Genomic DNA, 56,512 nt, shown 5'->3' on the forward strand with positions numbered 1-56,512 from the left:
CGCGGTGGGCTTCGCCTATGCCCCGGCGGTCGGCAAGGTCGCCAAGGCCAACCCCGACGTCAAGTTCGCGATCATCGACGACGCGTCGGACGCGTCCAAGGGTGACAACGTCATGCAGATCACCTTCGCCGAGAACGAGGGTTCCTACCTCGTCGGCGCGGCGGCTGCGCTCAAGACCAAGAAGGCCCACCTGGGCTTCATCGGTGGTGTCGAGACGCCGCTGATCAAGAAGTTCGAGGCCGGCTACATCGCGGGCGCCAAGAAGGTCAAGCCCAACACCAAGATCGATGTCACCTACCTCACCCAGCCGCCGGACTTCGGTGGCTTCGGTGACCCGGCCAAGGGCAAGACGGCCGCGGACGGTCAGTTCCAGGGCGGGGCGGACATCGTCTACCACGCTGCTGGTGGCTCCGGTGCGGGTGTCTTCAACGCGGCCAAGGCCGCCGGCGCCGGCCACTGGGCGATCGGTGTCGACTCCGACCAGGCGCTCACCGCGGCTCCGGCCGTTCGACCGCAGATCCTCACCTCGATGATCAAGAACGTCAACGTCGGCGTCTTTGAGTTCATCAAGGACGTCAAGAACGGTTCCTTCAAGGCCGGCAACCGGACGTTCGACCTCAAGTCGGGTGGTGTGAGCATCTCGATGACGGACGGTCACATCAACGACATCAAGGGCCAGCTGGACCAGCTGCGTGACCAGATCATCTCTGGTGCCATCAAGGTTCCTGTCAAGCCGTAGTAGTCCTTCGGACTTGGGCTGATGGCCCGGGTGAGCGCGATAGCGTGCACCCGGGTCATCACCTTGTTCCCCCACAGTTCTCCCCTCCGTACGACGTCCGTCGCCACCGCGAGGGCCCGGCCCAGGAGCGTGTGCCATCGCCACCACCGCCAGCGTCATCGCCGATCAGGTGCCTGACACCGACGTCGCCGTCGAGCTGCACGGCATCACCAAGCGATTCCCCGGTGTCGTCGCCAACAAGGACATCGAGATCGTGGTGCGCAGAGGCACCGTGCACGCGATCGTCGGTGAGAACGGCGCGGGCAAGTCGACGCTGATGAAGATCCTGTACGGCGTGCAGAAGCCGGACGAGGGCTCGATCACCGTCAACGGTCAGCAGCAGTCGTTCAGCAGCCCGACCGATGCGATCAAGGCCGGCATCGGCATGGTGTTCCAGCACTTCATGCTGGCCGACAACTTCACCGTCCTGGAGAACGTCGTCCTTGGCGCCGAACAGCTGCACGGCATCGGCGGTGCAGCCCGGCAGGAGATCGAGCGGATCTCCTCGGCGTACGGCCTGGGTGTCCGGCCCGGTGACCTGGTCGCCGACCTCGGCGTCGGTGCACGCCAGCGGGTCGAGATCCTCAAGGTGCTCTACCGCGGTGCCAAGATCCTGATCCTGGACGAGCCGACGGCGGTGCTCGTGCCCCAGGAAGTCGATGAGCTGTTCGACAACCTCGCCGGGCTCAAGGCCGAGGGTCTGACCGTCATCTTCATCTCGCACAAGCTGGACGAGGTGCTCAAGGTCGCGGACGAGATCACCGTCATCCGCCGGGGTACGACCGTGCAGACCGTCGAGCCCAAGGGCGTGACCGCGCGTCAGCTGGCCGAGCTCATGGTCGGCTCGGAGCTGCCGACCCCGCAGACCGAGGAGTCGACCGTCACCGACCGGGTCGCCCTCCAGGTCAAGGACGCGAGCCTCGGCTCGGCGACCGGGCCCAAGGTGCTGGACCACATCGACCTGACGATCCACGCCGGTGAGGTGCTGGGCATTGCCGGCGTCGAGGGCAACGGGCAGGCCGAGCTGGTCGAGATCATCATGGGCATGCGCGATGCGTCCAGCGGGGTCATCACGTTCGGCGACACCGACATCACCGAGTGGCACACCCGCGAGATCCGTGAGGCGGGCATCGGCTACATCCCCGAGGACCGGCACCGCCACGGCCTGCTGCTGGACGCGCCGCTGTGGGAGAACCGCATCCTCGGCCACCAGACCGAGGAGCCCAACATCAAGGGCTTCCTGATCGATGGCAAGGACGCCAAGGCGGACACCCAGCGCATCGTCGAGCAGTACGACGTCCGCACGCCCTCGATCTTCGTCACCGCCGGCTCGTTGTCCGGTGGCAACCAGCAGAAGCTGATCATCGGCCGCGAGATGAGCCACTCGCCCAAGGTGCTGGTGGCTGCGCACCCGACGCGCGGCGTCGACGTAGGCGCACAGGCGGCGATCTGGGACCACATCCGCGAGGCGCGTCGTGAGGGCCTCGGAGTGCTGCTGATCTCGGCCGACCTCGATGAGCTCATCGGCCTGTCCGACACGATCCGCGTCATCCTGCGTGGTCGGCTGTCGGACGAGTTCGATCCCGACACGGTCACCGCTGAGCAGCTCGGAGCTGCCATGACGGGTGCCGACACCAAGGAGGAGCAAGCGTGAAGACGCGCTTCGATCCGCGACGCCTCGCGCTCGGGGCTGCTGCTCCCGTGCTCGCTCTGCTGGTCGCCGTCCTGATCACCTCGTTGATCCTGCTCGCCACCGGCGACCCGGTCGGCGACGTGTGGAAGCAGATGCTCAAGGCGCCCAAGCCGGGCCAGTTCACCGACATGATCAACAGCGCCACGGTGCTGTACTTCTCGGCCATCGCCGTGGCGATCGGCTTCAAGATGAACCTGTTCAACATCGGTGTCGACGGCCAGTACCGCGTGGCGGCGTTCGCCGCTGCCGCCGTGGGCGGCCAGGCGCTGCTGCCGGGCCCGCTCAACATCCTCCTGATCCTCGTGGTCGCCATGGCGGCCGGCGCGTTCTGGGCCGGCATCGCCGCGTGGCTGAAGTACAGCCGGGGTGTCAGCGAGGTCATCTCGACGATCATGCTCAACGCCATCGCCACGGGCGTCGTCGCCTGGCTGCTGGCCAAGGTCGCCGCGGACCAGGCCGAGGGCAGCAACGAGATCGGCACCAAGGAGCTCCCGGAGTCATCCCGTGTGGGCGGCATCAAGCTGCTGAGCGGCACCAACAAGGAGGTGTACGGCCTGATCGTCCTCGCGATCCTGGTCGGCTTCCTCTACTGGTTCGTCATCAACCGCACCCGCTTCGGCTTCGACCTGCGCGCCACCGGGCGGTCGGAGAGCGCCGCCGTGGCCAGCGGTGTCGACGTCAAGCGGATGGTGCTGACGTCAATGCTGCTGTCGGGCGCGGTCGCCGGCCTCGTCGGCCTGCCGCTGCTGCTGGGTGAGAACTACAACTACGGCACCGACTTCCAGGCCGGGCTCGGCTTCTCCGGCATCGCCATCGCCCTGATCGGCCGCAACAACGCGGTCGGTATCGGCCTCGGTGCGCTGCTGTGGGCCTATCTCGAGAAGCAAGCCGTCACGCTGCCGATCGCGACTGACGTGGACGACTCCATCGTCAAGATCATCCAGGGCGTCATGGTGCTGGCCGTCGTCATCGCCTACGAGGTCGTACGCCGCGTCGGTCAGCGGATCGAGCAGCAACAAGTCACCAAACAGCTGGCCGCGCAGGACGCGCAGCCGGTCGCCGCGGAAGGGGCCAAGGCATGACCGCCGGTCTGGAGGTCGGCACCAGCGTCGTCCACGAGGCACCACGCAGCCGCAAGATCCCGACGAAGTACCTGCTCGCGTCCGGTGCGGCCGGCATCGTGCTGCTGTCGTTGCTGCGGGTCATCACGGGCGCCAACGACATCGACTCGGCCGGCATCGTCAATGCCGCGCTCATCGGTGCCGTGCCCATCGGGCTCGCGGCGCTGGGTGGCCTCTGGTCCGAGCGCGCCGGAGTGGTCAACATCGGCCTCGAGGGCATGATGATCCTCGGCACCTGGGGTGCAGCCTGGGCGGGGATCAAGTGGGGTCCGTGGATGGGCCTGGTCGGAGGCATCGTCGCCGGACTCCTCGGCGCGGCGATCCACGCTCTCGCCACAGTGGGCTTCGGCGTCGACCACATCGTCTCTGGTGTCGCGCTCAACGTCATCGCGCCGGGTGCGACCAGCTATCTGGCCACTCGCACCTTCACCGGCATGCAGGGCGGTGGGCCGACTCAGTCCCCGACGATCGACTCGCTGCCGACGCTGTCCGTGCCGGGTGTCGACGGCTTGAAGGATCTGGAAGCCCACCACTGGTTCCTGGCCTCCGACCTTGCCGGTCTCATACGTGGTCTGCTCACCGACCTCTCGATCGTGACGATCTTCGCGATCCTGCTGGTCATCGGGTCGTGGTGGGTGCTGTGGCGTACGCCGTTCGGCCTTCGCCTGCGCTCCTGCGGTGAGTCGCCGGTCGCCGCAGAGACCTTGGGCGTCAACGTCTACCTCTACAAGGTCTACGGCGTGCTCGCATCCGGTGCGCTCGCTGGTCTCGCCGGCGCGTTCCTGGCGCAGGTCGCGGCCAACGCCTATCGCGAGGGACAGACCGGCAACCGCGGTTACATCGGTCTGGCCGCGATGATCTTCGGCAACTGGAGGCCGGGCGGACTGGCCGGCGGTTCCTTGCTGTTCGGCTACACCGACGCCGCGCGCCTGCGCAACGCCGGCAGCAACATCCACGCGATGATCCTGCTGGCCGCAGTGCTGCTGATCGTGGTCGGTCTGTGGCAGCTGCTGCGCAAGCACCGCACCGTGCAAGGTGTCATCGCCCTCGTCGTCGGTGGTGGCGCACTGCTGATGTACCTGTTCACCGACACGATCAGCAGCGAGCTCGCCGGGACGACGCCCTACCTCGTCACCCTGCTGGTGATGGCGCTGGCCTCCCAGCGACTACGGATGCCGGCTGCTGACGGCAAGATCTACCGTCGCGGCGAAGGACAGTAGTGACCCAAGAGATCGACTGGGAAGCCCTGACCGCGGAAGCCGTCACGGCGATGCGGACGGCGTACGCGCCGTACAGCGGCTTTCCGGTCGGTGTCGCGGGCCTCGTCGATGACGGCCGCATCGTCAGTGGCTGCAACGTCGAGAACGCCGCCTACGGTGTGGCGCTGTGCGCCGAGTGCGGCATGGTCTCGACACTGCACCGCACCGGCGGTGGACGGCTTGTCGCCGTCGCCTGCGTCAACGCCGAGGGCGAGCCGCTCATGCCGTGCGGACGCTGCCGTCAGCTGCTCTGGGAGCACGGCGGTGCCGACTGTCTGCTCCAGACGCCGCTCGGCGTGCAGCCGATGAGTGACGTGCTGCCGCAAGCCTTCGGTCCCGAGGACATCGAGCACGTCACGGGCGAGTCCGCGACGCACTGAGCCAGACCTGACGAAGCCCCGCCCACCTCGATCGGTGTGCGGGGCCGCGACGTGTGTGGGTCGGTCAGGTACCGGGAATCGACGGGATGCCGCCAGCGCCGGGGACCTTCGCGGCCGTCTTAGCGCACTCGGCGCCGTAGTTGGCGAACTTCTGGCTGTCGGCGGGGTCCATGTTCTTGGGCTCGCCGTCCTTCATCGCGTTGAGGGTCTTGGCCGACACGTTGTCGTACGCCTTGTCCACGACGCAGTCCGAGAGCTTCTTGGTGTCCGCGACCTTGGAGATCGTGGTGTCCTTGTCGTAGAACTTCTTGAGTCCCGCGGACACCTCGTCCTTGGACGGCTTGCCGGCGTTGTCGCCACCGCCATCGGTCGCGCCGGGGTTGGGCTCACCGGAAGCGATGCCGGGCGCGCCACCCTGGCTGCTGGTCTTGTCACCGCCGGCCGGCGAGTCGGACTTGTCGCTGCCACAGGCGGTGAGGGCGAGTGGTGCGGCGAGCAGCAGCCCACATGCGGTGAGACGCAGCTTCGACGTGCGGATCATGTCTTCCTCTCTGAGCCGCCGGAGTTCGGCGGGTGGATCGTGATCAGGTGAACATCCGTGCAAAAGGTAATGATTCGCAGGAGCTGGCAGGCCCTTGAGGGTCGGTGACCTGCTCCGAAGATGGGACGCCTCGGGGCGCGGGAGGGTTTCGTCGATCTTCAGGCGACTGATCAGGTGGGCATCCCGGGGATGTGCGGCAGCGAAGGCAGCGAGGTGGGGAGGTCGGTCGGCATCCCCGGCAGTCCGTCCTTCCGGGACTGCGGAGCGCAGATGGTCGCAGCCTCTGAGACGGCCTTCACGTCCTTGCCGTCCGGCACGCTCGTCGCCTTGCCGTCGGCGAGGATCTGCAGCGTCGCAGGGGAGACCGTGTCGTAGAGCTTGTTGGTCATGCACGTCGCGTGCTTGTGGGTGTCCAGGACCTTGGCCGCGGGTGTCTTGTCGTACGACGTCTGGATGCCTTTGGTGACGCTGTCGCGGCTCGGCTTGCTCCCCGCCTCGCTGCCGTCGTCGTCGCCCTCGGTGCCGGGTGTCGAGGAGTCCGCGGGTCCCGGAGTCCCGGGTGCTGTCGCGGACGGGTCGTCGCCCGGCAGGGTCTTGTTGCCGGACGAGCCCTTGTCGTCGCCTCCGAAGCCGCAGGCCGCCAACGTGAGTGGTGCGGCAAGAAGCAGGCTGCAAGCCGCGGTGCGTTTGGTCGTCGTGCGGTTCATGAAATTCCCTTCGGCCGAGCGGGCATGACGATGCCCTCGTGCGCGTACGACGGGGGTCCCCACCTATCGGTTCCCTGGGCGCGGCACCTTTTTATGAGGCTCCTCCTCCGCCCGCTCTCGCAGGCTCGATCGGGTCGGCATCGTCGCCTCATCCCCGAAGTATTTGAAAGTTGTTCGGAGCCGTCTGACAGGATCGCGAGCATGAGTGAAGCGTTCGATGCCGTCGATGTCATCCGGGCCAAGCGGGACCGCCAGCAGCTGACCGATGAGCAGATCGACTGGGTGATCGACGCCTACACCCGAGGGGTCGTTGCGGACGAGCAGATGTCGGCGCTGGCCATGGCCGTGCTGCTCAACGGGATGGAGCGCTCCGAGATCGCACGCTGGACCGCGGCGATGATCGCCTCGGGGGAGCGGATGGACTTCTCCTCACTGTCCCGACCGACGTCCGACAAGCACTCGACGGGCGGCGTCGGCGACAAGATCACCCTGCCGCTGGCGCCTCTGGTCGCGGCCTGCGGGGTCGCGGTGCCGCAGCTGTCCGGCCGCGGGCTCGGCCACACGGGCGGCACGTTGGACAAGCTGGAGTCGATCCCGGGCTGGCGCGCTGCGCTGTCCAACGAGGAGATGCTCGCCCAGCTCGACGACGTCGGCGCAGTGATCTGCGCGGCCGGTGACGGCCTCGCGCCGGCTGACAAGAAGCTCTACGCGCTGCGCGATGTGACCGGCACGGTCGAGGCGATCCCCTTGATCGCCAGCTCGATCATGAGCAAGAAGATCGCCGAGGGCACCGGAGCGCTCGTGCTCGACGTCAAGGTCGGCAGCGGCGCGTTCATGAAGGACGCGGAGCAGGCGGGCGAGCTCGCGCGCACGATGGTCGCGCTCGGCACCGACGCCGGCGTCAAGACGGTCGCCCTGCTGACTGACATGTCGACACCGCTCGGGCTCACGGCCGGCAACGCGCTTGAGGTGCGGGAGTCGGTCGAGGTCCTCGAGGGCGGCGGCCCGGCCGACGTTGTCGAGCTGACCGTGACACTGGCGCGCGAGATGCTTGCGGCCGCCGGCAAGGACGACATCGACCCGGCTGAGGCGCTCAAGGACGGACGCGCGATGGACGTCTGGCGCCGCATGATCCAGGCGCAGGGCGGCGACCCCGACGCCGAGCTGCCGAATGCCAAGGAGACACAGGTCATCGCTGCCGACGCCAACGGCACTCTCACCCGGCTCGACGCCCTCCAGGTCGGAGTTGCGGCCTGGCGACTCGGCGCCGGCCGCGCTCGCAAGGAGGACCCGGTCCAGGCGGGCGCCGGGGTGCAGATGCACGCCAAGCCCGGCGATGTCGTACGCAAGGGTCAGCCGCTGCTGACGCTGCACACGGACACTCCGGAGAAGTTCGCCCGGGCGCAGGAGTCGCTCAAGGATGCGTGGACGATCGCTGAGTCGGCGGGCGCGCGTACGCCCCTGGTGATCGACCGGGTCGACTAGTCAGGGGCGTACGCCTGCGCGTCAGCAACCCGGGAGGCCGTAGTTGGACGGGCCCTTCATGAAGACGTTGTTGACGTAGCCGCCGAGCTCCGGCGAGAACGACCACAGGTCGTTGGAGTAGCCGCGCGCGTTGACGCGCTCGCCGCGCTTCTGGCAGGTGAAGCTCGCCGTACGCGGCTGCACCGTGGCCTTCCGCGCGCTCGCGCTCGTGGCGTCGGCGCGGACGTTCACGTCGGTGGCGTAGATCGTCAGCCGACGCCCGCCGGAGTGAGGCGCCGGGGCAGGGTTGCCGCCCCCGCACGCCTTGAGGTGGTAGTCGGACTCGCCTCGCATGAAGACGTTGTTGACGTAGCCGTGCAGCTCGGGCGAGTACGACCACAGGTCGTTGGTGTGTCCGCGTGCGTTGACGCGCTCGCCGCGCTTCTGACAGCTGAAGATCGCAGCGCGGGGCTGGACGACGCCCATCTTCTGGCTGCGGCTCGTGGCGTCCTTGCGGACACTCACGTCGGTGGCATAGATCTCCAGCCGGCGGCTTCCGGACGGCACCGGCTCAGGCGGGGGAGTGTGTCCGCCGCCGCCGTAGCGGTAGACGCCTCTCGGGGTCCCACCATGGGAGGAGATGCGCTTGACGGTCAGGCCGTACGCGTTGCCCTGCGCCTGGACCATCAGGCCGTCGCCGATGACCATCGCGGTGTGGCCGGACCAGACGATCACGTCTCCGGGCTGATAGCTGCCGCGATCGGTCGGGTTCGGCAACGCCTTGAAGCCGTGCGCGAGCATGTCCCCGGGCTGGCTCGAGGTGCCGCCGGACCCGTAGTCGACGCCGGTTGCCTTGTAGTACGCCCAGCGCATCAGGCCCGAGCAGTCAAAACCGAAGTCGTGGGTGTCGTCGTAGCCTCCGGACGGGTTGTTCTGTCCGTGGGTCGGGCCGGGCTTCGAGCCGTGCCCGCCGCCCCAGGTGTAGTGCGTGCCCTTCTTGACCTCGTCGCAGGCCGTCGCGATCGCAGTCTTCGCAACTGCGCTGGCCTGACCGCGGACATAGCAGCCCTCGTTGGCCGAGGCGGACGTCATGGTGAGTGCTGCGAATCCCGTTGCGATTGTTGCTGATCCGACCAGTGAAACGCCTATGTACCGAAGCTTCCTACTCATTTCTCTCCCCTTTTGTGTACGGCTGCTGCCGACCCCTTGCGTGCTTCAGCACGCAGCAGGTGGACGGGCGTACGCGGAGATCCGGTTCCGATGAGCGATACGTAAGCGGGGCCTCAGCGCGCTCGGCGTTGGAGGTCTCGGGCTGCGGTGAGTGCGGCACAGACGGCCTCGATGTCACCCTCGCGCACGTCGGCCAGGACTTTCATGTGCGCCTCGAGCTCAGGGCGTACGGAGAACGTCTCAGGGTGCTGCTCGAGCAGGGTCTCGCGGTCATCGAAGTCACTGCGAATCAGCAGCGTCGAGTCGTCCACGCGCCGGGCTACGAGGCGGTTGGACACGCACCAGCGGACGCCGCGTCGGTCGTCGTGGCGGCGTACGTCCTCGAGGGCTGCGAGGTGGCTCTCGATCAGCTCCCAGGCGCCGGATACCGGTGACATACGACCAGCGTGCACCAGCCGCCGGACGGTGCCTTGATCGCGCTTGCGGGGTCTAGTCTGAGCGCGTGCCCAAGCTGCTCACAGAACCCGTCCGCATTCCCGTCCCCGGTGGCAAGGTCATCGACGAGCACGTCGGGCTGGCGAGCACCGGTGAGGCCGCCGTGTCGGTCGCTCACATGGTCGCCCCGGCCAACTGGGACGAGCCGTTCCAGACACCGGACTTCGACGAGGTCACCGTTGTGCTCAAGGGCACCGTGATCATCGACCACGACGGCGGGCCGACTGAGGTGGCCGCCGGGCAGTCTGTGGTGACCAAGGCGGGGGAGCGAATCCGCTACTCCTGCGGGCCTGCTGGCGCTGAGTACGTCGCCGTCTGCCTGCCAGCGTTCAGCCCGGACTCCGTGCACCGCGAGGACGACCCGTCATGAACCTCCGGCCCGAGATCGTCGCCCTGCCCAAGGTGCTGCTGCACGATCACCTCGACGGCGGCGTACGCCCGCAGACGGTCATCGACCTGGCGCGGGACAGTGGGTACGACGGTCTGCCGGCCACCGATGCAGAGTCACTCGGCGAGTGGTTCCGTGACAGCGCCGACTCCGGTTCCCTGGTGCGTTATCTCGAGACGTTCGACCAGACCGTCGGGGTCATGCAGACTGTCGAGGCGCTGCACCGCGTCGCGTCCGAGTGCGCGCAGGACCTGGCCGCGGACGGGGTCGTCTACGCCGAGGTCCGCTACGCGCCCGAGCAGCACCTGGCTGAGGGACTGGAGCTCGAAGAGGTTGTCGAGGCGGTCAACGCCGGCTTCCGTGAGGGCGAGCGCCTGGCTGCCGAGGCGGGCCACCCGATCCTCGTCACTGCGCTGCTGACCGCCATGCGGCACGCGGCGAAGAGCACCGAGATCGCCGAGCTCGTGGTGCGCTACCGCGACGACGGCGTCAGCGGATTCGACATCGCGGGTGCCGAGGCCGGTTTCCCGCCCACCCGTCACCTCGACGCGTTCGAGTACCTCCGCCGCGAGAACGCCCACTTCACCATTCACGCCGGCGAGGCGTTCGGGCTGCCGAGCATCTGGGAGGCCATCCAGTGGTGCGGCGCCGAGCGGCTCGGACACGGTGTGCGCATCGTGGACGACATGTTCGTGGACGAGCAGTCGCTCGCCGACATCGCAGACCCGGGCCAGCTCGAGCCGGAGGCTGTACGCCTGGGCCGGCTGGCCGCGTACGTCCGGGACACGCGCATCCCACTCGAGATGTGTCCGTCCTCCAATATCCAGACTGGAGCCGCGAGTTCCGTTGCGGCACACCCGATCTCGCTGCTCAAGCAGCTGCGGTTCCGGGTCACGGTCAACACCGACAACCGGCTGATGAGCGGTACGTCGATGTCCCGCGAGATGCAGCTCCTGGTCGACGAGGCCGGGTGGACGATCGACGACCTGCGCTGGGTGACGATCAACGCGATGAAGTCGGCGTTCATCCCGTTCGATGAGCGGCTGGCGCTGATCGACAACGTGATCAAGCCGGGCTACGCCGCCGCGACCTGAGCTCCGCCTCAGGGACGATCGGGCGGCAGGAGGCGGCGGCGTACGGCCTCCTCGCGACCGAGGCGCGCGGTGTCCCGGCGACGGCGCTCGGCGAGCACCGCGGCCAGCACTGCTTCCGCGGGCGTCCCGGCGGGCGGCGGCGGTGAGACGAGCGGCAGCGCCTGCGCGAGGAGCCCCTGGCCGACCGACTGCCTCGCCGGTGGCGTGAGCATTGCTGATCGCTGCAGGAACTGGCGGATGCCGAGGGCGAGGCCGTCGGGGAGCGTCGCGATGTCGGCGCGCTCGGCCCAGCCGGCGAGGGCGTACGGCATCAGCGGTGGCGGGCCGAGCTTGATGTGGGTGGCCTCGCGAACGACGTAGGTGCCAGCGGCAAGGTCGCCGAGTCGGCGGGCTCGGGTGGTGCTCATCGCAGCCAGCGCGGCAGGCGCGCCGCTGAACAGGTAGAGCTCGACGAAGCCGACCAGGCTGCGGGTCAGCGCGTGCCGGAAGACGATCGGTCCGCCGTCGTCGCGCACGGTGCGCAGACGGAAGGCCAGCTTGCCGAGGCTGCGACCGCGGGTCAGCGTCTCGACGGTGACCGGAACGGCGACGGTCCACACGATGACGTCGAGCAGGAAGAGCGTCTGGATGTTGGCACTGCTGGTCTCGAACACCAGGGTGACCATGGCCCACAGCGTCAGCAGCAGCCCCGTGACGTTGGTGAGGACATCGATCGCGCCCGAGCCAAGGCGTCCCGGCAGGCTCGCCGGTGGGATCTCCAGGAGCACGGCCTCACCGGTGATCAGCTCGTCCCGCTCCATGCCGCGCAGCGCGCGCGGAGTCTGGGTGGTCGGCTGATCGGTCACGGGGTCAGCGTACGTACACCTAGTCTGGTGCGCGTGGACCTGGATGCCTTCGTCGCGGCTCACCAGCCCGAGTGGGACCGCCTCAAGGCCCTCTCGCGCCAGCGGCAGCTGTCGGGGGCGGAGTCCGATGAGCTGCTGGACCTCTATCAGCGCACGGCCACCCATCTGTCCATCGTGCGTTCGAGTGCCCCGGATCCCTCTGTGGTGCAGTACCTCTCGACGCTCCTGTCACGTACGCGGCAACGGACGTCGGGTACGCGGACGGCCGGCTGGGCGGACATCGGCCGGTTCTTCACCGACACCTTCCCGGCGATGCTCTACCGCACGCGGCGGTGGTGGCTCGCGGTCATGGTGGTCAACGTCGTGGTGGCCTTCGCGATCGGGATCTGGGTCGCGCACAATCCGTCAGTGCAGACCGGCTTCATCCCGCCCGAGCGGCTCGACGAGCTGGTCAACCACGACTTCGAGGGCTACTACTCGGAGTTCGCGGCGCAGGACTTCGCGGCGAGGGTGTGGACCAACAACGTGTGGGTCGCCGCCCAGTGCATCGCGATGGGTGTGCTCGGCTTCCCGGTGATCTATCTGCTCTGGCAGAACGTCGTCAACGTGGGAGTCATGGGCGGAATCCTGTGGGCGAACGACCGCGGCTCGTTGTTCTTCGGGCTGATCCTGCCGCACGGAATGCTTGAGCTGACAGCGGTATTCGTGGCTGCCGGTGTGGGTTTGAAGATCTTCTGGTCGTGGGTGGTTCCCGGTCCGCAGACTCGCATGCAGTCACTCGCGAGCCAGGCTCGGGCGAGCGTCGCGGTCGCGCTGGGACTCATCGTCGTGCTGCTCGTGACGGGCATCATCGAGGCGTTCGTGACCCCGTCGGGGCTGCCGACGTGGGCGCGGATCGGCATCGGTCTGGTCGCCGAGATCGCGTTCTTCGTCTACGTCTTCACGCTCGGCCGGTGGGCTGTGGCACGAGGCGAGACTGGTGACATCGCCGACCGCGACCGAGGCGACGTCCTCCCCGCAGCCGCCTGACGATCACAACAGGCCTTGGGACTTGAGGAGGAGGTAGTGGTCGGCCAGACGTACGGGGAGGGTCTCCGGGTCGGCGTCGATCACAGTCACGCCCAGTCGTGAGAGCGCCTCGGACGTGCGCTCCTTGAGGGCCAGCGAGCGCTCGGCGGCAGCGGCGTCGTACGCCTGGGCCGAGTCCTCGCGCGCGTCCGCCATGGCGTTGACGGCGGCGTCCGCCACCGACGCGACCACGACGCGGTGGTGCTGCACGAGGCTCGGCAGCACCGGCAGCAGGCCTTCTTCGAGTGCCGCGGGCTCGAGTGGCGTGAGCAGGACGACCAGTGCGCGCCGCCGCGAGAGTGAGTTGACCGCTCCGGCCAGTCGCGACCAGCTCGCCTCGACGAGGGCTGGCTCGAGCGGCGCCATTCCCGTGACGAGCTCGTGCAGCAGCTGGTTGCGGTCGCTCACCAAGGTGATGCGGGTGTGGATGCGCCGGTCGCCGGCCAGCAGCTGTACGCGATCGCCGGCTCGCGATGCGAGTGCGGCGAGCAGGAGTGCTGCGTCCATCGCGGCGTCGAGTCGGGGGATGTCACCGACGCGACCCGCGCTGGTGCGAGAAGTGTCCAGCAGCAACACAATTCGTCGATCTCGCTCGGGTTGCCAGGTGCGTACGACGAGGTGCTGGCGACGAGCGGTTGCGCGCCAGTCGATGCTGCGCACGTCGTCGCCCTCGACGTAGTCGCGCAGTGAGTCGAACTCGGTGCCCTGCCCGCGGGTTCGCACCGCCGAGCGGCCGTCGATCTGGCGCAGCATCGCGAGCCGGCTCGGCAGGTGACGGCGGGAGTGGAAGGGCGGGAGGGAGCGTACGAAGCCGGGCACCGGGAGCGAACGCTGCCGCGCGGCCACGCCCAGCGGACCGAAGCTGCGCACCGTGACGAGGTCGGCCTTGCGGTCGCCCCGGCGGGTCGGTCGCAAGGCCGTCGTCACCCGGCGCTGCTCACCACCCGGCAGGTCGAGGGAGTGTCGCTCGCCGGTGGCACCGGCCGACGGCTGCCAGGCGTCACGGACGAGTGCGCGCAGCCGGCGGCGGCCGAGGTTGCGCACGGTCAGGGTCGAGTCGGTGGCCTCGCCCAACCGGACCTGAGGGTCTGCGGAGCGCGCGATCTGCAAGCGCCGCGGACTGACCGCCAGCGCCAGATCGAGGGCGATCGCGGCCAGCACGACGAGCGACCAGAGCAGCACCGTGCGTCCGGATGGCCACAGAGCCACCGGCACGATGCCGAACGCGGTCAGCAGGACCGCTCTGGTCGTCAGGGCCATCAGCGGGGCACGGGCACCGATGCGACCGCGGAGTCGAGCACGCTGCCGACGCCGACTCCTTCGAGCTCGGCCTCCGGTCGCAGGGACAGGCGGTGAGCCAGCGTCGAGTGGACCAGAGCCTTGACATCGTCGGGCGTGACGAAGCCGCGTCCGTTGAGCCAGGCCCAGGCTCGCGAGGTCGCCATCAGGGCCGTGGCACCACGCGGCGAGACGCCCAGCGACAGGGACGGCGAGTGCCGGGTCGCGCGCGCGAGGTCGACGATGTAGGCGGTGACCTCGGGGGAGACCTGCACCTGGCGTACGGCTGCGGCACCGGCCGCGAGATCGTCCGGACCGGCGACCGCCCGGATCCCGGCCCCTGCCAGATCGCGCGGGTCGAAGCCGGCTGCGTGCCGCTTGAGCACCTCCAGCTCGTGCTCACGTTGTGGCAGCGGCACGGTCACCTTGAGCAGGAAGCGGTCCAGCTGAGCCTCGGGGAGCGGGTAGGTGCCTTCGTACTCGACGGGGTTCTGCGTCGCAGCGACCAGGAACGGGCTCGGCAACGGACGTGGCTGCCCGTCGATCGAGACCTGCCGCTCCTCCATGGCCTCCAGCAGCGAGGACTGGGTCTTGGGCGGCGTCCGGTTGATCTCGTCGGCCAGCAGCAGGTTGGTGAACACCGGCCCCGGCCGGAACGCGAAGTCCGAGGAGCGCGCATCGAACACCAGGGATCCGGTGATGTCGCCCGGCATCAGGTCGGGTGTGAACTGCACCCGCTTGCTCTCGATCGCCAGGCTCGCGGCGATGGCGCGCACCAGCAGCGTCTTGGCCACGCCCGGGACGCCCTCGAGCAGCACGTGGCCGCGGGCGAGCAGCGCGATGATCATGCCCGTGACCGCAGCGTCCTGGCCGACGACGGCCTTGCCGACCTCCCGGCGAACGGCGAGCAGGGCTTCGCGGGACTGACCGGCGTCGGGCGGTGGTGGGTCGGCGGGGGCCGGCGGACTGGCGTACGACGAGGTGTCGGTCATCGGTGTCGGACCTCTTTCTCGAGTTGGCGGAGCTGTTGAGCGAGCTGGGTGAGCCCGGCATCGTCGGTGGGTACGGCGGTGAAGAGCAGGGTGTGGACATCCATGGGCGCCCGGCCGGTCGCGCCGGCCACGGCGTCGACCAACGCGGCTGGGGACGATCCGGGCGGCACGCCGAGGTAGCGGGACACCCGGCGTCGGGTGCCCGACCGCAGCACCGTCGCAGCACGCTCACGGTCGCCGGCCTTGCGGTAGAGCTGGCCGCGGCTCTCGGTCGTCTCGCTGGCCCGGACGACGACAGGCAACGGCTCCTGGACGAGGCGCCCGAGCCGGCGCCCACGCGACACCATCAGGACCAGGACGGACAGCGCCAGCACGACGCCAACCGGAGTCATCCACTTGGGCCAGACCGGATCCTTGGCATCGACCAGATCGACGTCGCGCGGGCTCACGCTCCACCACACCAGGCGTGAGGAGTGGCCCAGCGCGCGTAGTCCGAGGGCGGCATGGCCGGCGTCGCGTACGTCGCTGTTGCGGATGGGTGCGGTGCTGCCGAGCAGCACGATCTCCGGCCGGTCAGCCGTGGCCGGGAGCACAGCCAGGTAGCCGCCGCGGTCGCCGCCCTGCCCGAAGCCGCCACCGGGCGGGAAGCAGGTCTGCACCCCGCTGCCGTCAGCCGGGTCGTAGCGTTCGCTGCCGTCGGTGATGGTGAGGCCGCGTGCGATGGGCACGTCGCAGCGGGCGGGAGTATCGCGGGGGAAGCCGGCGCCGCGGCGTGAGATGGGAGCGTCGAGAGCACGCAGCGCGCGATCACCCGGGGTCACCAGGATGATCCGGTCTGCGGATCGTGTCTGCTCGAAGAACGCCTTCCACATGGCCAGCGTCATCACCTCGCCACGAGTGACGACGACGGACGTGCCAGCGCCGATGGTGCTGTCGCGCAACGCTTCTCGGCTGCGCACGGGATGGACGCTGACGCCTTGGTCACTGAGCACGCGTGCCATCGCCTGGCCGCCAGGGGGCTGTGGGTTGTCCGGATCGAGTGGTGCTCCGGAGGAACGGCTGCCGAGCAGGAGCAGCGCAGCGACGCCCGACACGATCAGCGCGGCTACCGCCGCCAGGACGATCCGGCCGACCGGCCGACGCCGACGGGTCGAAGGCTCGGCTGCAGTCGGTGCGGAGGTAGTCACCGCTGTCATGGAGCCCACCGCCCGGGAGCGACGAGGGAGTCATCGACACCGTCTCCGACGTGCTGCGGTCGAGTGTGCTGTACGCGGTCATCGAGCTCGCGCATCCGCGCAGATCCCGCGCCATCGGCCGTGCGGCCGCCGTAACGCACCTCGTCGAACGCATGCCCGGCCGTCTGCAAGGCTGCGACCTCGGCAGGGAAGTAGGCGCCGAGCGCCCGGGCCAGCTCGTGCGCCGTGCCGCCGGGTCGGTCGTCCAGCAGGGCGCGTTCCTCGCCGGCCCGGACGATCGCGCGGAACCAGTCGAGCAGCGCGGCGGAGTGGTCACCGGCCTGGTCGGCCGTCTTCGCGCGTTGTCGGTAGTCCGCGGCGCTCAGCCCGGTCTCTTCGAGGACTGCCGTCTCGGCGGCCGCAGCCCGAGCCCGACGGCCCGCGCGGACTCGGGTGACGGCGTACGCGATGGTTGCGACGAGGGCGATCACGCCCACCAGGAGCACGATCTTGCCGATGCCACTGGCGCCGGAGAGGGCAGCCTTCGAGATCTGCTCATTGATCCAGTCGTTGAGCCGGTCCAGCAGTGACTTGTGCTCGCCGTAGGGCAGCTTGCGCAGCTCGTCACGCAGCAGCCCACGCCCCTGCTCAGCGGACGGATCGAGCGGCGGGTCGGCAGGCAGCTGCACCAGTCGGGCGAGCACCGTCGATCAGCCGCTCTGCTGCTGGGCGGCCGCGATCAGCGTGACGTCGAGGGCCTCCTTGCGGATGCGCTGGTCGAGGTAGAGCAGTCCCGTGACACCGGCGATGAACGGCGCGGTGAAGGTGCTGACGACCAGGCTGACCAGCTGCATGCCGACCAAGAAGCCGACCGAGGGGAGAGCCTCGGGGTCGGACAAGTTCTGGAAGCCCAGCAGCAGAGCGAACGGTGCGATCACGATGGAGGACAGCACGCCGGCCGCGAGCTGAGCCAGCAGCGAGATGCCGAACACCCGCCACCACTGGCCCTGGGTCAGCGCCCACGAGCGCTTGAGCGCCTTGATCGGGCCTTGCTTCTCCAGCACCACGCACGCGCTCGCGAACGACCACTTCACCCAGACGAAGATCATCAGCACGACCGCGCCGAGACCCCCGACCACGGCGATGAGGATGCCGAAGCCCTCACTGAGACCGACGCCGACCAGGACTGCGACCAGGACGAGCAGTCCCACGCCACCGATCAGCATCAGGAAGATCAGCAGGTTGAGCCCGATCAGCGCCCACAGACGGCCCTTGACCTTGGCCCAGGCGCCGCCGATGGACATGCGACGGCCCAGCACCGCATCCGCGAGCACGACGGTGAGCATGCCGGTCAGCGCAATGCCGCCGATGGCTTGCAGCACCGACGAGCCCTGCTGGCTCGTAAGGGTCATCGCCTCGCGGACGCCCTCGTTGTCACCGGGGTCGACCTGGTTGAGCCCGAGCACCAGCGCGATCGCCGGCAGCGTGAAGATCAGGGACACCAGGAACGCCAGGCCCAGAGTCGCGCCCGGGTTGCCCCGCATCGTGCGGACCGATCCCTCGAAGATGTCGCCGAGGGAGAGCGCGCGCAGCGGGATCACACCTGGCTTGGCGGCCATGGGCGTCCACCCGCCGACGGGCGGCCCGGCGTAGGGCTGGCCCTGGTTGTACTGCGGGCTGCCGTAGGACTGACCGCTCTGGCCCGGCGGAGGCGGGAAGCCAGGACCAGGGGGCGGGGCGCCGTACGACGGCTGCTGGCTCGGGTCGTACGTCGGCTGACTCTGCCCGGTCGGCTCAGGATCGCCCGACGGGCTGGTCCAGTCGTTGGTCACGGCGTCCCCCACGTCAGCTGGCTCGGTCTGTCGATGACCCTAGCTGTTGATCCCGGCGCACCGCCGAGCGTCCGCCTCGGCCTGTGGAGGAGTCATCGGGCGGGCGCCGAGCGCGGCCTGCTCGGTGATGATTCGTGGCTCGGCGCCACACAGCCGCAGACCGCGGCGCAGCAGCACGAGCGGCGGCTTGCGGTGCTCGGCCAGGTCGCGCAGGAATCGTCGCGCGAAGGTGAGCCAGCGGTTCTGTCGGATGCAGTACGCCGCGCCCAGGAGTCCTCGTTCGCGCAGCGGGGCGGCAGCGTGCGCCGCGAAGATGCCCTCGGCCACGATGACCGGCGCATCATGGGCGCTGACGGTGGCGCGCCCGGTCACCCGCGACGTCGAGATGTCATAGATCGGCACGTCGACCGAGCCGGTGCGGCACAGCCCGTCCAGCGCATCGACGGCGCTGTCGAGGTCGAAGGAGTCGAGGTGGTCCCAGTCGGGCAGCCCCTTCTCGATCATGGGCAGGCTCGGGTCGTGGCCGTCCTTGTAGAAGTCGTCCAGCCGGACGACGGGCCACCCATGCTGGTCGGACAGTCGCCGGGCCAGCCGAGTCTTGCCCGCACCGCTGGGGCCCGACAGCAGAATGACCTGCCGGGCGGGTCGCTCGGTCACTCAGCGGCCTTTGGGCGTGAGAAGGCCGATGGATGTCTTCGCGAGCTCAGCCATTCATCGACCCTTGGGGTGCCAGACCGTCTTGGTCTCGAGGTAGGCCCGGATGCGGGAGAGGTCGGGCTGCTCGGTCCAGTCGGGCTCGACGGCGTCGCCACCAGTGCCGACCGGGCGCAGCACGCGCTTGAGGTTGTCGGCGGCCTTGACCTCGAGGTCGGCCCAGTCGACGTCGGTCGCATCGGCGGCGCCCGTGAGGTCGATCGCGTTGACGTCACGGTGCGACGCCAGCCAGGGGGCCAGTTCAGCGGTGCGGCCGGAGATGAGGTTGATGACGCCACCGGGGACGTCCGAGGTCGCGAGCACCTCACCGAGCGAGATGGCCGGCAGTGGCCGTTGCTCGCTGGTGAGCACGACCACGGTGTTGCCCGTGACCACCGCGGGCGCGATCACGGATACGAGCCCGAGCAGCGAGCTGCCTTGCGGCGCAAGGATTCCCACGACTCCGGTCGGCTCGGGTGCGGAGATGTCGAAGTAGGGGCCGGCAACCGGGTTGAGGCCGCCCAGCACTTGGGCGACCTTGTCCGACCACCCGGCGTACCAGAGCCATCGGTCGATCGCCTGGTCGACGACAGCACTCGCGCGCGGCTTGGTCAGACCCTCACTGGCGGCCACCTCGGCGATGAACTGGTCGCGCCGGCCCTCGAGCACCTCACCGACGCGATAGAGCACCTGGCCACGGTTGTACGCCGTCGCCGTCGCCCAACCGCCTTGTGCCGCACGGGCTTTCACGACCGCGTCGCGCACGTCCTTGCGGGAGCCCATGGCCGCGTTGGCGAGGAAGGTGCCCTTGGCGTCGACGATCTCGTAGGACCGCCCGGACTCGCTGCGCGGGAACGCGCCGCCGACGTAGAGCTTGTAGGTCTTGCGAACGTCCAGTCGGGGGCTCATGCGTCTACTCCAGTCCGCAGGTAGGCCTCGAGGCCGTGCCGGCCACCTTCGCGGCCGTAGCCGCTCTCCTTGTAGCCACCGAACGGTGAGGTCGGATCGAAGCGGTTGAACGTGTTGGCCCACACCACACCGGCCTTGAGCTGGTCGGCCATCCAGAGGATGCGCGAGCCCTTCTCGGTCCAGATGCCGGCGGAGAGGCCGTACGGCGTGTTGTTGGCCTTGGCGACCGCCTCCTGCGGCGTGCGGAAGGTCAGCACCGACAGCACCGGGCCGAAGATCTCCTCGGTGGCCACGCGGTGCGTCTGCGACACATCGGTGAAAACCGTTGGGGCGAACCAGAACCCGCGAGCTGGCAGCTCACACGGAACGGTCCAGCGCGTCGCACCCTCGGCCTCGCCGGCATCGACCAGCTCGGTGATGCGCTGCAGCTGGGCCTTGGAGTTGATGGCGCCGACGTCGGTGTTCTTGTCGAGCGGGTCGCCGACGCGCAGAGTCTTCATGCGGCGCTCGAGGCGGCGGACGACCTCATCGGCGACGGATTCCTGCACCAGCAAACGAGATCCGGCGCAGCACACGTGGCCCTGGTTGAAGAAGATGCCGTTGACGATGCCCTCGACGGCCTGGTCGATGGCGGCGTCCTCGAAGACGATGTTGGCGGCCTTGCCACCGAGCTCGAGCGTGGCGCGCTTGCGAGTGCCGGCGATCGAGCGGGCGATCGCCTTGCCGACATCGGTCGAGCCGGTGAAGGCGATCTTGTCGACGTCGGGATGCTCGACCAGCGCCTGGCCGGTGGCGCCCGCGCCGGTCACGATGTTGACGACACCCGGCGGCAGATCGGCCTGCTGACAGATCTCGGCGAACAGCAGCGCGGTCAGGGGCGTGGTCTCGGCCGGCTTGAGCACGACGGTGTTGCCGGTCGCCAGGGCGGGCGCGATCTTCCAGGCCAGCATCAGCAGCGGGAAGTTCCACGGGATGACCTGCCCGACGACACCCAACGGACGAGGGGGCGGCGACCCCGCCGGCGAGAGGCCGGCGTACTCCAGCTTGTCGGCCCAACCCGCGTGGTAGAAGAAGTGCGCCGCGGCGGTCGGGACGTCGACGTCGCGCGACTCCTTGATCGGCTTACCGTTGTCGAGGCTCTCCAGCACGGCCAGCTCGCGAGCGCGCTCCTGCATGATGCGCGCGATGCGGAAGACGTACTTGCCGCGCTCGGCACCCGACATCCGGGACCAGACCCGGGTGTAGGCCGTCCGCGCGGCCTTGACGGCCTTGTCGACGTCGTCGGCGCTCGCCTCGGAGACGTCGGCGAGCTTTTCTTCGGTGGCCGGGTTGATCGTCTTGAAGGAGCTGCCCGTCCCATCGACGAACTCGCCGTTGATGAACAGGCCGTACGACGACTGCAGGTCCACGATGGCCCGCGACTCAGGTGCGGGGGCGTACTCGAACTTCGACATCTGAGGTCCTCAGTCGATCGTCACGTAGTCGGGGCCGGAGTAGGCGCCGGTGCTCAGCTTTTGGCGCTGCAGCTGCAGGTCGTTGAGCAGGCTGGAGGCACCGAAGCGGAACCACTCGGGCGTCAGCCAGTCCTCGCCGGCGATCTCGTTGACCGTCACGAGGTACTTGATCGCGTCCTTGCTCGTCCGGATGCCACCGGCGGGCTTGACGCCCACCATCTCGCCGGTCTGCTCACGCCAGTCGCGTACGGCCTCGAGCATGATCAGCGTGACCGGCAGCGTGGCCGCGGGCTGGATCTTGCCGGTCGAGGTCTTGATGAAGTCGGCGCCCGCGAGCATCGCCAACCAGGACGCGCGGCGGACGTTGTCGTAGGTGACCAGCTCGCCGGTCTCGAGGATGACCTTGAGATGCGCTTCGCCGCAGGCTTCCTTGATGGCGACGATCTGGTCGAAGACCGTGCGGTACTGACCCGACAGGAAGGCGCCTCGGTCGATCACCATGTCGATCTCGTCGGCACCGGCCTTGACGGCGTCCTTGGTGTCGGCGAGCTTGACCGGCATGCTCGCGCGGCCGGACGGGAACGCCGTCGCGACGGCGGCGACGTGAATGCTGGTGCCCTTGAGGGCGTCCTTGGCGATCTCGACCATGTCGTTGTAGACGCAGACCGCCGCAACGTGCGGTGTGGTCGGGTCGAGTGGGTCAGGGGTGGCGGCCTTGGCGCACAGCGAGCGGACCTTGCCCTCGGTGTCCGAACCTTCGAGGGTCGTCAGGTCGATCATGCCGATGGCGGTGTCGATCGCCCAGGCCTTGGCGGTCGTTTTGATGGATCGGGTGCTCAGGGCTGCCGCCCGGCCGTCGCAGCCCACCTGGTCGACACCGGGCAGACCGTGCAGCCAGGTGGTCAGGGACGCGTTGGTCAGGGATGACACCCCGAGCAGGTCCCGCGCCCGCGACGTTGCAGTGGATGCGCTCACCAGGGCAGCCTATCCGCATGTCAGCCACCCCGAGTCCAGCCCAGAACGAGCCCAAGAAGGTCTTCAGACAGCGCACAGCGCTGGTGTCGGGCGGCTTCTTGCTGCTGGTCCTGGCCATCGTGATCGTGTTGACCCTGCTCGGGGACACCGAGAAGACCAAGTCGGTGATGTGGTGCGTCGCGATCGGGCTGCTCGTCTGGGTGGCGTTGCTGCGGCCCTCGGTCGTGATGTGGCGTTGCTGCGGCCCTCGGTCGTGATGCGGGCGTCTGGCCTCCGCATCCACAACCTGGTCCGCGACGTTGAGATGCCCTGGCCCCATGTCGACGTCGTCGAAAGCCGTTGGAACCTCAAGGTATTCACGCCGGATGACAAGGGCTACTCCGCCTGGGCCATCTCCACGCAGCGGCCCCGTCGCTCCGGCGGTGGTGCGGGAGGTCCGCTCGGCGCTCTTGGTGCTCTCGGCACAGCGGGCGCAGATCGTCTCACCGGTGCACGAGGGGAGAGCACGGACGATGCGGTCAAGATCAGCCGGGTCGAGCGGCCCGGCTCGGCCGGTGACGTCGCCGACCAGGTCAAGGCGGCCCGTGAGGAGTACGACAAGGCGGTCAGCAGCGGCGCGATCGAGGCGCAGACCGGACCGGTCGTCGTACGCCCCGCGCCCCTGGCTGTGGGCGCCGTCGCCGTGGCCGTCGTCCTGATCCTCATCGCGCTGTTCGCCTGACCCTCCCCTCCCCTTCCCGGCGAAAGCTGCTGCCGGGCACACGTATGCGTGTGCGGGTCACCAACTTTTGCCGGGGTGCGGCGAAAGTTGGTGTCTGGCACAGGTATTCGTGTGCGGATGACCAACCTCTGCCGCGGGGCTGTGGACAACGCACGCTGCCCTCCGTCACGATCTGTCACGGTCAGGGCGCATGACCCCATCGCTGCCGTTCGAGGCACACATGCTCGTCACCGGTCGGTCGTTGCGCGACGTCTCGCAGGAGCCGCGCCGCGCACGGGACGAGAGTGGCGAGAAGCAATGGACGATGGTGCGGCACGGTGTATGTATCGCGACGCGCCACTGGGCTCAGCTCGGGCCGAACGATCGCTACCTGGCGTTCGTGCACGCCTCTGCGCTCATGGCACGGTCGGGGCCGCCGTTCCTCTCGCACCACTCCGCCGCTGCGATCTGGGGTCTGCCGATCGCGGACCCGTGGCCGCGCGCTGTCCATGTGCTCGTTCCAGACACGACCCGTGCAAGTCGGTCGGGACTGGTGATCCGTCGAGAGGACGAGGCTCAGGTGCACGTGGCGCATCGTGGCTTGCGCGTGACCCCACCGGCACGCACGGTGCTGGACATCACGCGCGAGGGCGGTCTGCTCAATGGTCTGGTCGCCGGTGACCACGCGTTGCGTGAGGGAGTCTGCACCCGAGATCAGCTCGTCGTAGAGCTTCGCCGGATTCCGTCGCACACCCCCGGCCTCAGCGACTGCCGAAACCTCGTGGACATCGTCGACCCCATGGCGGCGTCTCCCGGCGAGAGCTTGAGTCGCGGCCAGATGTTCTTGCTGCGGTTCCCACGCCCGCGGCTTCAGGTCGCACACCACGACGGACGAGGACTGATCGGCAACGTCGACTTCGACTGGGACGGCGTCGTTGGCGAGTTCGACGGTCTGACCAAGTACGGGACCGAGTTCGCGCAGACACCGGAGGAGATGCAGGAGATCCTGGTCCGCGAGAAGCTTCGCGAGGACCGGCTCCGTGCACGCGGTCCGAAGGTCGCCCGCTGGCTGTGGGCAGATGCGTACTCGGCCGCCGGGATGGCACGGTCACTCGAAGCCTAAGGTCTGAGGCCGCTGCCGCGGCGCACCTGGGTGACCAGCCCGGGCGTACCCGCGTAGCCCGGCGAAAGTTGCTGCCGGGCACAGGAATGCGTGTGCGGGCGATCAAGTTTTGCCGGGGTGCGGCGAAAGTTGCTGCCGGGCACAGGAATGCGTGTGCAGGTCACCAACTTTTGCCGGGAGAGGTCAGCGCTCGTCGATGGTGACGTCGATCGTGTAGGAGTCGGCGCGATAGATGTGGTCGCCGAACTCCACCGGGTTGCCGTCGGCGTCGAAGGCTGCGCGCGACATCGTCAGCACGGGGTCCGAGGCGCGCAGCCCGAGCCGGCGTCGCTCGGGCGCGGTCGGTCGTCGCGCGCCGATCGTCTGGTGGGCCACGACGGGCCGTACGCCGCGCGCCCGCAGCAGGGCGTACAACCCCTCGCCCTCGAGCTCGTCCTGGGTCACTTCGCCGAGGGTGGGCGGCAGCCAGTTGCGCAGCACGGCAAAGGGCTGCTCGCCGGCCAGCCGTAAGCGGGTGATGGCCACGAGCGAGGAGCCAGCCGGTACGCCGAGCGCCTGGGCCGCGCGCTCGTCAGTCGTCGTCCGCAGCTCGAGCACGCGGGTCGTCGGCGTCGCCCCGTCGCGGGCGAGGTCGTCGTACAGGCTCGTCAGCTCGGCACGGCGATGGATCTGCCGGTTGGCGACGGTGGTGCCGAGCCCGCGCCGACGCAGCAGCAGCCCCTGCGCGACGAGCTCTTGGATGGCGCGTCGCACGGTCGGCCTGGACAGGCCGAGCCGGGCGGCCAGCGCCAGCTCGTTCTCGAAGGCGTCGCCGGGCTGCAACCGACCCGAGGTGACCGCCTCGCGCAGCTGCTCGGCGAGCTGGTGGTAGAGCGGCACGGGGGAGGCGCGCTCCAGGGAAACAGGCACAGGCTCGACCACGGGAGCAGCGTAGCGGCCCGACGTCTGATTGAGCAGACAAGCAAATGTCAGGACATTTCTTGACAGACCCGGATGTGGGGGCGAGCCTTGACGACGGTACGTCGATGGCTCGCTTGAGGCGTATCCACCAGTCTTCCCGCCAGTCTCGTTGCCACAGAACGGAATTCATCGATGCGGATCGGTCTCGCCGGCGTGGGCCGGATCGGAGCCTTCCATGCACGGACCCTGCTGGGCGTGCCCGCGGTCGAGTCCTTGGTCGTCTGCGACGCCGACCAGCAGGCGGCCGCAGCGGTCGCCAAAGAGCTGGATGCGGAGCACGTGGCCGACGTCGAGACGCTGCTGCGAGCGGGGCTCGACGGCTTCGTCATCGCAGCCGCGACGCCCGCGCACGCACCGATGCTGCGCCTGGCCATCGAGGCAGGCGTCCCGACGTTCTGTGAGAAGCCGGTGGCGCACACGCTGGAGGAGACGCTCGAGCTGGCCAGGTTGGCGGCCACGTCCGAGGTCCCGGTGCACATCGGCTTCCAGCGCCGCTTCGACGCCGGCTACCGGCGCGTCCAGGAGGCGATCGCTGGAGGCGAGCTCGGCTTCGTCCACACGATCCGCGCCAACACTCACGACCAGAGCCCGCCGCATGCGTCGTACATCCCGACCAGCGGCGGCATCTTCCGCGACTGCAACGTGCACGACTACGACGCGATCCGCTTCGTGACGGGTCGCGAGGTGGTGACGGCGTACGCGACGGGCGGCAACAAAGGGGAGGCGTTCTTCGCCGAGGCAGGCGACGTCGACACGGGCGCCGCAGTGCTCACGCTCGACGACGGCACCATGTGCCTCGTGTCCTCGACCCGTTACAACGGCGGCGGTCATGACGTGCGGCTCGAGGCCATGGGCAGCAAGGCCACGCTGACTGCTGGTCTCGACGACTCACTCGCCATGCGTTCGGCTGAGCCGGGCGAGACGTTCCCGGCCGGACCGCCGCACCAGACGTTCATGGACCGGTTCCAGCCGGCGTACGTTGCCGAGCTGACTGCCTTCGCCGAGGTGGCCAAGGGCGTGACACCGTCACCGTGCACCGTGGCCGATGCCTTGCAGGCCTTCCGGACCGCCGAGGCCTGCGATGTGTCGCGACGGGAAGGTCGTGTCGTGCAGCTGGCGGAAGTGCCGGACCTGTGACCGCATCAGTGATGAGCCGTGTCGCAGGTGCGCCGATCTCGTGGGGTGTGTCCGAGGTCGAGGGCTGGGGAGTCCAGCTGCCGACCGAGACTGTGCTCAGCGCAATGTACGAATCCGGTTTGACAGCAACGGAGCTCGGACCCGCAGGCTTCCTGCCAACAGATCCGGATCAGCTCAAGGCTGACCTCGACAAGCACAGCCTCCGAGCCGTCGCACAGTTCGTCCCGGTGGTCCTGCACGACGAGTCGACTGATCCGCGCCCGGATGTCCGTACGGCGATCGCGAGCCTGAGCGCGGTCGGCGCCACGACCCTCGTTCTCGCCGCGGCGACCGGCGGTCAGGGGTACGACGACCGCCCGGCCTGGACCTCCGCCGCCTGGTCCCGGGCGCTCGGCCTGCTGGACGATCTCGCTGGGCTTGGGCGGGAAGCCGGGCTCGATGCGGTGCTGCACCCCCATGTCGGCACGATGATCGAGAACGAGGCGGAGGTGGAGCGGGTGCTGGACGGCTGCGGCATCGGGCTGTGCCTCGACACCGGACATCTGCTGATCGGCGGGGCCGATCCTGTCGCCCTCGCCCGTGCGCACGCCGACCGGATCAGGCACGTACACCTCAAGGACGTCCGGCTCGACCTGGCGGAGCAGGTTCGGACCGGGGCCGTGTCCTACTCGGACGCCGTCGAGCGGGGGATCTACGCGCCGATCGGGGACGGTGATGTGGAGATCAATAGGATCGTGAAAGACCTTGAAAATCAAGGATATTCGGGTTGGTACGTCCTCGAGCAAGACACCGTCCTCGGGAGCGAGTCCGCGAACACGGCAACTGCTGATGTGCGGACCAGCCTTCGCGCCTTGAGTCGGATCGCCGAAGGTCTGGAGGTTCGGCGGTGACGGCGGGCTACGACCTGATCACGATGGGCCGGGTCGGCGTCGACATCTATCCGCTCCAGCACCGGGTTCCGTTGGAGGAGGTGCGCACCTTCGAGAAGTTCCTCGGCGGCAGCGCGACCAACGTGGCCGTCGCGGCTGCGCGTCACGGACGGCGTACGGCCGTGATCACGCGGACCGGTGACGATGCGTTCGGGCGCTACGTGCACTCCGAGCTGCGAAGGCTCGGGGTCGACGACGAGTTCGTCGGCGCAGTGAACGGCCCGCCGACTCCCGTGACGTTCTGCGAGGTCTTCCCTCCGGACGACTTTCCCCTCTACTTCTATCGCTATCCGACCGCGCCCGATCTGTTGATCGAGCCGAACACGTTGCCGGACAACGAAATCCGGGACGCGATGGTCTTCTGGTGCACGGTGACGGGGCTGAGCCAGGAGCCGAGCCGCGCAGCGCACTTTGCGGCCTGGGAGACCCGAGAGCGGCATACCCACACGGTGCTGGACCTCGACTACCGGCCGATGTTCTGGGCTGACCCTGCCGAGGCCCGCAACCAGGTCGACGCAGCGCTGGAGCACGTGACGATCGCGGTCGGCAACCGCGAGGAGTGCGAGGTCGCCACAGGAGAGACCGATCCGGACCGCGCGGCCGATGCGCTCCTCGCGCGTGGGCTCGCGCTGGCAGTCGTCAAGCGCGGCCCGGACGGTGTGCTCGCGGCGACGGCCGACGAGCGGGTCAGTCTGCCGGCGTTTCCGGTCGAGGTGCTCAACGGTCTGGGCGCGGGTGACGCCTTCGGTGGCGCGCTGTGCCACGGGCTGCTGTCGCAGTGGCCGCTGCAACGGATGATGACGTTCGCCAACGTCGCCGGGGCGATCGTGGCGTCGCGCCTGGAGTGCTCCACGGCGATGCCCACCACGGCCGAGGTCGACGTGGCGCTCGAGCAAGGACGTGTTGTATGACGACCATCCCGGAAGTAAGTGATATCAACGAGATTCGCGCCCGCGACCCTGAGCGCGTCGCTCGGAGCTGGTCCGATCGAGCGCACCGGCCCCTGCTGGGGGACGACGGCCGCCTGCTGATCGTGGCTGCCGATCACCCGGCGCGCAACGCGCTCGGTGTCCGCGACAAGCCGATGGCCATGGCGAGTCGGACCGATCTCCTGCGACGCCTGCTCGATGCGCTCACCGTGCCCGGCGTGGACGGCGTGCTGGGCACGCCTGACGTGCTGGAGGACCTGCTGCTGCTCGGTGCGCTCGAGGACAAGATCGTCATCGGCACGATGAATCGTGGTGGCCTGCAAGGGGCTTCGTTCGAGCCGGATGACCGATTCACGGCGTACGACGCTCCGACTATCGACCGACTGGGACTCGACGGGGGAAAGACGCTACTGCGCGTGTGCCTCGAGCACGCGGGGACGGCCGAGACGCTGGAGTCGACCGGGCGGGCTGTCGCCGAGCTCGCTGCACATCGACGGCTGGCCATGATCGAGCCGTTCTTCTCTGAGGTGGAGGGAGATCGACTCGTCAACCGGCTGGACGCCGAGTCGGTCGTCCGCTCGGTCGCGATCGCCAGTGGGCTCGGCTCGACGAGCGCCTACACCTGGCTCAAGCTGCCCGTTGTGGACGACATGGAGCGGGTGATGGACGCGACCACGCTGCCGACCCTGCTGCTGGGTGGTGACCCGCATGGAACGCCCGAGGAGACGTACGCCTCCTGGCGGCACGCCCTCGCGCTCCCGTCGGTCCGTGGTCTGGTGGTCGGACGAGCGCTGCTCTACCCGCCTGACGGCGACGTGACGGCAGCCGTACGCACCGCGGTCGAGCTCGTGCACGGGGAGGTGCGATGACGGCGTCCGGCTTCGACAACGACACGTGGTTCTTGCCGCTGGGTTCCGTTGCAGCAGAAGGCTTCTCGGTGTGCGCTGGTCCCGGACGCAAGGACTGGGAGCACACCAGCCTTCGGATCGCCGAGCTCGCACCAGGCGGTGAGGTGATGGTGGACCTGGCCGGGGCTGAGGCCATCGTCGTGCCGCTGTCCGGTGCTGTCACCGTCACGCTCGAGGGGACGGGCCAGACCGAGACTGTGGAGCTCGCCGGCCGGGAGTCGGTGTTCGCCGGCCCGACCGACGTCGCCTACGCGCCGCCTGGTGGGCGGCTCACCCTGCGCACTTCTACGGCTTCCCGGGTCGCCGTGTGTGGCGCTCGCGTATCTGGCGAGGCCGCCGAAGGCGGGCTGGTCCGGTTGGATGCGGGCGACGTACCGGTGGAGCTGCGCGGCGCCGGCCAGGCGAGCCGTGAGGTCCGCAACTTCGGTACGCCGGAGGTACTGGCCGCTCAGCGCATCATCGCGTGCGAGGTCCTCACGCCAGGCGGCAACTGGAGCTCCTATCCACCGCACAAGCATGACGAGGATCGACCCGGCGAGGAGTCCGAGCTGGAGGAGATCTACTACTTCGAGCTGCAGAGCGATGACGCGCCTGACGGCGCGGATCCCGTTGGCTACCAACGCGTCTACGGCACCGAGGACCGTCCGATCGACGTGCTGGCGGAGGTGCGCACGGGCGACGTCGTGCTCGTACCGCACGGCTGGCACGGTCCGGCCACTGCGCCCCCTGGTTACGACCTCTACTACCTCAATGTGATGGCTGGCCCCGGCGCTGAACGAGCCTGGCTGATCTGTGACGACCCGGCGCACGCATGGGTCCGCGACACCTGGAACGCTCAGTCGATGGATCCGCGGCTGCCGTTCGGAGGCAAGAAGTCATGAGTGTCACCAGGTCTCGATACGACTCGGCTAGCGCCTCGCCTACTCGACCAGCGGAGTCCTCATGAAATTGACGGTGGGGCAGGCGATGGTCCGGTTCCTGGGCCAGCAGTGGACCGAGCGCGACGGGGAGCGGCAGCGGATGTTCGCCGGCTGCCTGGGCATCTTCGGGCACGGCAATGTCGCCGGTGTCGGTCAGGCGTTGCTGCAGGACGAACGCTCGGGCATCCCAGCGCTTCCTTACGTCCTCGCGCGCAACGAGCAGGCGATGGTGCACACGGCCAGCGCCTACGCGCGCGCGTCCAACCGCCTACGGATGTGGGCGTGCACCGCCTCGGTCGGCCCAGGCTCGACCAACATGGTCACGGGCGCGGCACTGGCGACGGTCAACCGAGTTCCGGTGCTGCTGCTGCCTTCTGGGACGTTCGCGACGCGTGCGACCGGCACCGTGCTGCAGCAGCTCGAGTCACCCACCGCGGGCGACATCACGGTCAATGACGCGCTGCGGCCGGTGTCGCGCTACTTCGATCGGATCCAGCGGCCGGAGCAGCTGCCGAGCGCGCTGCTCGAGGCGATGGGTGTCCTGACCGACCCGGCCGACACCGGAGCGGTCACCCTGGCGCTCCCGCAGGACGTCCAGGCGGAGGCGTACGACTGGCCTGAGGATCTCTTCGACGAGCGGCTCTGGCACATCGCCCGTGCGCCTGCGGAGGGGTCGCAGATTGCGGCGGCGGCGCGGCTGATCCGTTCTGCTGAGCGGCCGTTCGTTGTGGTCGGTGGGGGAGTGCACTACAGCGGCGCCGAGGATGCCCTCGACGCACTGTGCCGGGCGACGGGTATTGCGGTGGGTGAGACGCAGGCTGGCAAGGGCTCGCTGACGCATGGACATCCGCAGCTGCTGGGTGCCGTCGGATCGACTGGCACGACCGCAGCCAACGCCTTCGCGCGCGACGCCGACGTCGTGATCGGGATCGGGACGCGTTGGAGCGACTTCACCACTGCTTCGCGAACAGCGTTCCAGCGCAGGGGTGTTCGCTTCATCAACATCAACGTCGCTCGGTTCGACGCGGGCAAGCATGCTGGCCTCGCCGTGGTCGGCGACGCGCGCGAGGCGATCGTCGCGCTCACCCAGCAGCTCGATGGCTACCGCACCGATACGGCGTACGCCGACCGAGCGACCCGAGAGTGGACGGCCTGGGACGAGCAGGTGGAGCAGGCGTACGACCCACCGGCTGAGGTGACCGAGCGGCTCGGTGACGGCATCCTCAGTCAGGGCCAGGTGCTCGGCATCGTCAACGAGACGAGCGCGCCCGAGGACGTCGTCGTCTGTGCGGCCGGTTCGATGCCCGGCGACCTGCACAAGCTGTGGCGGGTCCGCGATCGCGGCGGCTATCACGTCGAGTACGGCTACTCCTGCATGGGATACGAGATCCCGGGTGGCATCGGTGTCCGTCTGGCACACCCCGACCGCGACGTGTTCGTCATGGTCGGGGACGGGTCGTACCTGATGATGCCGACCGAGCTGGTGACCGCGGTACAAGAGCGCGTCAAGGTGATTGTGGTGCTCGTGCAGAACCACGGCTTCCACTCGATCGGCTCGCTGTCAGAGTCGTTGGGATCACAGCGTTTTGGAACGTCCTACCGCTATCGGAGCCCGGACGGCACGCTCGACGGCGACTACCTGCCGGTCGACCTCGCTGCCAACGCGCGCAGCCTCGGTGCTCATGTCGTCGAGGTGCGCTCGGCGGACGAGCTGACGGCGGCCGTGCGCGAGGCCAAGGCGGCGCCGCACGACTTCGGCCCGTTCGTCATCCATGTGGAGACGGATCCGTTGGTCGCGGCACCGGACAGCGACTCCTGGTGGGACGTGCCGGTCGCGGAGGTGAGCGAACTCGAGACGACGCGCGCCGCGTACGAGCAGTATGTGGACCAGAAGAAGGGCCAGCGGCCCCTGCTGCGCCCCGGCGTGGATCCCGCACCGCGGGAAGCGGACTCGGCACACTGAGCCCAGAGGACGAGCGGCGAGAGAAGGAAGACGACGATGAGCAGGCGTACTCGAAGAACCACAGCGGTGGTCATGGTGGCTCTGCTGGCCGGCGGCCTTGCAGCGTGCAGCTCGACCGGTGGCCGCAAAGCCGTGGAGGACGCCGAGCGCGCTCGCAACGCGGGCAAGGCGACCACACCCACGATGACGGTGGCGCTCGTGACCCACTCGGGCCCGGGAGACACGTTCTGGGACATCGTGCGTAAGGGCGCTCAGGATGCCGCAGCCAAGGACAACATCAAGCTGCAGTACACCGCGGACCCGGACGGTCCGAAGCAGGCCAACCTCGTGCAGCAGGCCATCGACAAGAAGGTCGACGGCATCGCGCTGACGCTCGCTAAGCCGGACGCGATGAAGGCCGTGGTGGGCAAGGCTCACGCAGCCAACATCCCTGTCGTGGCACTGAACGGCGGACTCGACAGCTGGAAGGCCATGGGCGTCACTGCCTACTTCGGCCAAGACGAGAAGATCGCCGGGCAGCAGGCAGGTGAGCGGATGCTCAAGGAGGGCGCCAAGCACCCGATCTGCGTCATCCACGAGCAGGGCAACGTCGGCCTCGAGGACCGCTGTGCAGGGGTGAAGCAGAAGATCCCTGCAACGCAGCTGCTCTACGTCAACGGCAAGGCACCGGCGAGCATGCAGACCGCGATCACGTCCAAGCTGCAGCAGGACAAGGCCGTGGACTACGTCCTCACGCTCGGCGGACCGATTGCGCTGATCGCGGTGCAGTCCAAGGCGAGTGCGGCCAGCAAGGCGAAGGTGGTCACCTTCGACACCAGCGACCAGCTGATCGCGGCCATCAAGACCGGCACCGTGCAGTGGGCGGTCGACCAGCAGCCCTACCTCCAGGGTTACCTCGCCATCGACCAGCTGTGGCTCTTCAAGACCAACGGCAACACGGTGGGCGGCGGGCAGGCGGTGCTGACCGGCCCGGCGTTCATCGACAAGACCAACGTTGCGTCGGTCGAGAAGTTCGCCGCCAGCGGGCGGCGGTGAGTGCCGTGAGTACGCCGTCAGCGGCGGCTGTCGACGATCGCGTCGCCGCGCGCTCGCGCTCGGTCCGCGCCCTGCGCCGTCCGGAGATCGGAGCCCTGCTCGGCGCAGTGGCGGTCTGTGTGTTCTTCCTGATCGTGGCGTCGTCGTTCCGCGAGGTCGCCAACGTGGGCACGATCCTCTACGGCGCTGCCACCATCGGGATCATGGCAGTGCCGGTGGCGCTGCTGATGGTGGGTGGTGAGTTCGACCTGTCGGCCGGCGTCGCGGTCACATCGGCTGGTCTCGCCGCTGCCCTGCTCGGGTGGTACTTCAACTTCAACGTGTGGGTGGCCGTGCTGCTCGCGCTGCTGATCTCGCTGGCCATTGGCTGGTTCAACGGCACCTTGCTCAACCGGACCGGATTGCCGTCATTTCTCGTGACACTGGGCACGTTCTTCATCCTGCAGGGCGTCAACCTCGGCATGACCAGAGTCGTGACCGGCAACGTCGCCTCCAAGAGCATCAGCGACATGCAGGGCTTCGAGTCGGCCCAGAACGTCTTCGCCTGGGAGGGCTCGATCGGATCGGTCGAGATCAAGGCACCGATCGTCTACTGGCTGATCATCACGGCTGTTGCTGCGGTGGTGCTGCTAAAGACGCGGTTCGGCAACTGGATCTTCGCCGTCGGCGGCGACTCGGACGCAGCCCGCGCGGTCGGCGTACCCGTGCACGGCGTGCGGATCGTGCTCTACATGTTCGTCGGGTTCTGTGCATGGTTGTCCGGGATGCACCTGCTCTTCGCGTTCAACACCGTGCAGTCCGGCGACGGCGTGGGCAACGAGTTCATCTTCATCATCGCCGCGGTGGTCGGTGGCTGTCTGCTGACCGGCGGGTACGGCTCGGCCATCGGCGCCTCGATCGGTGCGCTGATCTTCTCCATGACTGAGCTCGGCATCAACTACGCCGGCTGGAACCCTGACTGGTTCAAGACGTTCCTCGGGGCGATGCTGGTGCTCGCCACGCTGGTCAACCTGTGGGTCAAGAGGAAGGCGGACGCGCGATGAGCACCACGACGGACGACACGATGCCGACCCACACCGAGGGCCCGACCACCGAGATCGTCAAGCTGGTCGACGTCGGCAAGGCCTACGGCAACGTATCCGCGCTGCGCGAGGTCAACCTGTCGGTGCAGCAGGGCGAGGTCACTTGCGTGCTCGGCGACAACGGTGCCGGCAAGTCGACGCTGATCAAGATCATGTCCGGGTTGCACGACTACGACGCTGGCCAGATGTTCGTCGGTGGCGAGCTGCGGCACTTCGGCTCGCCTCGTGAAGCGCTGGGCGCCGGAATCGCGACCGTCTACCAGGACCTCGCGCTCGCGCCGCTGATGTCTGTGTGGCGGAACTTCTTCTTGGGCAACGAGATTCGCAAGGGTCCGTTGCGGTTGCTCGACAGCAAGGAGATGGAGCGAGTCACGGGTGAGGAGCTAACCCGGATGGGCATCAGCATCCCTGACCTGGACCGGCCAGTCGCCTCGCTCTCGGGCGGCCAGCGGCAGTGTGTGGCGATCGCGCGCGCGATCTACTTCGGCGCCAAGGTGATCATCCTGGATGAGCCGACCGCCGCTCTCGGTGTGAAGCAGTCGGGTGTGGTGCTGAAGTACATCGTCCGCGCGCGCGACGCCGGGCTGGGCGTCGTCTTCATCACGCACAACCCACACCACGCGTACCTCGTCGGCAACCACTTCATGGTGCTCAAGCTCGGTCGGGTCTCGCTCGATGAGGAGCGCGAGAACCTCACGCTGGACCAGCTCACCTCCGAGATGGCCGGCGGCGACGAGCTGACGGAGTTGAGCCACGAGATCCGTCAGCTGAACTCGGCGGACGAGGACGAGGACGCCGAGTAGGCGAGCGAGCCGTAAGACCCGCGTCGGCTATCCGCCGACGGCAGCCGAGACTCAGGCGCGGATGCCGTCGATCACGATCGCCAGGGCGGCGGTGAAGGATGCGTCGCTGTCGCCGAATCGCGTTGGTGCGGCGCCGTGCTCGACCATCGTGGTGTGCGACTGTTCGTCGAAAGTGAAGCCGATCACGAAGTGCAGCAACGCATCTCGCGAGGCCACGGCGCGCGCGTGAGGGTGCCCGCCCGCCTCGACGATCTCGACGATGCGCTTGCCGAGATGACTGGTATCCAACGATGACGCGCGGCTCGCGGAGACGATCTCGGCACCGTCGCGCTGACCGAGCAGTGTGGTCCTGAGGCCGGTCGCGAGCTGCTCGACCTGCCGATCCCAGCGACGGCGTGGCGACGGCTCGGGCACCCGGCCCAGCAGGTCGTCGGCGAGCTCGGCGAGGAGCGACTGCTTGTTGGGGACGTGCCAGTAGATCGCGCTGGCCTGCACACCCAGCTCGGTCGCGAGGCGCCGCATGGTGAGGTCCGCCAGCCCATAGGTCGCCACGATGCGCTGTGCCGCCTCGAGGATGTCCCGCCGCTGGATCGCCATGCGGCGCAGCCTACTCGCGGGATCAGTGCTCCCCTGAACGCCGTTCGTTGAACGATGTTCAGGGCGAGGGCGTCCCCATTCTCACAAGCTCGAATGTCGGGGGTCGGGTGGTGTGCTCGCGTCCGTGTGGGCTGGTCCAGGTGCAGGTGCCGTCGTTGGCCATGGTGACGCGCCAGCCGGCTTCGTGCTTGGCGCGGTGGTGGTGCTTGCAGAGGGTGAGCAGGTTGGTCGGTCTTGTTGCTCCGGTGGGCCAGGGGATGACGTGGTCGGTCTCGCAGTAGCGGGCTGGGTGTGAGCAGCCGGGGAAGCGGCAGTGCTGGTCGCGTTGTTGCACCAGGCGTCTGATGGCGGCGGTGGGTCGGTAGGTCTGGGCTGCGGTCTCCAGGAGGGTGCCGGTCCGCGGGTCGATCAGGGTGCGGGTGAGGCGGGCGCCCAGGGTGCGCATCAGCGCCTGGGCGGTGGCTGCGGCGATGACTCCGACACCGGGGATCTCGACATCTCCGACGCCTGGAATCCCGACAGCTCCAACGGCATCGGCCGTCGTGGCTGCGCCGCAGGCATCACGAACAGCATGCGCCAGTTCAGGAGAAGTTGAGTGGCTGTTGACCGCCGGCACAGGGTGGTGCTCAGCGTCTTCGCTGGACAGGTCATCCATCAGGTCCCACCAGGGGTCATCCGGTGGCGGGTCGGGTGCTGGTCCGGGGTCGCGTGCGATGAGCTCGGCCAGCGCCACGTCCCAGGCATCGTCATCCAGGTCGTCAGTAGACGTGTCGGCGGCGGGTGGCTCGGGTTCGAGTCCTTGCGCCCACGGATCAGAGCAGACGGCTCCGCAGGCAGCGTCGGCTGGCCCTGCCTCGCGCGCCGATGCGGGCACGGCGGGCACGACGGGCACGGCGACGGTGAAGGAGGCAGTGACCTCGGCACGCTGCAGCACGAGATCGGTCAACGCATCGGCACGGCACTGGCCCAGGGTCTTGCTCGTCCGGTTGGCTCGGTGCAGCTCACGGGCCAGCTCATCAACTGCCGCGTACGCGTGAATCGCCTGCTCGGTCGGCAACGTGGCGTGCAGATCGGTCAAACCGGTCTCTGGACCAGGCTCGAGGAACACGCCGATCCGCTCGGTGGCGCGACGGACTCGTGAGCTGCGCGCCGCGGCCGGATCGGTCTGCTGCACCAGCCGCCGGGTCCGCATCTGCACCTGACGCGCCGACCACCCCTGCACGCCCCGCGCGAGCAACGCCTGCTCCACCTGCGCACACACCGGCTCGGGCGCTTCCAGCAGCTCACGAGTCACTCGCGCGACGCGCAGGCCGTCCAGGTGCCCGGCGGCCATCTCGTCCACCAGCCCCGGCGTCTTGGTCACGGCATCGATGGCTTCCTCGACACGGGCTGTCGCCTGGCGCGGGCTCCACGCCAACCCGGGAGCCAGATCAACATCCGCGAATTCCGCCGCATGCCCTAGGGGATGGGCCACCTCACTGACCTCACCGGTGACCGGGTCGACGTGCTCAACCGTCGCGGCGTACTGCGCGATCCGCATCAGCTGCACCGCTGTCACCGCGTTGATCAGCGCCTGGGACGCCTCGATGTCGGCCTGCAGATCGGCGGCCTGCCGATGATGACGATCCGTCTTCGCCTGTGAGTAGACCGCCTGCGCCACCTCGCGGCACAGCTCCAGTGCACGGGTCGAGTCCAACAGCCCTGTGTCCGGGTCGCGCAGAAGAGCAGCAGCATCCATGGCGCCCTCCTCAACGGTCTCATTGTTCGCCCGGATCACACTTCAAACGTACACCTGTTCGATGACGTGTCAAGCGCGAGGTGTCGTGAATATCGTTTAGTAGCAACGTAATTCGACGAAGTCCGGCAGCGGGCATGAGGCAGAACCGAGCCTATGAGAGACCACCGACATCGCCGAATCAGACTGAACGCAGCGTCGCCTCGAGGTCGTGCACGTGGAGCCGCAGCGGCCCGTCGCCGGCGATCGTGAAGGGCCCGCCGAGGTCGCCAACCCGATCCGGCTGCATCCAACCCGTCGCCATACCCCACTCCTGCGGAACATCGAGATTGCGCGCGATGTCGTCGAACATGATCGCCCGCGCGGGATCGATCGAGAACCGCTCCACGAATCGTCGGTACGTCCCGGCGTGAGGCTTGGGCACGAGGTCCGCGGCAAACAGGTCGAACACCTCGTCGAAGACCTCGGTCAGTCCGAGCACGCGCAGGACGCGGTCGGCGTAGGACCGCGGCCCGTTGGTGAAGACCAACGAGCGGCCAGGAAGTCGCCGAATGGACTGTGCGAGTGAGGGATTGGGCTCAAGAACCGACTAGTCGATGTCCTGCTCGAACGCCAGGAAGTCCAGTGGATCGACCGAGCGAGTGTCCATCAGGCCGCGCAACGTCGTCCCGTGCTCAGCGCATAGCCGCGCCTGGACCTCTCGAGCCCCGGCCTCATCGACGTCGAACAGGTTGCTGATGAACTGTCGGATGCGATCGTTCATCTGGTCCACGAGCCCGGCGCTCGGGGGATAGAGCGTGTTGTCCAGGTCAAAGATCCAGGTGTCGATGCCCGCGACGATGCCCTCGAACGTCATACAGCGGTCAGACGCTCCATCTCGGCACGTACCGCCGCAAGCCGCCGCGCAGCCTCGGCCCGCGCGTCTGCCAGGTCGGCGGTGACGGGTACGACCGCCTCCAGGTAGACCTTGAGCTTCGGCTCGGTGCCGCTCGGCCGGACGATGATCCGGGTGTCGTCCTCGAGGTGGTAGTGCAGCCCGTCCGTCGGGGGCAGGTCGCCGCCATCGGCGAGGTCTTCGGTACGTGAGACTCCCTGTCCCGCAACGTTGCTCGGCGCTGACGAGCGCAGACGCGACATGATCGTCCCAATCAGGGACAGGTCCTCGACACGTACGGCGAACGAGTCCGTCTGGTGCACCCCGTGCTCGCGCGCCAGGTCGTCCAGCACGTCGAGAAGTGTCCGTCCCGAGGCCTTGAGCTCGGCGGTCATCTGAGCCACCACCAGCGCGGCGGTGATGCCGTCCTTGTCGCGCACCTGGCCGGGGTCGACGCAGTAGCCAAGCGCCTCCTCGTAGCCGTAGATCAGCCCTGGCACCCGGCTGATCCACTTGAACCCCGTGAGGGTCTCCTCGTGCCGTACGCCCGCCGCATCGGCCATCGCCTTCAGCAGTCGGGACGACACGATCGAACAGGCGACCACACCGTCGGCAGGGGAGTCACCGGACAGTGCATGATGCCCGAGCAGCGCACCCACCTCGTCACCGCGCAGCATGCGCCAACCGGTCGGCGAACCCGCCAAAGGATCGGGGACCGCCACCGCACACCGGTCGGCGTCGGGGTCGTTGGCGATCACGATGTCAGGTCGCTTCTCGACCGCGAGGGCGAGCGCGGCGTCGATTGCACCCGGCTCCTCGGGGTTGGGGAAAGACACCGTCGGGAAGTCGGGGTCCGGGTCGCGCTGCTCGACAACTGGTGCTGGAGCGGCGAATCCCGCTGCAGCAAAAGCCTTTTGGAAGACCTCGCTGCCCACTCCGTGGAGAGCGGTGTGCACGATCGACACATCTCGCGACGCGTCCGCGTCCACCACCGCCGCTGCCGTCCTGACGTACGCCTCGACGATCGCATCGTCGAGGGTCTCCCAGCCGTCGGTCTCGAGCGACACCGACGCCGCGGTCGGGAAGCCGCCGATAGCGGCGCTGATGTCAGCGTCTGCCGGAGGCACGATCTGGGAGCCGTCACCGAGATAGACCTTGTAGCCGTTGTCCTGCGGCGGGTTGTGAGACGCCGTCACCATCACACCCGCGTCGCAGCCCAGCTCGCGAATAGCGAACGCCAGCAACGGTGTTGGCAGCTGCCTCGGCAGGATCATCGCCCTTCCACCAGCTGCCACGACGACGCCTGCCGTGTCGCGGGCGAAGACGTCGGAGTTGTAGCGGGCGTCGTAGCCGACGACAACGGTCACGTCACGCTTGCCGAGGGTCTTCTGGAGGTACGACGTGAGCCCGGCAGCCGTACGCATCACGACGACGCGGTTCATCCGGTTGGGGCCGGCGCCGAGGGCGCCGCGCAGCCCAGCGGTCCCGAACTCCAGCAGTCCGCTGAACCGGTCCTCGAGATCCGTACGTGCCGCCGCATCTCCCGAGTCCGCAGCTGCCACAACGGCTTCCAGCTCAGCGCGGGTCTTGGGATCCGGGTCATCGGCGATCCAGGCGCGGGCTTGCTCAAGGACAGCGTTGTCGTCGTTCATCTCGGGCCTCTCAGAACTTCTGGACGACAGCGGCGAGGAGTCGGCCGCAGCGAGCAGCGGCCGCCTGGCCGGCCTCGATGACCTCGGCGTGCGACAACGGCTGGTCGGAGATGCCGGCAGCGAGGTTGGTGACCAACGAGATCCCGAGGATCTCCAGGCCCGCCTGCCGGGCCGCGATCGCCTCGAGCGTGGTCGACATCCCGACCAGGTCCGCGCCGAGCACCTTGGCCATCTGCACCTCAGCCGGTGTCTCGTAGTGCGGCCCGCGGAACTGCGCGTAGACACCTTCGTCGAGGTCGGCGTCCACCGACTGCGCGAGGTCGCGCAGCCGCGGTGAGTAGAGGTCGGTGAGGTCCACGAAGTTCGCGCCCTCGATGGGCGAGGTCGCCGTGAGGTTGAGGTGGTCGCGGATCAGCACCGGTGTGCCAGGCCCCCACGCCGGGTTGAGTCCACCGCAGCCGTTGGTCAGCACGATGGTCTTGCACCCAGCGGCCGCAGCCGTACGGACGGCGTGCACGACGGCGCGCACGCCGCGGCCCTCGTAGTAGTGGGTGCGGGTGCCATAGACGAGCGCCCGACGGTCGGTGTCCCCGATGCGTACCGAACGCATGGTGCCGCTGTGCCCTGCGACAGCAGCCTTCGCGAAGCCAGGGACGTCCGCGTTGTCGATCGTGGTCAGCGTCTCGCCGATCAGGTCGCCGGTCTCACCCCACCCGGAGCCGAGGACGAGGGCGACGTCGTGGTGATCTGCACCACTGCGCTCGGCGATGACCGCGGCGGCAGCCTTCGCGACGTCGTACGGATCGGTAGCGGGATCGTTGAGATCTGGGGCGGCGTTGCTCACCGGCACAGGCTAGCCGCGCGCCGAACCACCCGTGATGGACACGCTCCCGACCCACTCGGTTTGACCCGGAATGGTTGGATTGGTGCGTGAGTGCGCGTCAGAAGTCAGTGGTGTTCATCGGGGGTGGGCCCGGTGGCTATGAGTCCGCGCTCGTCGCGGCCCAGCTGGGTGCCGAGGTCACGCTGATCGACCGGGACGGCGTCGGCGGTGCGGCCGTGCTGACCGACTGCGTGCCGAGCAAGGCGCTGATCGCGACAGCCGACTTCCTCTCCCGTTTCGAGTCCGCAGGCCGGCTCGGCGTCGGCTTCGAGGGCAACGAGGACGACCAGCACGCCGAGGCCAACGTCACCCAGGTCAACTCCCGGATCATGGATCTGGCTGCGGCGCAGAGCCGCGACATCCAGGCGCAGCTGGAGAGCGTGGGCGTCCGGGTCATCAGGGGCAGCGGTCACATCAGCGCTCCGCACGAGGTGACGGCCGAGCTGCTCGACGGCGGCACCCGGACGTTCGCCGCCGACACGATCCTCATCGCAACCGGCACGACCCCGCGCGTTCTCGACACGGCGCAGCCGGACGGCGAACGCATCCTGACCTGGCAGCAGATCTACGACCTCAAGGAGCTGCCGGAGCACCTCATCGTGGTCGGCTCCGGTGTGACCGGCGCCGAGCTGGCGCATGCCTACCTCGGCCTGGGCTGCGAGGTCACGCTGGTGTCCTCGCGGGACCGGGTGCTCCCTGGCGAGGACGCCGACGCGGCGACGGTGATCGAGAACGTCTTCCGCCGCCGTGGCATGAAGGTCCTCAACCGGTCCCGAGCCAAGGCCGCCCGGCGCGACGGTGACGGCGTGATCGTCACGCTCGAGGACGGTCGTACGGTCAAGGGCTCGCACGCGCTCTTCGCGGTCGGCTCGATCCCGAGCACCAAGGGAATCGGCTTGGAGGAGGCCGGAGTCGACCTGAAGGAGTCCGGCCACATCGTCGTCGACCGGGTCTCGCGTACGTCGGCTCAGGGCATCTATGCGGCGGGGGACTGTACGGGTGTGCTCCCGCTGGCCTCAGTCGCCGCCATGCAGGGTCGGATCGCGGTCGCGCACGCGCTGGGCGATGCGGTCGCGCCGCTCAACCTGCGCGGCGTCTGCGCCAACATCTTCACCGATCCCGAGATCGCGACGGTCGGCTACTCGCAGGCTGACGTCGAGGAGGGCCGGATCGAGGCCCGCGTCGTCACCTTGCCGCTGTCGACCAACCCTCGCGCCAAGATGCGCAACATCCGGGACGGCTTCGTCAAGCTGCTCGCTCGGCCGGGCAGCAACACCGTCGTGGGTGGCGTGGTCGTGGCACCGCAGGCCTCGGAGCTGATCTACTCGATCGGGCTCGCCGTCCAGAACCGTCTGACCGTCGACCAGCTGTCGAGCACGTTCTCGGTCTATCCGTCGATGACCGGCTCGATCGCCGAGGCCGCCCGCCGAATGCACTCGCTCGAGAGCTAGACGTCTCGCTCGGCGTCCGTACGCCGCTCGCGGGCCGTGCGCTCGACGCCGTCGGGGTCGAGCTGCTCAGGCAGCAGGCCGGCCTTCTCCCAGGCCCGGCGGCGCTGCTCACGCATCCGGGGTCGTAGCCAGACGAAGAAGCCGACCAGGAGCACCGCGAACAGGATGAGGAAGCCGTAGCTCATCCACGTGCTGCTGCCGGCGTCGCCGGACGCGGCGAGCGAAGCGACGACCTGGGGTGCTGATGTGGCTGATGTCACGGGGCAACCATACGGCGCCATTCGGGCGGTTCTCAGATAGCGTGAGAGGTCGACATCAACTCGTCACAGGAGAGCAGCCACATGGCGATCACAGACCTCATCAACAAGGCCAAGCAGTGGGCCTCGAAGAACCCCGACAAGGCACGGCAGGCGATCGACAAGGTCGAGGATGCCGTTGACAGCAAGACCGGCGGCAAGTATCGCGCCCAGGTCGACAAGGCCGGCGACGCGGTCGGTGGTCAGCTCGGTGTTCCTAAGGGGACCGATCAGGGCCAGCAGCAGGCTCCGCAGGGCGACGGTCAGACGCCGGCCCCGCAGCAGCCGGAGGGCCAGAAGCCGCAGGCGCCCCAGCAGGGTCAGGAGCCCCCGGCCGCCGGCTGAGCTATCGCGAAACATGAGAACGGCGCGTGAACCATGAGGTTCACGCGCCGTCTGGCGTTCTGTGGCCGCCGAGCTCAGGCGGGTCCTGCGGCAGTCAGGGCGGTCACGCGCTCGTAGCGGCGCACCTGGGACCGGAGCTCGCAGACGGTCCGGTGCGACGTGACCGGCACACGCAGTGCCTGTCGGGGCCGCGCCCGGTGTCAGTGCGAGAGAGCGGCGTGGCGGTAGTAACGCACCAGAGGCTGACGCTGGGCCACGCGGATCTTGCGGTTGCGAGCGAAGTACTGGACGGTCCACCGACCCGCGGTCGCCGCGGTGACGACGAGGGCGATGGCAACGATGATGCTCAGACCAATGAAGAATGCGGGAAGAGCGTTCATGATGTGTTCCTTTCTACATCTGTAGTGCGGCTCTGAAAACGAAACTACGCCTGTAGTGCGAGCGGTGCAAGTCGAGAGAGCGTGGCGTCCGTCACGTCGTCTGCGGGCGGGTCAGCGCGCGGCGATAGTCGGCCAGGCTGACGCGCTCGTCCGGCCCGCTCGCAGCAGGTCGGCGAGCTGCGCGACGGTCGTACAGCCAGGCGGTGATCGTGGCGGTGGAGGCGATCAGGCCGAGGGCGACGATGATGCTGAGGCCGATGAAGAATCCGGGTAGGGCGCTCACAGCGGTTCCCTTCTACAGGTGTAGTGAATGAGATCGAAACTACACGTGTAGTGGTGGACTGACAAGGGTGGCGCGGGTACCAGTACCCGCGGTCCGCAGAGCCTGACGTGGACGGCGGAGTCTGCGAGGATGAGCCGTTGGAAGCCAGTAGACGGATCGGACGAAGGGGGCACGGTGACGGCAGCACCAGGTGTCGGGCCACGGACTCCGGCCGTCGACCGGGAGGCCCCGACGGCACGGCAGGTTCAGCTGCTGACTGCGGCCGTGCAGGTCGTGGGGGAGTCGGGCCTACGCGGGCTGACGCATCGCGCCGTCGACCGGGAAGCCGGTCTGCCCGAGGGCACCTGCTCGGTGTCGTACCGCACCCGGATCGCCCTGCTCAGTGCGCTGGCGGAGTTCGTCGGCAACACGTTGACCGACCAGATCCAGGCGATGGGCGACGTGCTCCCGGAGCCTGAGGAGGCGGGCGGGCCCGAGCCTGCTATCGCGGCCACCATCGATCTGCTGAGCGGGTGGCTGCAGTTCCCGGCCGGACTGATCTGCATGTGTGAGCTGGGTCTGGAGATGATCCGTACGCCGTCGCTGCGTGAGATGTTCCAGCCGTGGCGCGAGCACATGCTGGACGTGGTCGAGGGGATCGTCGAGCGTGGCGGCAAGACCGAGCCGCGGCTGCGGGCCCAGGCCATCCTCGCCAGCGTCGAGGGCGTCCTGATGAGTGCTCTCGAGCGCACTCCGGAGGAGCGGACGGACTACCTGCGCGACACGCTGTCGATGGTGATGCGAGGTCTGACCGAGATCGACCTCGAAGCGCCTACTGGTCCTTGATCTCGGCGAGCACGCTGCCGGCGCTGACCGTCTCGCCGACCTGAGCGCTCAGCCCTGTCACGACGCCGGCCTTGTGTGCGGCGATCGGCTGCTCCATCTTCATGGCCTCGAGCACGACGACCGTGTCACCCTGCTCGACTGTGGCGCCATCCTCGACGGCGAGCTTGACGATCGTGCCCTGCATCGGCGCGGTCAGTGAGTCGCCTGACGCGGCCGCACCGCCACCGGCCGCCCGGCCGCGCTTGGGCGCCTTCTTCTTGGCCGCGCTCCCGCCGCCACCGCCGAGCTGCAGGTCACCCGGCAGCGAGACCTCGAGACGCTTGCCGCCGACCTCGACGACCAGGCTCTGCCGCGCGGCAGGCGCCTCGGTCTCGGCAGCCGGCCCACCAGCGTACGGCTGGATCTGGTTGTCGAACTCGGTCTCGATCCAGCGGGTGTGGATCGTGAAGGGCTTGTCGCCCTCGGGCGCGAACGCCGGGTCGGAGACGACCGCGCGGTGGAACGGCAGCACCGTCGGCATGCCGTCGACGACGAACTCGTCCAGCGCTCGCCGTGAGCGCTCGAGGGCCTCCTGGCGGGTGCGACCGGTGACGATCAGCTTGGCGAGCATCGAGTCGAACGCGCCACCGATGACATCGCCCTCGACGATGCCGGAGTCGACGCGGACACCCGGGCCCGATGGCGGCTGGAAGACCGCGACGGTGCCCGGTGCCGGCAGGAAGTTGCGACCGGCGTCCTCGCCGTTGATGCGGAACTCGATCGAGTGCGCGTGCGGCTCCGGGTCGTCGTAGCCGAGGTCCTCGCCCTGGGCGATGCGCAGCTGCTCGCGCACCAGATCGATGCCGGTGACTTCCTCGGACACCGGGTGCTCGACCTGGAGACGGGTGTTGACCTCGAGGAAGGAGATGTTGCCGTCCTGGCCCACGAGATATTCGCAGGTGCCGGCGCCGACGTAGCCGGCCTCGGTCAGGATCGCCTTGGAGGCGCGGACCAGCTCGGTGTGCTGCTCCTCGGTGAGGAACGGAGCCGGCGCCTCCTCGACGAGCTTCTGGTTGCGGCGCTGCAGCGAGCAGTCGCGCGTGGAGACCACGACGACGTTGCCGTGGGTGTCCGCGAGGCACTGGGTCTCGACGTGGCGCGGCTTGTCGAGGAAGCGCTCGACGAAGCACTCGCCGCGCCCGAACGCCGTGACGGCCTCGCGGACCGCGGAGTCGTAGAGGTCCGGGATCTCCTCGATGGTGCGGGCGACCTTGAGGCCACGCCCGCCACCGCCGTACGCCGCCTTGATGGCCACGGGGACGCCGTGCTCCTTGGCGAACGCGACGACCTCGTCACTGCCCGTGACGGGCTCCGAGGTGCCCGGCACCAGAGGGGCGCCCGCCTTGGTCGCGATGTGGCGGGCCTTGACCTTGTCGCCGAGAGAGTCGATCGCCTTGGGGCCAGGGCCGATCCAGGTCAGGCCGGCGTCGATGACCTTCTGGGCGAAGTCGGCGTTCTCAGCGAGGAAGCCGTAGCCGGGGTGCACCGAGTCGGCACCCGACTGAGCGGCGACCTCAAGCAGCTTGTCCTGCAGGAGGTAGGAGTCGGCCGGCGTCGAGCCGCCCAGGGCGTACGCCTCGTCGGCGACCTTGACATGGAGCGCGTCGCGGTCCGGCTCGGCATAGACCGCCACGGAGGCGATGCCGGCGTCCTTGCAGGCCCGGGCGATGCGGACGGCGATCTCACCACGGTTGGCGATGAGGACTTTGTGCAATGGCTCCATGGCCGCGACTTTAGCGGCCAGTGACGGCGGTCACGGCCACGGGTGCGAGGAGGGCGGGCATAACGGGGGGCTGCCATGAGTTGGCCTCAGGTATGACGGAAACAGCAACGACTCCTGTGCCGACAGTCTCCTTGCGGGCCGGCGCCGCCTCGGTCGAGATGCCCCAGCTGGGCTTCGGCGTGTGGCAGGTCCCGGACGACGAGGCCACTCCGGCGGTCAAGGCCGCGCTGGACGCTGGTTATCGCAGCATCGACTCGGCCGCGATCTACGGCAACGAGGCGGGCGTCGGCCGCGCGCTCGCCGAGTCGGACGTGGCCCGCGAGGACATCTTCGTGACCACCAAGGTGTGGAACGCCGACCAGGGTTACGACGCGACGCTCAAGGCGTTCGACGTGTCGGCCGACAAGCTCGGCGGGGACCCGGACCTCTATCTCATCCACTGGCCGCGCCCGGCCAAGGACGAGTACGTCGACACCTACCGCGCGCTGATCAAGCTGCGTGAGGACGGCCGCGTCAAGGCGGTCGGCGTCTGCAACTTCAACATCGACCACTTGCAGCGCGTGCACGACGAGCTCGGTGAGTTCCCGGCGATCAACCAGATCGAGCTGCACCCGCTGCTGCAGCAGGCGGAGCTGCGAGACTTCCACTCTGCCAACGGGATTCACACTGAGGCGTGGAGCCCGCTCGCTCAGGGCGGCGAGCTGCTCGCCGATCCCGTGGTCGCCAAGATCGCGGAGAAGGCGGGCCGTACGCCTGCCCAGGTGATCCTGCGCTGGCACGTCCAGCTCGGCAATGTCGTGATCCCCAAGTCGGTCACGCCGTCGCGAATCGCGGAGAACTTCGACGTCTTCGGGTTCACCCTGGACGACGAGGACCTCGCCGCGATCGCCGGTCTGGACGCGGGGACCCGCCTCGGTCTCGACCCCGCCGCGTTCAACGACTGAGTCGCCTCACGCGCGCCAACCTCTAGGCTGAACGCCGGTCCTGCCCGTCTCGGGCGGGCCGGCGTTCCTGCTGACCAGTTCCTGCAGACCTGTTCCTGCAGACCAAGGGGAGGGCTCGTGGACGACGACGCCGAGATCGAGCGCAACCGCACGCTGCAGGCGCAGCTGTACGGCGAGCCGCTCGGTCCGTTGCTGCGCCGCCTGGTCGCGGCCCTGGGCATCACCCAGGCACGGCTGGCCGACGTCCTGGGGCTCTCAGCGCCGATGCTGTCCCAGCTGGCCAGTGGCCGCCGGGTCAAGATCGGCAACCCGGCCGTCGTCGGCAGGCTCCGGACCCTCGTCGACGTGGTGGAGTCAGGCCGAGTGCTCGACCCGACGCAGCTGGAGCAGGAGCTGGCCCGGGTGCACGCCGCGCAGGCGCCGCTGACGGGTCCATCGACGACGGCCGACCGTTCGACACTGCTCGGTGGCCTGCGCGCGGCGGCGTCGCCGGCCCAGCTGATCGCGGCTGCACAGGCCGTCGCACCGATATCGAAGGACCTGGCCGACCTGCTGGGCCGCGCTGCTGGAGGGAATGCACGTGGGTGAGGTCTTTGCGGGTCGCTACGAGCTGATCGACATGATCGGCGAGGGCGGCATGGGGGCGGTCTGGCGCGTACGCGACCTGCGCCGCGAACGGATCATCGCCGCGAAGGTGCTGCGCCAGTCCGACGCGGGTTCGTTGCTGCGCTTCATGCGCGAGCAGGGCGTACGCATCCATCACCCGCACGTCGTCACGCCGCTCGGCTGGGCCGGCGAGGACGACAAGGTGCTGTTCACCATGCCGATCGTCGAGGGCGGGTCGGTCTCGACTCTGGTCGGCGACTACGGCGCCCTGCCCGCGGCGTACGCCACTGAGCTGATCCGTCAGATGCTCACGGCGCTCGCCGCAGTCCACGACACCGGCGTCGTCCATCGCGACATCAAGCCGGCCAATCTGCTGCTGGACGCGACGGCCACGGACAAGCCACACCTGTGGCTCACCGACTTCGGGCTGGCCGTGGCGGTCGACGCTCCACGGCTGACGAGTCGCTCCGTCGTGATGGGGACGCCGGGCTTCCTGGCTCCTGAGCAGCTGCGTGGCGCGGACCCCGACCCGCGGTCGGACCTCTACGCCGCCGGCATGGTCGGCTTGCAGATGCTGACCGGCCATCGTCCTCGGCCGCAGATGCGGTCCGACCGTCTCGACCTCCCTCCCCGACCCGACGGGACGCCAGAGGCGTTGTGGGAGCTGATGATTCGGCTCGCAGACCCCGATCCTGACGGGCGTCCCGCCACCGCCCACGCCGCCCTCGAAGTCCTCGCCGACCCGTCGTTCGCGTGGGTCGAGCAGGGCGAGATCGAGGTCTTCCGGCAGATGCCCGACCTGCAGGGCGTCAGTGAGGGCGAGTTCCTACGTCCGGGCGAGGAGAGCGACCCGACCGGCAACGGGACGGACTTCGCGGCTCGGACCGGCAGCTCGACGCTGCCGCAGACAGCCGATGCGACGCTACGTCAGCCGGCCGTCGCTCCTCCGACGGCTGTGCCGATGCCGACGCGCGCCGCGGCTCGAGGCGCGACTCCGGCGTACGCCCCCGCAGGGACCTCGACAGCGTCACCGATCTACACCGGGGCTCAGGGACCCGCTGTCACCCCACGGAAGGGTGGTGGTCGAGGTCCGCTCGCGGTCCTGATCGGCGCGCCGCTCCTGGCGGCCCTCGCCGTGGCCCTGCTGGTCTGGGCTCCCTGGTCCGGTGGCGGCACGACCGACACGCAGACTCCCGGGCAGGCCGTGCAAGGCGGGACCTGCTCATTCCGTGATGCCGGGACGTTCGAGGGCGACCAGTCGGGCAAGCGGCTGGAGTGTGTGGTGCAGGGCGACCGCTACGTCTGGGCCAAGCCCTAGCTGGTCCGGCGTCGGGCGCGCAGGGCCCAGGCAACCGCAGCGGCGGCGAGCAGGACGACAAGGACGCCGCCGCCGATCCGCGCCCATGGTGTCGATGAGCCGTCACCGGACTTCTCGCTACCGACGCTCAACCGGCCGGCCGCGGGCTCGGCGACGGGCTGGTTGCCTGCGTTGACGTACGACGGGCCCTTGGTCGGCTGACCCTGTACGTCGATCGTGACGGTCGCGGGGAGGGGCTTGGCCTTGGCGGCACCGGCGGCGGCCTCCGCGTCGAACGGCACAGTCGTCACCGACACGTAGTACCAGCCGGGCAGGTCGGTCCACTGAGCGGCGTTCAGGCCGACCTTGCCGGTCGCGTCGGTGCCGTTCTTGTAGCTCAACGTGCGGTTGCCCCAGGCGACGGGCGCGGTGAAGCTGGACAACAGCTTGGAGTCGCCCTCATTGGCCGACAGCGTCGACTGGTCGCTGGAGGACGACGGGTCGATCGGAACACGCTGGGGCGTCCAGAGCGTCATGTTGGCGGTCGTCTGGACCGGCACGGCCACCTGCGAGCCGTTCTGCGGCAGCTGCACGGACGCGCCCAGGCGCTGACCCCACTCCAGCCGGACGCGGTAGTAGACCGTCTCGCCCAGACACAGGGTGACCGGGTAGCCGCCCGGCTTGAGAGTCGGTGCGTCGCTGAAGCCGTGGCCGGGCGCGACGGCCGGGCCGACGGCCTTGGGCTGGGTGACCAGCTCGCTCATCTGCGCTGCTGTCGCCGGAGTGCCGGTGCCCGTCGCCTTCGGCTCGCGGCTGACCAGGATCTCGGCCGGCAGGGGCTGGGCGGTGGCCGGGGCCTCGCGGGTGACCTCGACGAGGAACGACGTCGCCGTGGCGCACTTGTCGTCGTAGGAGGTGTCGCGGTCGGTGTCGGCGGCATCGACGAACGCTGTCGTCGACAGGAGCCAGAGGTTGTCGTCCTTGCTCACCCGGCTGTTGCTGCTGCTGATCGTGCTGCCACAGGACGTGTCGTTCTCGTCGGCGAGCTTGAGCTTGACCGACAGCTCGTGATCGTCCGTGGAGAAGTACGGCTGCCCCTTCTCCGTGGCGAATCCGCTGACCGTCACCACGAGTGACTCACCGGCGGACCGCTTCACGATGCCGAAACGGCTCGTCGTGTCCGTGGGGAGCGTGGTCCGTGACAAGCCCGGCTTCAGCTCGGGCGCCGAGCCGCTCGCGCTGTTGAGCTCGACCGGCGTGCCCTGGACGGTGAAGGGCGCAACCGGGTCGGCTGCGTACGCCGGGTGCGCGCCGAGCGCTGCACCCGTCGCGATGAGCAGGATGGCGCCGGCAGTCAGAAGTCGAGAAGGCACGGGGGACAGTATGGCTCGCTGCTCACACCGACATGCGACTGACGAAAGCACGCAGCTGATCGATGTTGCGGCACTCGTGCATGTCGACCACCCGCGCGTAGTCCAGCGCCAGCGAGTCGCCCGTGCCCCAAGAGGCCACCGGCTCGGGGTTGAGCCATGCGACGTGTCGTGCCTGGTCGCGGATCTGACGCAGCGCCGACAGGCGGGGCAGACCGTAGTTGGAGCGGGCGTCGCCGAGGATCAGCACGGTGCTGCGCGGTCCGATCGCCCCGAGATGCGTGCTGACGAAGCTGTCCAGTGACTGCCCGTAGCTGCTGCTCGCACCCCATCCGAAGACCTTGCGGGTGCGTACGACGGCACTGATCACGTCGTCCTCGAGGCGCGCGGCCTTGACGAGGTCGGTGATCTCATCGGTCGTGCTGACGAAGGCAAACACTCGAATCTTGTTGAACTGTGCGGAGATTGCCTGCATCAACGTCATCGTGAACCCGGAGAACCCGGCCACCGAACCGCTCACATCGCACAACAGCACGAGGTCGGGTCGGTGCGGGCGACGACGGGCGTACGCCGGGTCGACCGGGACGCCGCCCGTCGACATGGATCGGCGCAACGTCTTGCGGATGTCGATGCTGCCGCGGGACTGCTGCCGTTGGCGGGCGGTCAGCCGTGCGGCGAGCTTGCGCGCGAGTGGATCGATCGTCGCGCGCATCGCGACCAGCTCGCCGCCGCCCGGTCCGAGGAAGTCGCGCTTCTCGAGCGCGTCCTGCACGGCGTAGCGCGAGATCCGTTGGCTGCCACGCACCTCGGCGTTGCGACGTCGGGCCTCGGTCTCGACCCGGCGCCGGAACGCAGCGACCCGGCCCCGCATCTCGTCCCGCTCGATCCGGTCCGTCAGCTGTTCGCGTCGCTGCGTGGCACCGCCGCCCGATCCGGCGCCCTGCCCCTGGCCTGCCGCGCCGCTGCCACCCCCGCGCTCACCTTCATCGTCCTGACCATCGCCGTCAGCGCCCATCGCCCGGGCTCGCTCCAATGCACCGACGATCGCGGTCTGCGGAGCGAGCTGTTCGAGAGCCTGTGCGGCCGACCAGCCTGCCTCCGGGTCGTCGGGGCGAACGACGCCGAGCTGGTCGAGCGCGGTCGCCGCCAGCCGGTCGAGCTCAGCCTTGTCACCTCGAGCGAGGGCGTCCATCAGCATGTCGCGTACGACATCGGCCGCCTCGCGAGGCGAGCTCGCCTCGTCGAGGCGCGCGTCCGGCGTACCGCTGCGAGCACCGACGGCAGCGGGGAAGTAGATGTCGAAGACCTGGTCGAAGACGTCGCGCTGCCCGGCTCGGCGGAGGAAGGCGCTCGCGAGGCCCTCCCGGAGCAGCTCTCGGTCGTCCATGCCCAGCGCCTGGATCACGGCGCCCGCATCGGCGACCTCGCTCGTACCGACCCGCAGGCCGTGTGTGCGCAGCGACGTCGCGACCTCGACGAGTCGGTGAGCGAGCACCGAACCCGTTGCGGCGGAAGGAGATTCAGCCGGCAAGGGCGCGGTCGAGGTCGAGGTTCTTGGTGGCGGCGCTGATGTCGTCGTGGTGCTTGAGCACCACACCGAGGCTGCTGCGCACCAGCTCGGGATCGAGCTCTTCGGCACCCATCGCGATCAGGGTGCGGGCCCAGTCGACGGTCTCGGCGACCGACGGAGCCTTGCGCAGATTGAGGTCGCGCAGCGCGTTGACGACCCGGACCACGGACGTGGTCAGAGCCTCACTGAGCTCAGGCGCCTGGAGCCGCACGATGCGCTCCTCGAGCTCGGGATCGGGGTAGTCGACATGCAGGAACAGGCAGCGGCGGCGCAACGCCTCGGACAGCTCACGCGTGGCGTTGGAGGTGAGCACGACGAACGGCTGGGTGCGCGCCGTGATGGTGCCGAGCTCGGGCACCGTGACCTGGAAGTCGGACAGGATCTCCAGCAGGAGACCCTCCATCTCCTCGTCTGCCTTGTCGAGCTCGTCCACGAGCAGCACGACGGGCTTCTCGCTGCGGACCGCCTTGAGCAGCGGGCGGGCCAGCAGGAACTCCTCGGCAAAGATGTCCGAGCGCACCTCGTCCCAGGCAGCCTCGCGCTCCGCGGTGATGCGCAGCAGCTGCTTGGCGTGGTTCCACTCGTAGAGCGCGCGGGCCTCATCGACGCCCTCGTAGCACTGCAGGCGTACGAGCTCGGCGCCACTCGCGCGACTCACCGCCTTGGCGAGCTCGGTCTTGCCGACCCCAGCGGGGCCCTCGACGAGCAGTGGCTTGCCCAGCGTGTCGGCGAGGAAGACCGTGGTGGCGATCGCCGACGAGGCGAGGTAGCCGACGTCGGCGAGCGTCGTACGGGCCTGCTCGACCGACGTGAAGGTGGGCTGGTGGTCCGCGCTCATGCGCTCCATCCTCGCTTACGCGCCCTGAGAGCTGTCTGGTGCCAGTCCAGGCGTCGATGCGCAAGTACGACTCCGGTGCCTGCTCGCTGACCGCGAGCCGTCGGCTGCGGGATGTCGGTGGCCGATGGCAGAGTCGGTCCATGGCAGGCATACGAGATCTGAGTGGCTGGGTCGGCGTGGTGCTCAATGCGCCCGACGCCCGCACGCTGGCGGCGTTCTATCGCGATCTGCTGGGCTGGGACCTGGTCGGTGACGACCCGCACTTCGTGGCGATGGGCATGCCCGGAGCGCCGGCCAACCTGGCGTTCCAGACGGAGTCGCTCTATGAGCGGCCGACCTGGCCGGCTGAGTCGGGTAAGCAGCAGATGATGCTGCACCTTGACATCGGCGTGCGCTCGCTCGACAAGGCCGTGGAGGACGCGGTCGCGCTGGGCGCCGAGCTGCCCGAGCACCAGCCGCAGGACGATGTCCGGGTGCTGCTCGATCCGGCCGGCCACCCGTTCTGCTTGTACGTCGACACGGACTGATTGCACCGCACCGGACTACCCGCCCAGGCACGGCCGACTACCCCGCCGATCGGGCCACTGGTAGGGGTGGAATGACCAGCGAACTCACACCCGCCAGTGCACAAAACGGCGGGGTAGTGGTGACGGGAGAGGTTGGCCTACTCGCTCGTGAGCGAACGCAGGTCGGCTTGGCAGCGGCGTTCGAGGGTGGACAGCTCGGCGAGGGAGTCCTCGATGTCCTGCCGGCGACGCTCCAGGTCGGCCCGCCGGTCCGCGATCTGATCGAGCAGGTAGGTGAGCTGACCCGCCTCACCGGGCTGCTCGTCGTACATGTCGATGATCGTGCGAATTTCCTCCAACGGGAAGCCGATTCGCTTGCCACGCACGATCAGCGCGAGCCGCGTGCGATCGCGCCGATGGAAGATCCGGACCGTGCCGCGTCGCTCGGGCGTGACGAGCCCGAGCTCCTCGTAATGACGGATCGTCCGGTGCGTCACCTCGAACTCGTCGGCCAGCTCGGCGATCGACCACGTTCGGGTCGTCTCGACAGCAGCGGGCCGGGTTGTCATAGCGCCCCAGCGTGCTTTACGTTGACGTCAACGTCAAGTACGTGACCGCAGTCACCTCTGTGGTCGCCGTCGAGAAAAGGTGCGATCCCGCCGATGTTCGAGCTGACCAAGGACCACGAGGACTTTCGCCGCGTCGTACGCGACTTCGCTGAGCGAGAGGTCGCCCCGCACATCGCCCAGTGGGACCGGGACCACCACTTCCCCTCGCACCTGGTGCCGCAGATGGGTGAGCTCGGATTCTTCGGCCTGGTCGTGCCGGAGGAGTACGGCGGCGCCGGGCTCGAGGAGGGCGGCTTCACCTACCTCTGCCTCGCTATCGAGGAGCTCGGACGGGTCGACCAGTCCGTCGGCATCACGCTGTCGGCCGGCGTCGGCCTCGGCATCAACCCGATCCTGACCTACGGCACCGACGAGCAGAAGAAGGCCTTCCTGCCTGACCTCGTCGCGGGCAAGACGCTTGCCGGTTTCGGACTGACCGAGCCGGACGCAGGCTCGGACGCCGGCGCCACGCGTACCCGGGCCGCTCTGGCCGACGGCCAGTGGACCATCAACGGTGCCAAGGCGTTCATCACCAACTCGGGCACGGACCGTACGTCGGTGGTCACCGTCACCGCCAAGACCGGTGAGCGTGCGGACGGGCGTCCTGAGATCAGCGCGATCATGGTGCCGTCCGGCACGGAGGGCTTCACCGTCGAGCCGGCGTACGACAAGCTCGGCTGGCACGCCTCCGACACGCATGGCCTGACGTTCACGAATTGTGCTGTGCCAGAAGGCAATCTGCTGGGGGAGCGGGGCGCTGGCTTCAAGCAGTTCCTCAAGACGCTGGACGACGGCCGAGTGGCGATTTCCGCGCTCGCGGTCGGTCTCGCGCAGGCGTGCCTCGAGCAGGTGACCGAGTACTCCAAGACGCGCACGGCGTTCGGCAAGCCCATCGGCATCAACCAGGGCGTGTCCTTCCAGGTGTCCGACCTCGCGGTCATGGTCGAGGCAGCGCGGCTCCTGACCTATAAGGCCGCCTGGCTCAAGGACGAGCTGGAGGCCGGTCGGCGCTCGGTCGCCGAGGTCAAGCAGGCGGCCGCGATCTGCAAGCTCTACTCGACCGAGGCTGCGGTGACCGCGACCCGCATCGCAACACAGATCTTCGGTGGCAACGGCTTCATGGAGGAGTACCCCGTGGCACGGTTCTACCGTGACGCCAAGATCCTGGAGATCGGTGAGGGTACGTCCGAGGTGCAGCGCATGGTGATCGCGCGCGGGCTGGGACTGCCGCAGTGACCGAGCACCCGACAGACCCCAGGGTCGAAGACGTACGCGGGCGGCTCAAGGCGGCGTACGACGCGTCGGCCACGCCGCCGGAGAAGGCCAAGGCCAAGCTCGACTCCCAGAACAAGCTCTACGTGCGCGACCGGATCGCGCTGCTCTTCGACGAGGGCAGCTTCGTCGAGGACGGCCGCTATGCCAACGCCACGGCGCAGGGCCTGCCTGCGGACGGTGTCGTCACCGGTCGGGGCACGGTCGATGGCCGTGCCGCGATCGTGGTCGCCAACGACCCAACCGTGAAGGCCGGCTCGTGGGGCGCGCGCACGGTCGAGAAGATCGTCCGCGCGACCGAGGCCGCGCTCCGCGAGGAGCTGCCGGTCTTCTGGTTCGTCGACTCCGCCGGTGCGCGCATCACCGATCAGGTCGAGCTGTTCCCGGGCCGTCGCGGCGCAGGGCGGATCTTCCACAACCAGGTGGCGCTGTCGGGCAAGGTCCCGCAGATCTGCTGCCTGTTCGGGCCGTCGGCCGCCGGCGGCGCCTACATCCCGAGCTTCACCGACATCATCGTCATGGTCGAGGGCAACGCGTCGATGTACCTCGGTAGCCCCCGCATGGCCGAGATGGTCGTCGGCGAGAAGGTCACGCTCGAGGAGATGGGCGGTGCGCGGATGCACTGCACCGTCAGTGGCGTCGGCGACCTGCTCGCCTCCGACGACACCGAGGCGATCGAGCTCGCCAAGCTGTACTTCTCCTACGTCCCGTCGTCCTGGCAGGTCGAGCCGCCGTCGTACGTCGGTGAGGAGCCCGCGGAGCCGCTCACCCCGCGTACGGTCCCGGAGGTCGAGTCCCAGCCGTTCGACGTGCACGAGGTCATCGACGGGCTGGTCGACGACGACAGCTTCTTCGAGATCAAGCCGTTGTTCGCGGCTGAGCTGGTTGTCGGGTTCGGTCGGATGGACGGCAAAACCGTTGGCATCGTTGCGAATAACTCGATGGTCAAGGGCGGTGTGCTGTTCACCGACAGTGCGGACAAGGCCTCGCGCTTCATCTGGATGTGCGACGCCTACTCGATCCCGCTGATCTACCTGACCGATGTGCCGGGCTTCATGATCGGCTCCGAGGTCGAGCGCGGCGGCATCATCCGGCACGGCGCCAAGATGGTCTCGGCCGTCTCCTCGGCGACCGTGCCGCAGTTCTGCGTCGTGCTGCGCAAGGCCTACGGCGCCGGTCTCTATGCCATGGCCGGGCCCGGTTTCGGGCCGGATGCCACGCTCGCGCTGCCGACTGCGCGGATCGCCGTCATGGGTGCCGAGGCGGCCGTGAATGCGGTGTACGCCAACAAGATTGCCGCCATCGAGGACGAGGCGGAGCGAGCGGCATTCATCGCGAAGATGCGCGAGGAGTACCTCGAGGACGTCGACATCGAACGCCTCGCGGCCGACCTCGTGATCGACGGCATCATCGAGGCCGACGAGCTGCGCGCCGAGCTGCTCAAACGACTGCAGTATGCCTCCCGTCGCGACCGCGCCTTCAGCACCCGGCGGCGGGCCATCCCGCCCGTCTGAGTCGGCTTGCTGGGACGTTTGTTTGGCGTTTCAGCGACATTCACACCGGATCGTCCAGGGGGCGATTTAGGGCGACTTCCAAGGCTCATCTGGACCATGTCCAG

Annotated in this window: 58 protein-coding genes and 1 pseudogene (1 of these 59 only partly in view); 30 read left to right on the forward strand and 29 right to left on the reverse strand. The window is 68.6% G+C overall.

The window, feature by feature from the left end; translation table 11 throughout:
- The 5 genes from VV02_RS09990 to VV02_RS10010 form a co-directional block, all read left to right on the forward strand.
- Positions 1–739, forward strand: the 3' portion of a protein-coding gene (locus VV02_RS09990; RefSeq protein WP_245633038.1) for a BMP family lipoprotein. The gene continues 344 nt to the left of window position 1, outside the view; only the last 739 of its 1,083 coding nucleotides appear in the window; its start codon lies beyond the left edge, outside the window; it ends in the stop codon at positions 737–739.
- A 169-nt stretch (positions 740–908) separates the two neighbouring features.
- On the forward strand, positions 909–2,432 hold the full coding sequence (locus VV02_RS09995; protein ID WP_052591364.1) for an ABC transporter ATP-binding protein: 1,524 nt from the start codon (positions 909–911) through the stop codon (positions 2,430–2,432).
- On the forward strand, positions 2,429–3,553 hold the full coding sequence (locus tag VV02_RS10000) for an ABC transporter permease (RefSeq protein WP_052591365.1): 1,125 nt from the start codon (positions 2,429–2,431) through the stop codon (positions 3,551–3,553). The genes VV02_RS09995 and VV02_RS10000 overlap by 4 nt, the downstream gene beginning before the upstream one ends.
- A complete protein-coding gene (locus tag VV02_RS10005) occupies positions 3,550–4,812 on the forward strand; it encodes an ABC transporter permease (RefSeq protein ID WP_052591367.1) in 1,263 nt (420 codons plus the stop codon). Before VV02_RS10000 ends, VV02_RS10005 begins: the two co-directional genes overlap by 4 nt.
- Positions 4,812–5,231: a cytidine deaminase gene (locus VV02_RS10010; RefSeq protein WP_083450058.1), complete on the forward strand. Its 420-nt coding sequence runs from the start codon at positions 4,812–4,814 to the stop codon at positions 5,229–5,231. The genes VV02_RS10005 and VV02_RS10010 overlap by 1 nt, the downstream gene beginning before the upstream one ends.
- A gap of 64 nt (positions 5,232–5,295) precedes the next feature.
- Here VV02_RS10010 and VV02_RS10015 read toward each other — a convergent pair whose 3' ends face one another.
- Entirely contained in the window at positions 5,296–5,772 is a 477-nt protein-coding gene (locus VV02_RS10015) for a hypothetical protein (protein WP_052591370.1), read from the reverse strand.
- A 170-nt stretch (positions 5,773–5,942) separates the two neighbouring features.
- Entirely contained in the window at positions 5,943–6,479 is a 537-nt protein-coding gene (locus VV02_RS10020; RefSeq protein WP_052591372.1) for a hypothetical protein, read from the reverse strand.
- Between the two features lie 201 nt (positions 6,480–6,680).
- Here VV02_RS10020 and VV02_RS10025 point away from each other — a divergent pair, with 201 nt between their 5' ends.
- Positions 6,681–7,964, forward strand: a complete 1,284-nt coding sequence (locus VV02_RS10025; protein ID WP_052591373.1) for a thymidine phosphorylase — start codon at positions 6,681–6,683, stop codon at positions 7,962–7,964.
- Between the two features lie 21 nt (positions 7,965–7,985).
- Here the strand turns inward: VV02_RS10025 and VV02_RS10030 are convergent, their stop codons facing one another.
- Together VV02_RS10030 and VV02_RS10035 are read right to left on the reverse strand one after the other, a co-directional pair.
- Positions 7,986–9,035 (reverse strand): NlpC/P60 family protein, encoded by a 1,050-nt coding sequence (locus tag VV02_RS10030; protein WP_052591375.1) that lies wholly within the window; start codon positions 9,033–9,035, stop codon positions 7,986–7,988.
- Between the two features lie 191 nt (positions 9,036–9,226).
- A complete protein-coding gene (locus tag VV02_RS10035; protein ID WP_052591377.1) occupies positions 9,227–9,550 on the reverse strand; it encodes a hypothetical protein in 324 nt (107 codons plus the stop codon).
- A 65-nt stretch (positions 9,551–9,615) separates the two neighbouring features.
- Between VV02_RS10035 and VV02_RS10040 the strand changes: the two genes are divergently transcribed.
- Together VV02_RS10040 and VV02_RS10045 are read left to right on the forward strand one after the other, a co-directional pair.
- Positions 9,616–9,978: a cupin domain-containing protein gene (locus tag VV02_RS10040; RefSeq protein ID WP_052591379.1), complete on the forward strand. Its 363-nt coding sequence runs from the start codon at positions 9,616–9,618 to the stop codon at positions 9,976–9,978.
- Positions 9,975–11,090, forward strand: a complete 1,116-nt coding sequence (locus VV02_RS10045) for an adenosine deaminase (protein WP_052591381.1) — start codon at positions 9,975–9,977, stop codon at positions 11,088–11,090. Before VV02_RS10040 ends, VV02_RS10045 begins: the two co-directional genes overlap by 4 nt.
- Before the next feature lie 8 nt (positions 11,091–11,098).
- Here VV02_RS10045 and VV02_RS10050 read toward each other — a convergent pair whose 3' ends face one another.
- The gene (locus tag VV02_RS10050) at positions 11,099–11,935 is read right to left on the reverse strand and encodes an RDD family protein (protein WP_245633039.1); all 837 of its coding nucleotides are present in this window, start codon (positions 11,933–11,935) and stop codon (positions 11,099–11,101) included.
- A 33-nt stretch (positions 11,936–11,968) separates the two neighbouring features.
- Here VV02_RS10050 and VV02_RS10055 point away from each other — a divergent pair, with 33 nt between their 5' ends.
- Positions 11,969–12,964: a stage II sporulation protein M gene (locus tag VV02_RS10055; RefSeq protein WP_052591383.1), complete on the forward strand. Its 996-nt coding sequence runs from the start codon at positions 11,969–11,971 to the stop codon at positions 12,962–12,964.
- 3 nt (positions 12,965–12,967) lie between these two features.
- Here the strand turns inward: VV02_RS10055 and VV02_RS10060 are convergent, their stop codons facing one another.
- From VV02_RS10060 to deoC, 9 genes are read right to left on the reverse strand one after another with little or no spacing between them, the layout of a single operon-like run.
- Positions 12,968–14,263 carry a DUF58 domain-containing protein gene (locus VV02_RS10060; RefSeq protein ID WP_052591385.1) on the reverse strand — a complete coding sequence of 432 codons (1,296 nt, stop codon included), beginning with the start codon at positions 14,261–14,263 and terminating at the stop codon, positions 12,968–12,970.
- Entirely contained in the window at positions 14,263–15,273 is a 1,011-nt protein-coding gene (locus tag VV02_RS10065; RefSeq protein ID WP_052591387.1) for an AAA family ATPase, read from the reverse strand. The genes VV02_RS10060 and VV02_RS10065 overlap by 1 nt, the downstream gene beginning before the upstream one ends.
- Positions 15,270–16,469, reverse strand: a complete 1,200-nt coding sequence (locus VV02_RS10070; protein ID WP_052591389.1) for a DUF4350 domain-containing protein — start codon at positions 16,467–16,469, stop codon at positions 15,270–15,272. The genes VV02_RS10065 and VV02_RS10070 overlap by 4 nt, the downstream gene beginning before the upstream one ends.
- Positions 16,466–17,152 carry a DUF4129 domain-containing protein gene (locus VV02_RS10075; protein WP_052591391.1) on the reverse strand — a complete coding sequence of 229 codons (687 nt, stop codon included), beginning with the start codon at positions 17,150–17,152 and terminating at the stop codon, positions 16,466–16,468. Before VV02_RS10075 ends, VV02_RS10070 begins: the two co-directional genes overlap by 4 nt.
- A gap of 6 nt (positions 17,153–17,158) precedes the next feature.
- Positions 17,159–18,292 (reverse strand): DUF7847 domain-containing protein, encoded by a 1,134-nt coding sequence (locus VV02_RS10080; protein WP_052591392.1) that lies wholly within the window; start codon positions 18,290–18,292, stop codon positions 17,159–17,161.
- Between the two features lie 27 nt (positions 18,293–18,319).
- Positions 18,320–18,937 (reverse strand): uridine kinase family protein, encoded by a 618-nt coding sequence (locus tag VV02_RS10085; RefSeq protein WP_245633040.1) that lies wholly within the window; start codon positions 18,935–18,937, stop codon positions 18,320–18,322.
- A 54-nt stretch (positions 18,938–18,991) separates the two neighbouring features.
- A complete protein-coding gene (locus tag VV02_RS10090) occupies positions 18,992–19,882 on the reverse strand; it encodes an aldehyde dehydrogenase family protein (protein ID WP_052591394.1) in 891 nt (296 codons plus the stop codon).
- Positions 19,879–21,336, reverse strand: coding sequence for an aldehyde dehydrogenase family protein (locus tag VV02_RS10095; protein ID WP_052591396.1), 1,458 nt, complete (start codon positions 21,334–21,336; stop codon positions 19,879–19,881). The genes VV02_RS10090 and VV02_RS10095 overlap by 4 nt, the downstream gene beginning before the upstream one ends.
- A 9-nt stretch (positions 21,337–21,345) precedes the next feature.
- Entirely contained in the window at positions 21,346–22,311 is a 966-nt protein-coding gene (gene deoC / locus VV02_RS10100; protein ID WP_052591397.1) for a deoxyribose-phosphate aldolase, read from the reverse strand.
- Positions 22,312–22,328: 17 nt separating this feature from the next.
- Here deoC and VV02_RS10105 point away from each other — a divergent pair, with 17 nt between their 5' ends.
- From VV02_RS10105 to VV02_RS10115, 3 genes are all read left to right on the forward strand, one after another.
- On the forward strand, positions 22,329–22,568 hold the full coding sequence (locus VV02_RS10105; protein WP_052591399.1) for a hypothetical protein: 240 nt from the start codon (positions 22,329–22,331) through the stop codon (positions 22,566–22,568).
- Entirely contained in the window at positions 22,541–23,032 is a 492-nt protein-coding gene (locus tag VV02_RS10110) for a PH domain-containing protein (protein ID WP_157063353.1), read from the forward strand. Before VV02_RS10105 ends, VV02_RS10110 begins: the two co-directional genes overlap by 28 nt.
- Positions 23,033–23,222: 190 nt before the next feature.
- The gene (locus VV02_RS10115) at positions 23,223–24,134 is read left to right on the forward strand and encodes a hypothetical protein (protein WP_052591403.1); all 912 of its coding nucleotides are present in this window, start codon (positions 23,223–23,225) and stop codon (positions 24,132–24,134) included.
- A 183-nt stretch (positions 24,135–24,317) separates the two neighbouring features.
- On the opposite strand, the gene VV02_RS10120 is transcribed toward VV02_RS10115, so the two are convergent.
- Positions 24,318–25,055 (reverse strand): GntR family transcriptional regulator, encoded by a 738-nt coding sequence (locus VV02_RS10120; protein WP_052591404.1) that lies wholly within the window; start codon positions 25,053–25,055, stop codon positions 24,318–24,320.
- Positions 25,056–25,226: 171 nt separating this feature from the next.
- On the opposite strand from VV02_RS10120, the gene VV02_RS10125 reads away from it, so the two are divergent.
- From VV02_RS10125 to VV02_RS10165, 9 genes are all read left to right on the forward strand, one after another.
- Positions 25,227–26,231, forward strand: coding sequence for a Gfo/Idh/MocA family protein (locus VV02_RS10125; protein WP_052591406.1), 1,005 nt, complete (start codon positions 25,227–25,229; stop codon positions 26,229–26,231).
- Positions 26,228–27,121: a TIM barrel protein gene (locus VV02_RS10130; RefSeq protein ID WP_245633041.1), complete on the forward strand. Its 894-nt coding sequence runs from the start codon at positions 26,228–26,230 to the stop codon at positions 27,119–27,121. Before VV02_RS10125 ends, VV02_RS10130 begins: the two co-directional genes overlap by 4 nt.
- Positions 27,118–28,071 (forward strand): 5-dehydro-2-deoxygluconokinase, encoded by a 954-nt coding sequence (gene iolC / locus VV02_RS10135; RefSeq protein ID WP_281177299.1) that lies wholly within the window; start codon positions 27,118–27,120, stop codon positions 28,069–28,071. Before VV02_RS10130 ends, iolC begins: the two co-directional genes overlap by 4 nt.
- Positions 28,068–28,958, forward strand: coding sequence for a Cgl0159 family (beta/alpha)8-fold protein (locus tag VV02_RS10140; protein WP_052591408.1), 891 nt, complete (start codon positions 28,068–28,070; stop codon positions 28,956–28,958). Before iolC ends, VV02_RS10140 begins: the two co-directional genes overlap by 4 nt.
- Complete coding sequence (gene iolB / locus VV02_RS10145; protein ID WP_052591409.1) at positions 28,955–29,878, forward strand: 5-deoxy-glucuronate isomerase; 924 nt, start codon at positions 28,955–28,957, stop codon at positions 29,876–29,878. Before VV02_RS10140 ends, iolB begins: the two co-directional genes overlap by 4 nt.
- 61 nt (positions 29,879–29,939) lie before the next feature.
- Positions 29,940–31,880: a 3D-(3,5/4)-trihydroxycyclohexane-1,2-dione acylhydrolase (decyclizing) gene (iolD, locus tag VV02_RS10150; protein WP_052591411.1), complete on the forward strand. Its 1,941-nt coding sequence runs from the start codon at positions 29,940–29,942 to the stop codon at positions 31,878–31,880.
- A 36-nt stretch (positions 31,881–31,916) separates the two neighbouring features.
- Positions 31,917–32,915, forward strand: coding sequence for a substrate-binding domain-containing protein (locus tag VV02_RS10155; RefSeq protein WP_052591413.1), 999 nt, complete (start codon positions 31,917–31,919; stop codon positions 32,913–32,915).
- Positions 32,912–33,958 carry an ABC transporter permease gene (locus VV02_RS10160; RefSeq protein WP_052591414.1) on the forward strand — a complete coding sequence of 349 codons (1,047 nt, stop codon included), beginning with the start codon at positions 32,912–32,914 and terminating at the stop codon, positions 33,956–33,958. Before VV02_RS10155 ends, VV02_RS10160 begins: the two co-directional genes overlap by 4 nt.
- Positions 33,955–34,800, forward strand: coding sequence for an ATP-binding cassette domain-containing protein (locus VV02_RS10165; protein ID WP_052591416.1), 846 nt, complete (start codon positions 33,955–33,957; stop codon positions 34,798–34,800). The genes VV02_RS10160 and VV02_RS10165 overlap by 4 nt, the downstream gene beginning before the upstream one ends.
- Positions 34,801–34,851: 51 nt before the next feature.
- On the opposite strand, the gene VV02_RS10170 is transcribed toward VV02_RS10165, so the two are convergent.
- The 6 genes and pseudogenes from VV02_RS10170 to VV02_RS10195 form a co-directional block, all read right to left on the reverse strand.
- Positions 34,852–35,397 carry a TetR/AcrR family transcriptional regulator C-terminal domain-containing protein gene (locus VV02_RS10170; protein WP_052591418.1) on the reverse strand — a complete coding sequence of 182 codons (546 nt, stop codon included), beginning with the start codon at positions 35,395–35,397 and terminating at the stop codon, positions 34,852–34,854.
- 58 nt (positions 35,398–35,455) lie between these two features.
- Positions 35,456–37,135: an HNH endonuclease signature motif containing protein gene (locus VV02_RS10175; protein WP_052591421.1), complete on the reverse strand. Its 1,680-nt coding sequence runs from the start codon at positions 37,133–37,135 to the stop codon at positions 35,456–35,458.
- Positions 37,136–37,313: 178 nt separating this feature from the next.
- A pseudogene (locus VV02_RS10180) lies at positions 37,314–37,703 on the reverse strand (HAD-IA family hydrolase); the annotation flags it as partial.
- An 18-nt stretch (positions 37,704–37,721) separates the two neighbouring features.
- On the reverse strand, positions 37,722–37,988 hold the full coding sequence (locus VV02_RS10185) for an HAD family hydrolase (protein WP_052591425.1): 267 nt from the start codon (positions 37,986–37,988) through the stop codon (positions 37,722–37,724).
- Entirely contained in the window at positions 37,985–39,658 is a 1,674-nt protein-coding gene (locus VV02_RS10190) for a phospho-sugar mutase (RefSeq protein ID WP_052591426.1), read from the reverse strand. The genes VV02_RS10185 and VV02_RS10190 overlap by 4 nt, the downstream gene beginning before the upstream one ends.
- A gap of 10 nt (positions 39,659–39,668) precedes the next feature.
- Positions 39,669–40,502 (reverse strand): purine-nucleoside phosphorylase, encoded by an 834-nt coding sequence (locus tag VV02_RS10195; RefSeq protein ID WP_052596800.1) that lies wholly within the window; start codon positions 40,500–40,502, stop codon positions 39,669–39,671.
- 86 nt (positions 40,503–40,588) lie between these two features.
- On the opposite strand from VV02_RS10195, the gene VV02_RS10200 reads away from it, so the two are divergent.
- Positions 40,589–41,992 (forward strand): NAD(P)H-quinone dehydrogenase, encoded by a 1,404-nt coding sequence (locus VV02_RS10200; RefSeq protein WP_052591428.1) that lies wholly within the window; start codon positions 40,589–40,591, stop codon positions 41,990–41,992.
- On the opposite strand, the gene VV02_RS10205 is transcribed toward VV02_RS10200, so the two are convergent.
- Positions 41,989–42,252 (reverse strand): hypothetical protein, encoded by a 264-nt coding sequence (locus VV02_RS10205; protein WP_052591430.1) that lies wholly within the window; start codon positions 42,250–42,252, stop codon positions 41,989–41,991. The genes VV02_RS10200 and VV02_RS10205 overlap by 4 nt on opposite strands.
- 81 nt (positions 42,253–42,333) lie before the next feature.
- On the opposite strand from VV02_RS10205, the gene VV02_RS26895 reads away from it, so the two are divergent.
- On the forward strand, positions 42,334–42,633 hold the full coding sequence (locus VV02_RS26895) for an antitoxin (RefSeq protein WP_052591431.1): 300 nt from the start codon (positions 42,334–42,336) through the stop codon (positions 42,631–42,633).
- 200 nt (positions 42,634–42,833) lie between these two features.
- On the opposite strand, the gene VV02_RS10215 is transcribed toward VV02_RS26895, so the two are convergent.
- Both VV02_RS10215 and VV02_RS10220 read right to left on the reverse strand, forming a co-directional pair.
- Positions 42,834–43,013: a hypothetical protein gene (locus VV02_RS10215; RefSeq protein ID WP_052591433.1), complete on the reverse strand. Its 180-nt coding sequence runs from the start codon at positions 43,011–43,013 to the stop codon at positions 42,834–42,836.
- A 91-nt stretch (positions 43,014–43,104) separates the two neighbouring features.
- The gene (locus VV02_RS10220; RefSeq protein ID WP_052591435.1) at positions 43,105–43,296 is read right to left on the reverse strand and encodes a hypothetical protein; all 192 of its coding nucleotides are present in this window, start codon (positions 43,294–43,296) and stop codon (positions 43,105–43,107) included.
- 174 nt (positions 43,297–43,470) lie between these two features.
- Here VV02_RS10220 and VV02_RS10225 point away from each other — a divergent pair, with 174 nt between their 5' ends.
- Positions 43,471–44,121, forward strand: a complete 651-nt coding sequence (locus VV02_RS10225) for a TetR/AcrR family transcriptional regulator (protein ID WP_052591436.1) — start codon at positions 43,471–43,473, stop codon at positions 44,119–44,121.
- Here the strand turns inward: VV02_RS10225 and VV02_RS10230 are convergent.
- Complete coding sequence (locus VV02_RS10230) at positions 44,108–45,883, reverse strand: acetyl/propionyl/methylcrotonyl-CoA carboxylase subunit alpha (RefSeq protein ID WP_052591438.1); 1,776 nt, start codon at positions 45,881–45,883, stop codon at positions 44,108–44,110. The genes VV02_RS10225 and VV02_RS10230 overlap by 14 nt on opposite strands.
- 92 nt (positions 45,884–45,975) lie before the next feature.
- Between VV02_RS10230 and VV02_RS10235 the strand changes: the two genes are divergently transcribed.
- The 3 genes from VV02_RS10235 to VV02_RS10245 all read left to right on the forward strand — a co-directional run bounded on the left by VV02_RS10235 (position 45,976) and on the right by VV02_RS10245 (position 48,751).
- Positions 45,976–46,827: an aldo/keto reductase gene (locus VV02_RS10235; protein WP_052591440.1), complete on the forward strand. Its 852-nt coding sequence runs from the start codon at positions 45,976–45,978 to the stop codon at positions 46,825–46,827.
- A gap of 117 nt (positions 46,828–46,944) precedes the next feature.
- Complete coding sequence (locus tag VV02_RS27105; RefSeq protein ID WP_052591441.1) at positions 46,945–47,415, forward strand: helix-turn-helix domain-containing protein; 471 nt, start codon at positions 46,945–46,947, stop codon at positions 47,413–47,415.
- Positions 47,408–48,751, forward strand: coding sequence for a serine/threonine-protein kinase (locus VV02_RS10245; RefSeq protein WP_083450514.1), 1,344 nt, complete (start codon positions 47,408–47,410; stop codon positions 48,749–48,751). Before VV02_RS27105 ends, VV02_RS10245 begins: the two co-directional genes overlap by 8 nt.
- Here the strand turns inward: VV02_RS10245 and VV02_RS10250 are convergent.
- From VV02_RS10250 to VV02_RS10260, 3 genes are read right to left on the reverse strand one after another with little or no spacing between them, the layout of a single operon-like run.
- On the reverse strand, positions 48,748–50,103 hold the full coding sequence (locus VV02_RS10250) for a hypothetical protein (RefSeq protein ID WP_052591445.1): 1,356 nt from the start codon (positions 50,101–50,103) through the stop codon (positions 48,748–48,750). The genes VV02_RS10245 and VV02_RS10250 overlap by 4 nt on opposite strands.
- Positions 50,104–50,125: 22 nt before the next feature.
- On the reverse strand, positions 50,126–51,595 hold the full coding sequence (locus VV02_RS10255; protein ID WP_157063354.1) for a VWA domain-containing protein: 1,470 nt from the start codon (positions 51,593–51,595) through the stop codon (positions 50,126–50,128).
- 25 nt (positions 51,596–51,620) lie between these two features.
- Entirely contained in the window at positions 51,621–52,508 is an 888-nt protein-coding gene (locus VV02_RS10260) for an AAA family ATPase (protein ID WP_052591449.1), read from the reverse strand.
- Positions 52,509–52,648: 140 nt separating this feature from the next.
- On the opposite strand from VV02_RS10260, the gene VV02_RS10265 reads away from it, so the two are divergent.
- Positions 52,649–53,035, forward strand: coding sequence for a VOC family protein (locus VV02_RS10265; RefSeq protein WP_052596802.1), 387 nt, complete (start codon positions 52,649–52,651; stop codon positions 53,033–53,035).
- Between the two features lie 137 nt (positions 53,036–53,172).
- Here VV02_RS10265 and VV02_RS10270 read toward each other — a convergent pair whose 3' ends face one another.
- Positions 53,173–53,583 (reverse strand): MerR family transcriptional regulator, encoded by a 411-nt coding sequence (locus VV02_RS10270; protein ID WP_052591451.1) that lies wholly within the window; start codon positions 53,581–53,583, stop codon positions 53,173–53,175.
- 93 nt (positions 53,584–53,676) lie between these two features.
- On the opposite strand from VV02_RS10270, the gene VV02_RS10275 reads away from it, so the two are divergent.
- Positions 53,677–54,858, forward strand: coding sequence for an acyl-CoA dehydrogenase family protein (locus tag VV02_RS10275; RefSeq protein WP_052591453.1), 1,182 nt, complete (start codon positions 53,677–53,679; stop codon positions 54,856–54,858).
- Positions 54,855–56,408 carry an acyl-CoA carboxylase subunit beta gene (locus VV02_RS10280; protein WP_052591454.1) on the forward strand — a complete coding sequence of 518 codons (1,554 nt, stop codon included), beginning with the start codon at positions 54,855–54,857 and terminating at the stop codon, positions 56,406–56,408. Before VV02_RS10275 ends, VV02_RS10280 begins: the two co-directional genes overlap by 4 nt.
- Positions 56,409–56,512 lie beyond the last annotated feature (104 nt).

It is taken from the genome of Luteipulveratus mongoliensis, assembly GCF_001190945.1.
In the GTDB taxonomy this organism is placed as follows: Bacteria; Actinomycetota; Actinomycetes; order Actinomycetales; family Dermatophilaceae; genus Luteipulveratus; species Luteipulveratus mongoliensis.

Bases quoted from the DNA above. Each gene is read 5' to 3' on its own strand.
- VV02_RS10125 (WP_052591406.1), top strand. From the start codon at position 25,227: ATGCGGATCGGTCTCGCCGGCGTGGGCCGGATCGGAGCCTTCCATGCA.
- iolB (WP_052591409.1), top strand. From the start codon at position 28,955: ATGACGGCGTCCGGCTTCGACAACGACACGTGGTTCTTGCCGCTGGGT.
- VV02_RS10065 (WP_052591387.1), bottom strand. From the start codon at position 15,273: ATGACCGACACCTCGTCGTACGCCAGTCCGCCGGCCCCCGCCGACCCA.
- VV02_RS10275 (WP_052591453.1), top strand. From the start codon at position 53,677: ATGTTCGAGCTGACCAAGGACCACGAGGACTTTCGCCGCGTCGTACGC.
- VV02_RS10105 (WP_052591399.1), top strand. From the start codon at position 22,329: ATGTCAGCCACCCCGAGTCCAGCCCAGAACGAGCCCAAGAAGGTCTTC.
- VV02_RS10155 (WP_052591413.1), top strand. From the start codon at position 31,917: ATGAGCAGGCGTACTCGAAGAACCACAGCGGTGGTCATGGTGGCTCTG.
- VV02_RS10230 (WP_052591438.1), bottom strand. From the start codon at position 45,883: ATGGAGCCATTGCACAAAGTCCTCATCGCCAACCGTGGTGAGATCGCC.
- VV02_RS10020 (WP_052591372.1), bottom strand. From the start codon at position 6,479: ATGAACCGCACGACGACCAAACGCACCGCGGCTTGCAGCCTGCTTCTT.
- VV02_RS10030 (WP_052591375.1), bottom strand. From the start codon at position 9,035: ATGACGTCCGCCTCGGCCAACGAGGGCTGCTATGTCCGCGGTCAGGCC.
- VV02_RS10260 (WP_052591449.1), bottom strand. From the start codon at position 52,508: ATGAGCGCGGACCACCAGCCCACCTTCACGTCGGTCGAGCAGGCCCGT.
- VV02_RS10270 (WP_052591451.1), bottom strand. From the start codon at position 53,583: ATGACAACCCGGCCCGCTGCTGTCGAGACGACCCGAACGTGGTCGATC.
- VV02_RS10070 (WP_052591389.1), bottom strand. From the start codon at position 16,469: ATGACAGCGGTGACTACCTCCGCACCGACTGCAGCCGAGCCTTCGACC.
- VV02_RS10190 (WP_052591426.1), bottom strand. From the start codon at position 39,658: ATGAACGACGACAACGCTGTCCTTGAGCAAGCCCGCGCCTGGATCGCC.
- VV02_RS10025 (WP_052591373.1), top strand. From the start codon at position 6,681: ATGAGTGAAGCGTTCGATGCCGTCGATGTCATCCGGGCCAAGCGGGAC.
- VV02_RS10140 (WP_052591408.1), top strand. From the start codon at position 28,068: ATGACGACCATCCCGGAAGTAAGTGATATCAACGAGATTCGCGCCCGC.
- iolD (WP_052591411.1), top strand. From the start codon at position 29,940: ATGAAATTGACGGTGGGGCAGGCGATGGTCCGGTTCCTGGGCCAGCAG.
- VV02_RS10005 (WP_052591367.1), top strand. From the start codon at position 3,550: ATGACCGCCGGTCTGGAGGTCGGCACCAGCGTCGTCCACGAGGCACCA.
- VV02_RS10115 (WP_052591403.1), top strand. From the start codon at position 23,223: ATGACCCCATCGCTGCCGTTCGAGGCACACATGCTCGTCACCGGTCGG.
- VV02_RS10035 (WP_052591377.1), bottom strand. From the start codon at position 9,550: ATGTCACCGGTATCCGGCGCCTGGGAGCTGATCGAGAGCCACCTCGCA.
- VV02_RS10090 (WP_052591394.1), bottom strand. From the start codon at position 19,882: ATGAGCCCCCGACTGGACGTTCGCAAGACCTACAAGCTCTACGTCGGC.
- VV02_RS10175 (WP_052591421.1), bottom strand. From the start codon at position 37,135: ATGGATGCTGCTGCTCTTCTGCGCGACCCGGACACAGGGCTGTTGGAC.
- VV02_RS10215 (WP_052591433.1), bottom strand. From the start codon at position 43,013: ATGAACGCTCTTCCCGCATTCTTCATTGGTCTGAGCATCATCGTTGCC.
- VV02_RS10015 (WP_052591370.1), bottom strand. From the start codon at position 5,772: ATGATCCGCACGTCGAAGCTGCGTCTCACCGCATGTGGGCTGCTGCTC.
- VV02_RS10235 (WP_052591440.1), top strand. From the start codon at position 45,976: ATGACGGAAACAGCAACGACTCCTGTGCCGACAGTCTCCTTGCGGGCC.
- VV02_RS10170 (WP_052591418.1), bottom strand. From the start codon at position 35,397: ATGGCGATCCAGCGGCGGGACATCCTCGAGGCGGCACAGCGCATCGTG.
- VV02_RS26895 (WP_052591431.1), top strand. From the start codon at position 42,334: ATGGCGATCACAGACCTCATCAACAAGGCCAAGCAGTGGGCCTCGAAG.
- VV02_RS10060 (WP_052591385.1), bottom strand. From the start codon at position 14,263: ATGGCCCTGACGACCAGAGCGGTCCTGCTGACCGCGTTCGGCATCGTG.
- VV02_RS10185 (WP_052591425.1), bottom strand. From the start codon at position 37,988: ATGACGTTCGAGGGCATCGTCGCGGGCATCGACACCTGGATCTTTGAC.
- VV02_RS10095 (WP_052591396.1), bottom strand. From the start codon at position 21,336: ATGTCGAAGTTCGAGTACGCCCCCGCACCTGAGTCGCGGGCCATCGTG.
- VV02_RS10045 (WP_052591381.1), top strand. From the start codon at position 9,975: ATGAACCTCCGGCCCGAGATCGTCGCCCTGCCCAAGGTGCTGCTGCAC.
- VV02_RS10265 (WP_052596802.1), top strand. From the start codon at position 52,649: ATGGCAGGCATACGAGATCTGAGTGGCTGGGTCGGCGTGGTGCTCAAT.
- VV02_RS10165 (WP_052591416.1), top strand. From the start codon at position 33,955: ATGAGCACCACGACGGACGACACGATGCCGACCCACACCGAGGGCCCG.